Origin of the sequence: Pseudomonas sp. FW305-25, from assembly GCF_017351415.1 — a bacterium.
GTDB classification, from domain to species: domain Bacteria; phylum Pseudomonadota; class Gammaproteobacteria; order Pseudomonadales; family Pseudomonadaceae; genus Aquipseudomonas; species Aquipseudomonas chlororaphis.
In genome coordinates this window covers 114,407-168,868 of the sequence record NZ_JACNDE010000013.1, presented here as the reverse complement: position 1 = coordinate 168,868, position 54,462 = coordinate 114,407, and the positions used below count along the sequence as shown (strand labels likewise).

At 64.1% G+C, this 54,462-nt stretch carries 57 protein-coding genes (2 of these 57 only partly in view); 19 read left to right on the top strand and 38 right to left on the bottom strand.

The window, feature by feature from the left end:
- On the bottom strand, positions 1-146 hold the beginning of the coding sequence (locus J4E58_RS15250; RefSeq protein WP_007925154.1) for a paraquat-inducible protein A. It extends 463 nt beyond the left edge of the window; only the first 146 of its 609 coding nucleotides appear in the window; the start codon lies at positions 144-146; the stop codon falls past the left edge of the window.
- Between the two features lie 144 nt (positions 147-290).
- On the opposite strand from J4E58_RS15250, the gene J4E58_RS15245 reads away from it, so the two are divergent.
- Positions 291-938, top strand: coding sequence for a TetR/AcrR family transcriptional regulator (locus J4E58_RS15245; RefSeq protein ID WP_009045192.1), 648 nt, complete (start codon positions 291-293; stop codon positions 936-938).
- Positions 939-949: 11 nt separating this feature from the next.
- Here the strand turns inward: J4E58_RS15245 and J4E58_RS15240 are convergent, their stop codons facing one another.
- The gene (locus J4E58_RS15240; RefSeq protein ID WP_007925152.1) at positions 950-1,393 is read right to left on the bottom strand and encodes a multidrug/biocide efflux PACE transporter; all 444 of its coding nucleotides are present in this window, start codon (positions 1,391-1,393) and stop codon (positions 950-952) included.
- 90 nt (positions 1,394-1,483) lie between these two features.
- On the opposite strand from J4E58_RS15240, the gene J4E58_RS15235 reads away from it, so the two are divergent.
- A complete protein-coding gene (locus tag J4E58_RS15235; protein ID WP_087090371.1) occupies positions 1,484-2,338 on the top strand; it encodes a LysR family transcriptional regulator in 855 nt (284 codons plus the stop codon).
- A gap of 237 nt (positions 2,339-2,575) precedes the next feature.
- Here the strand turns inward: J4E58_RS15235 and J4E58_RS15230 are convergent, their stop codons facing one another.
- From J4E58_RS15230 to J4E58_RS15215, 4 genes are all read right to left on the bottom strand, one after another.
- On the bottom strand, positions 2,576-3,826 hold the full coding sequence (locus J4E58_RS15230; RefSeq protein ID WP_087090369.1) for an RNA polymerase sigma factor: 1,251 nt from the start codon (positions 3,824-3,826) through the stop codon (positions 2,576-2,578).
- Complete coding sequence (locus J4E58_RS15225; RefSeq protein WP_053262329.1) at positions 3,826-4,317, bottom strand: SRPBCC family protein; 492 nt, start codon at positions 4,315-4,317, stop codon at positions 3,826-3,828. The genes J4E58_RS15230 and J4E58_RS15225 overlap by 1 nt, the downstream gene beginning before the upstream one ends.
- Before the next feature lie 55 nt (positions 4,318-4,372).
- Complete coding sequence (locus J4E58_RS15220; protein WP_007925146.1) at positions 4,373-4,717, bottom strand: YciI family protein; 345 nt, start codon at positions 4,715-4,717, stop codon at positions 4,373-4,375.
- 67 nt (positions 4,718-4,784) lie between these two features.
- Positions 4,785-5,219: a nuclear transport factor 2 family protein gene (locus J4E58_RS15215; protein WP_087090367.1), complete on the bottom strand. Its 435-nt coding sequence runs from the start codon at positions 5,217-5,219 to the stop codon at positions 4,785-4,787.
- A gap of 196 nt (positions 5,220-5,415) precedes the next feature.
- On the opposite strand from J4E58_RS15215, the gene J4E58_RS15210 reads away from it, so the two are divergent.
- Both J4E58_RS15210 and J4E58_RS15205 read left to right on the top strand, forming a co-directional pair.
- Positions 5,416-5,901 carry an N-acetyltransferase gene (locus J4E58_RS15210; RefSeq protein WP_172963026.1) on the top strand — a complete coding sequence of 162 codons (486 nt, stop codon included), beginning with the start codon at positions 5,416-5,418 and terminating at the stop codon, positions 5,899-5,901.
- 20 nt (positions 5,902-5,921) lie between these two features.
- Positions 5,922-6,527, top strand: coding sequence for a pyridoxamine 5'-phosphate oxidase family protein (locus J4E58_RS15205; RefSeq protein ID WP_087090363.1), 606 nt, complete (start codon positions 5,922-5,924; stop codon positions 6,525-6,527).
- A 125-nt stretch (positions 6,528-6,652) separates the two neighbouring features.
- Here the strand turns inward: J4E58_RS15205 and J4E58_RS15200 are convergent, their stop codons facing one another.
- From J4E58_RS15200 to J4E58_RS15190, 3 genes are all read right to left on the bottom strand, one after another.
- On the bottom strand, positions 6,653-7,150 hold the full coding sequence (locus J4E58_RS15200) for a GNAT family N-acetyltransferase (RefSeq protein WP_009045201.1): 498 nt from the start codon (positions 7,148-7,150) through the stop codon (positions 6,653-6,655).
- Positions 7,151-7,473: 323 nt separating this feature from the next.
- Positions 7,474-7,959, bottom strand: a complete 486-nt coding sequence (locus J4E58_RS15195; RefSeq protein WP_087090361.1) for a GyrI-like domain-containing protein — start codon at positions 7,957-7,959, stop codon at positions 7,474-7,476.
- 65 nt (positions 7,960-8,024) lie between these two features.
- Positions 8,025-8,687: a LysE family translocator gene (locus tag J4E58_RS15190; RefSeq protein ID WP_007925134.1), complete on the bottom strand. Its 663-nt coding sequence runs from the start codon at positions 8,685-8,687 to the stop codon at positions 8,025-8,027.
- A 254-nt stretch (positions 8,688-8,941) separates the two neighbouring features.
- Here J4E58_RS15190 and alaC point away from each other — a divergent pair, with 254 nt between their 5' ends.
- Complete coding sequence (gene alaC, locus J4E58_RS15185; protein ID WP_007925133.1) at positions 8,942-10,153, top strand: alanine transaminase; 1,212 nt, start codon at positions 8,942-8,944, stop codon at positions 10,151-10,153.
- Between the two features lie 182 nt (positions 10,154-10,335).
- On the opposite strand, the gene J4E58_RS15180 is transcribed toward alaC, so the two are convergent.
- Both J4E58_RS15180 and J4E58_RS15175 read right to left on the bottom strand, forming a co-directional pair.
- On the bottom strand, positions 10,336-11,688 hold the full coding sequence (locus tag J4E58_RS15180; protein WP_007925132.1) for a GntP family permease: 1,353 nt from the start codon (positions 11,686-11,688) through the stop codon (positions 10,336-10,338).
- Between the two features lie 83 nt (positions 11,689-11,771).
- Entirely contained in the window at positions 11,772-12,305 is a 534-nt protein-coding gene (locus J4E58_RS15175; protein ID WP_009045204.1) for a gluconokinase, read from the bottom strand.
- Positions 12,306-12,520: 215 nt separating this feature from the next.
- Here J4E58_RS15175 and J4E58_RS15170 point away from each other — a divergent pair, with 215 nt between their 5' ends.
- The gene (locus J4E58_RS15170; protein ID WP_007925129.1) at positions 12,521-13,552 is read left to right on the top strand and encodes a LacI family DNA-binding transcriptional regulator; all 1,032 of its coding nucleotides are present in this window, start codon (positions 12,521-12,523) and stop codon (positions 13,550-13,552) included.
- A gap of 7 nt (positions 13,553-13,559) precedes the next feature.
- Here J4E58_RS15170 and J4E58_RS15165 read toward each other — a convergent pair whose 3' ends face one another.
- Positions 13,560-14,177 (bottom strand): LysE family transporter, encoded by a 618-nt coding sequence (locus J4E58_RS15165; protein ID WP_007925126.1) that lies wholly within the window; start codon positions 14,175-14,177, stop codon positions 13,560-13,562.
- A gap of 66 nt (positions 14,178-14,243) precedes the next feature.
- Between J4E58_RS15165 and J4E58_RS15160 the strand changes: the two genes are divergently transcribed.
- Positions 14,244-15,203 carry a LysR family transcriptional regulator gene (locus J4E58_RS15160; RefSeq protein ID WP_087090359.1) on the top strand — a complete coding sequence of 320 codons (960 nt, stop codon included), beginning with the start codon at positions 14,244-14,246 and terminating at the stop codon, positions 15,201-15,203.
- Between the two features lie 10 nt (positions 15,204-15,213).
- Here the strand turns inward: J4E58_RS15160 and J4E58_RS15155 are convergent, their stop codons facing one another.
- Entirely contained in the window at positions 15,214-16,137 is a 924-nt protein-coding gene (locus tag J4E58_RS15155; RefSeq protein ID WP_087090357.1) for a LysR family transcriptional regulator, read from the bottom strand.
- A gap of 150 nt (positions 16,138-16,287) precedes the next feature.
- Between J4E58_RS15155 and J4E58_RS15150 the strand changes: the two genes are divergently transcribed.
- The 4 genes from J4E58_RS15150 (at position 16,288) to J4E58_RS15135 (ending at position 19,821) form a co-directional block, all read left to right on the top strand.
- Positions 16,288-16,719 (top strand): PACE efflux transporter, encoded by a 432-nt coding sequence (locus tag J4E58_RS15150; RefSeq protein ID WP_009045208.1) that lies wholly within the window; start codon positions 16,288-16,290, stop codon positions 16,717-16,719.
- An 82-nt stretch (positions 16,720-16,801) separates the two neighbouring features.
- The gene (locus J4E58_RS15145; protein ID WP_087090355.1) at positions 16,802-17,431 is read left to right on the top strand and encodes a glutathione S-transferase family protein; all 630 of its coding nucleotides are present in this window, start codon (positions 16,802-16,804) and stop codon (positions 17,429-17,431) included.
- A gap of 289 nt (positions 17,432-17,720) precedes the next feature.
- Positions 17,721-19,142 carry an MFS transporter gene (locus J4E58_RS15140; RefSeq protein ID WP_087090353.1) on the top strand — a complete coding sequence of 474 codons (1,422 nt, stop codon included), beginning with the start codon at positions 17,721-17,723 and terminating at the stop codon, positions 19,140-19,142.
- A 169-nt stretch (positions 19,143-19,311) separates the two neighbouring features.
- Positions 19,312-19,821, top strand: a complete 510-nt coding sequence (locus J4E58_RS15135; RefSeq protein WP_087090350.1) for a hypothetical protein — start codon at positions 19,312-19,314, stop codon at positions 19,819-19,821.
- A gap of 67 nt (positions 19,822-19,888) precedes the next feature.
- Here J4E58_RS15135 and J4E58_RS15130 read toward each other — a convergent pair whose 3' ends face one another.
- Entirely contained in the window at positions 19,889-20,761 is an 873-nt protein-coding gene (locus J4E58_RS15130) for a LysR family transcriptional regulator (protein WP_087090348.1), read from the bottom strand.
- A gap of 96 nt (positions 20,762-20,857) precedes the next feature.
- On the opposite strand from J4E58_RS15130, the gene gstA reads away from it, so the two are divergent.
- Complete coding sequence (gene gstA, locus J4E58_RS15125; protein ID WP_087090346.1) at positions 20,858-21,463, top strand: glutathione transferase GstA; 606 nt, start codon at positions 20,858-20,860, stop codon at positions 21,461-21,463.
- A gap of 156 nt (positions 21,464-21,619) precedes the next feature.
- On the opposite strand, the gene J4E58_RS15120 is transcribed toward gstA, so the two are convergent.
- The 9 genes from J4E58_RS15120 to J4E58_RS15080 all read right to left on the bottom strand — a co-directional run bounded on the left by J4E58_RS15120 (position 21,620) and on the right by J4E58_RS15080 (position 32,708).
- A complete protein-coding gene (locus J4E58_RS15120; RefSeq protein WP_087090344.1) occupies positions 21,620-23,098 on the bottom strand; it encodes an aromatic amino acid lyase in 1,479 nt (492 codons plus the stop codon).
- Positions 23,095-24,099, bottom strand: coding sequence for an ornithine cyclodeaminase family protein (locus tag J4E58_RS15115; protein ID WP_087090342.1), 1,005 nt, complete (start codon positions 24,097-24,099; stop codon positions 23,095-23,097). Before J4E58_RS15115 ends, J4E58_RS15120 begins: the two co-directional genes overlap by 4 nt.
- Before the next feature lie 5 nt (positions 24,100-24,104).
- On the bottom strand, positions 24,105-25,034 hold the full coding sequence (locus J4E58_RS15110) for an aliphatic sulfonate ABC transporter substrate-binding protein (RefSeq protein WP_087090340.1): 930 nt from the start codon (positions 25,032-25,034) through the stop codon (positions 24,105-24,107).
- Between the two features lie 166 nt (positions 25,035-25,200).
- The gene (locus tag J4E58_RS15105) at positions 25,201-26,214 is read right to left on the bottom strand and encodes an ABC transporter substrate-binding protein (RefSeq protein ID WP_087090338.1); all 1,014 of its coding nucleotides are present in this window, start codon (positions 26,212-26,214) and stop codon (positions 25,201-25,203) included.
- Positions 26,215-26,303: 89 nt separating this feature from the next.
- Positions 26,304-28,958 (bottom strand): TonB-dependent siderophore receptor, encoded by a 2,655-nt coding sequence (locus J4E58_RS15100; protein WP_087090336.1) that lies wholly within the window; start codon positions 28,956-28,958, stop codon positions 26,304-26,306.
- 338 nt (positions 28,959-29,296) lie between these two features.
- Entirely contained in the window at positions 29,297-30,256 is a 960-nt protein-coding gene (locus J4E58_RS15095) for a FecR domain-containing protein (protein WP_087090334.1), read from the bottom strand.
- A gap of 1 nt (position 30,257) precedes the next feature.
- Positions 30,258-30,773 carry a sigma-70 family RNA polymerase sigma factor gene (locus J4E58_RS15090; RefSeq protein WP_007925101.1) on the bottom strand — a complete coding sequence of 172 codons (516 nt, stop codon included), beginning with the start codon at positions 30,771-30,773 and terminating at the stop codon, positions 30,258-30,260.
- Positions 30,774-30,949: 176 nt separating this feature from the next.
- Complete coding sequence (locus tag J4E58_RS15085; protein WP_087090332.1) at positions 30,950-31,741, bottom strand: phosphate/phosphite/phosphonate ABC transporter substrate-binding protein; 792 nt, start codon at positions 31,739-31,741, stop codon at positions 30,950-30,952.
- A 22-nt stretch (positions 31,742-31,763) separates the two neighbouring features.
- The gene (locus tag J4E58_RS15080) at positions 31,764-32,708 is read right to left on the bottom strand and encodes a fatty acid desaturase (protein ID WP_087090330.1); all 945 of its coding nucleotides are present in this window, start codon (positions 32,706-32,708) and stop codon (positions 31,764-31,766) included.
- A gap of 365 nt (positions 32,709-33,073) precedes the next feature.
- Here J4E58_RS15080 and J4E58_RS15075 point away from each other — a divergent pair, with 365 nt between their 5' ends.
- Complete coding sequence (locus tag J4E58_RS15075; protein WP_087090328.1) at positions 33,074-33,511, top strand: GNAT family N-acetyltransferase; 438 nt, start codon at positions 33,074-33,076, stop codon at positions 33,509-33,511.
- A gap of 84 nt (positions 33,512-33,595) precedes the next feature.
- Here the strand turns inward: J4E58_RS15075 and def are convergent, their stop codons facing one another.
- The 3 genes from def to J4E58_RS15060 all read right to left on the bottom strand — a co-directional run bounded on the left by def (position 33,596) and on the right by J4E58_RS15060 (position 35,450).
- Positions 33,596-34,135: a peptide deformylase gene (gene def / locus J4E58_RS15070; RefSeq protein ID WP_009045216.1), complete on the bottom strand. Its 540-nt coding sequence runs from the start codon at positions 34,133-34,135 to the stop codon at positions 33,596-33,598.
- Between the two features lie 2 nt (positions 34,136-34,137).
- Complete coding sequence (locus J4E58_RS15065) at positions 34,138-35,085, bottom strand: YihY/virulence factor BrkB family protein (RefSeq protein WP_007925094.1); 948 nt, start codon at positions 35,083-35,085, stop codon at positions 34,138-34,140.
- A 173-nt stretch (positions 35,086-35,258) separates the two neighbouring features.
- On the bottom strand, positions 35,259-35,450 hold the full coding sequence (locus J4E58_RS15060; RefSeq protein WP_087090326.1) for a CsbD family protein: 192 nt from the start codon (positions 35,448-35,450) through the stop codon (positions 35,259-35,261).
- Between the two features lie 227 nt (positions 35,451-35,677).
- Here J4E58_RS15060 and J4E58_RS15055 point away from each other — a divergent pair, with 227 nt between their 5' ends.
- Complete coding sequence (locus J4E58_RS15055; RefSeq protein ID WP_007925090.1) at positions 35,678-36,055, top strand: hypothetical protein; 378 nt, start codon at positions 35,678-35,680, stop codon at positions 36,053-36,055.
- Between the two features lie 165 nt (positions 36,056-36,220).
- Here the strand turns inward: J4E58_RS15055 and fadD1 are convergent, their stop codons facing one another.
- Both fadD1 and fadD2 read right to left on the bottom strand, forming a co-directional pair.
- A complete protein-coding gene (gene fadD1, locus J4E58_RS15050) occupies positions 36,221-37,909 on the bottom strand; it encodes a long-chain-fatty-acid--CoA ligase FadD1 (RefSeq protein ID WP_009045218.1) in 1,689 nt (562 codons plus the stop codon).
- A gap of 389 nt (positions 37,910-38,298) precedes the next feature.
- The gene (gene fadD2 / locus J4E58_RS15045) at positions 38,299-39,987 is read right to left on the bottom strand and encodes a long-chain-fatty-acid--CoA ligase FadD2 (RefSeq protein WP_087090324.1); all 1,689 of its coding nucleotides are present in this window, start codon (positions 39,985-39,987) and stop codon (positions 38,299-38,301) included.
- 224 nt (positions 39,988-40,211) lie between these two features.
- On the opposite strand from fadD2, the gene J4E58_RS15040 reads away from it, so the two are divergent.
- Positions 40,212-41,156, top strand: coding sequence for an alpha/beta hydrolase (locus J4E58_RS15040; protein ID WP_087090322.1), 945 nt, complete (start codon positions 40,212-40,214; stop codon positions 41,154-41,156).
- A 52-nt stretch (positions 41,157-41,208) separates the two neighbouring features.
- Positions 41,209-41,679, top strand: a complete 471-nt coding sequence (locus J4E58_RS15035; protein WP_007925083.1) for a MaoC family dehydratase — start codon at positions 41,209-41,211, stop codon at positions 41,677-41,679.
- Between the two features lie 56 nt (positions 41,680-41,735).
- Here J4E58_RS15035 and J4E58_RS15030 read toward each other — a convergent pair whose 3' ends face one another.
- From J4E58_RS15030 to J4E58_RS15015, 4 genes are all read right to left on the bottom strand, one after another.
- Positions 41,736-42,599 carry an HlyD family secretion protein gene (locus J4E58_RS15030; RefSeq protein ID WP_053262350.1) on the bottom strand — a complete coding sequence of 288 codons (864 nt, stop codon included), beginning with the start codon at positions 42,597-42,599 and terminating at the stop codon, positions 41,736-41,738.
- Positions 42,600-42,609: 10 nt separating this feature from the next.
- A complete protein-coding gene (locus J4E58_RS15025; protein WP_007925079.1) occupies positions 42,610-42,816 on the bottom strand; it encodes a DUF1656 domain-containing protein in 207 nt (68 codons plus the stop codon).
- The gene (locus J4E58_RS15020; protein WP_087090320.1) at positions 42,803-44,791 is read right to left on the bottom strand and encodes an FUSC family protein; all 1,989 of its coding nucleotides are present in this window, start codon (positions 44,789-44,791) and stop codon (positions 42,803-42,805) included. The genes J4E58_RS15025 and J4E58_RS15020 overlap by 14 nt, the downstream gene beginning before the upstream one ends.
- Positions 44,792-44,947: 156 nt before the next feature.
- Positions 44,948-45,415, bottom strand: a complete 468-nt coding sequence (locus tag J4E58_RS15015; protein WP_087090318.1) for a PA2169 family four-helix-bundle protein — start codon at positions 45,413-45,415, stop codon at positions 44,948-44,950.
- 205 nt (positions 45,416-45,620) lie between these two features.
- On the opposite strand from J4E58_RS15015, the gene J4E58_RS15010 reads away from it, so the two are divergent.
- Positions 45,621-45,857, top strand: coding sequence for a DUF3820 family protein (locus J4E58_RS15010; RefSeq protein WP_007925076.1), 237 nt, complete (start codon positions 45,621-45,623; stop codon positions 45,855-45,857).
- Positions 45,858-45,867: 10 nt separating this feature from the next.
- A complete protein-coding gene (locus J4E58_RS15005; protein ID WP_087090316.1) occupies positions 45,868-47,055 on the top strand; it encodes an aminotransferase class V-fold PLP-dependent enzyme in 1,188 nt (395 codons plus the stop codon).
- Between the two features lie 183 nt (positions 47,056-47,238).
- On the opposite strand, the gene J4E58_RS15000 is transcribed toward J4E58_RS15005, so the two are convergent.
- The 3 genes from J4E58_RS15000 to zwf are packed head-to-tail and all read right to left on the bottom strand — an operon-like array spanning position 47,239 to position 50,091.
- Positions 47,239-47,904, bottom strand: a complete 666-nt coding sequence (locus J4E58_RS15000; RefSeq protein WP_007921959.1) for a bifunctional 4-hydroxy-2-oxoglutarate aldolase/2-dehydro-3-deoxy-phosphogluconate aldolase — start codon at positions 47,902-47,904, stop codon at positions 47,239-47,241.
- 17 nt (positions 47,905-47,921) lie between these two features.
- Complete coding sequence (pgl, locus tag J4E58_RS14995) at positions 47,922-48,635, bottom strand: 6-phosphogluconolactonase (RefSeq protein ID WP_087090314.1); 714 nt, start codon at positions 48,633-48,635, stop codon at positions 47,922-47,924.
- On the bottom strand, positions 48,622-50,091 hold the full coding sequence (gene zwf, locus J4E58_RS14990) for a glucose-6-phosphate dehydrogenase (RefSeq protein ID WP_007921955.1): 1,470 nt from the start codon (positions 50,089-50,091) through the stop codon (positions 48,622-48,624). The genes pgl and zwf overlap by 14 nt, the downstream gene beginning before the upstream one ends.
- Positions 50,092-50,300: 209 nt before the next feature.
- On the opposite strand from zwf, the gene J4E58_RS14985 reads away from it, so the two are divergent.
- Positions 50,301-51,161: a MurR/RpiR family transcriptional regulator gene (locus tag J4E58_RS14985; protein ID WP_169914959.1), complete on the top strand. Its 861-nt coding sequence runs from the start codon at positions 50,301-50,303 to the stop codon at positions 51,159-51,161.
- Between the two features lie 129 nt (positions 51,162-51,290).
- On the opposite strand, the gene J4E58_RS14980 is transcribed toward J4E58_RS14985, so the two are convergent.
- The 3 genes from J4E58_RS14980 to J4E58_RS14970 all read right to left on the bottom strand — a co-directional run.
- Complete coding sequence (locus J4E58_RS14980) at positions 51,291-52,145, bottom strand: D-hexose-6-phosphate mutarotase (protein WP_007921951.1); 855 nt, start codon at positions 52,143-52,145, stop codon at positions 51,291-51,293.
- 242 nt (positions 52,146-52,387) lie between these two features.
- Positions 52,388-53,737 carry a carbohydrate porin gene (locus J4E58_RS14975; RefSeq protein ID WP_053262356.1) on the bottom strand — a complete coding sequence of 450 codons (1,350 nt, stop codon included), beginning with the start codon at positions 53,735-53,737 and terminating at the stop codon, positions 52,388-52,390.
- A 121-nt stretch (positions 53,738-53,858) separates the two neighbouring features.
- Positions 53,859-54,462, bottom strand: partial view of an ABC transporter ATP-binding protein gene (locus tag J4E58_RS14970; protein WP_087090312.1) — the 3' portion only. It continues 557 nt past the right edge of the window; the window shows 604 of its 1,161 coding nt (coding positions 558-1,161); its start codon lies off the right edge, out of view; it ends in the stop codon at positions 53,859-53,861.

The window sequence follows — 54,462 nt, the reverse complement described above, 5'->3', positions numbered from 1 at the left end:
AGCAGCTGCTGCACGTTCAGGTGCCGGGCGCGCTCCAGCACCGCCCCGCAGCGCGAGCACTGGGAGGTCTGGCCTTTTGCAAGCGGCACGGACTCGTACAACGAATCGCAATGCTCGCAGATGATCCAGTTGGGAGAGAGTGTCATGGTCTTCGAGTCAGGTGGGACAGCGGAGGGCGCTGATCCATGGCGCGTATTCTCTGCAAAAGTAGAGGATGGTGTCTAGTTTTACCTGAGGACTGCAATCGCCCTGGTGCGCCATAATGTATGCCCCTTGCTGCCTCTCAGACCATGAACGATTCAAAAATGCTCCCGGCCAAAAACCCGCGCTCGCCGAAACAGACTCGTGGCCATGAACGGGTCACGGCGATTCTCGATGCCTGCGCCCACCTGCTGGTCAGCCAGGGAGTGGCCAGCCTGACCATGCATGGCCTCGCGCGCGAAGCCGGCACCTCCATCGGTTCGCTGTACCACTTCTTCAGCGACAAGCAGAGCGTGCTCGACGCCCTGGGCCAGCGCCATATCGACGCCTTCGAACAGATCACCGCCAACCTCCTGGCCATCGACCCGGCCACCTGGGTCGAGTCGAGCAGCCAGGAGGTGATCGACCGGATGATCATGCCGATCATGGAATACCTCGAGACCCATCCCGACCTGCTGCAGATGATCAGCCCCACCTTCACGCCCTGCCAGCTCCAGGCCCCGACCATCCAGGCACGAATCCAGGAAACCTACGACCGCATGCTCGCCCTGCGCTTGCCCACCGCCAGCGCCGCGGAACGCGACGCCTACGTGACGGCCATGCGCGGATTGCCCATCGGCCTGTTCCAGGTTGCTCTGGAGAATAGTCAGCTCAAGAGCATCCTGCTGTTGCAGGAAGTCCCCCGGGCGATGAAAGCCTACCTGGAGGCCATCGAGCGGCACCACGCCGCCCGCTGACCCCTCGGTTTTCAACTGGCGCGATCGAGCGGGCGACGCAGCATCAAGCGTTCCCGCACCAGGTCGTAACCCCAGTGATAGACATAGGTGTACGGCAGGAAGAACAGCAGCACGCCGATGTCGAGAATCAACGCCTGCATCAGGCTGACCTGCAGCCACCAGGCGATCAGCGGCACGCTTACCGCCACCAGGCCACCTTCGAACAGCAGCGCATGGGCGACCCGGGTCCAGCCGCTGGGCGCCAGGGCCAGGCGCTTGAGCAGACGGTCGAACAGGCCATTGAAGACCACGTTCCAGGCCAGGGCGATCAGGCCGATGGCGATAGTTGCCACGCCCATGTCGACAAAAGGTTTGTCCATGATCCAGGCCAGCAGCGGCGTACACAGCGCGAACGCCAGCAGCTCGAAGCCCACGGCCTGGAAAACCCGTTCGGTCAAGGATTTAGTGTTGCTCATGGTCCGGCTCCCGCCAGTGAATGTGGTTGCCATGATCACCTTGCCTGTCGATACTTCATAATCATCAACCATCGAGCAAGGCGATAGTTCATGGCCTCACACGAAGTACTGCTGGCCTTTGTCCAGGCGGCCACCCAAGGCTCGTTTTCCGCGGCCGCGCGCAAGCTCGGCAAGAGCCAGTCGACCATCAGCGCGGCGGTGGCAAGCCTGGAGATCGACCTCGACCTGCAGCTGTTCGACCGCAGCAGCCGCAAGCCCACCCTCACCCCGCAAGGCCACGTCATGCTGCAACGGGCCGAAGACATCCTGGCCGCCACCAGCCGCCTGGAAATGGCCGCCAGCCAGCTGGCCCAGGGCGTGGAAGCCAAGCTCACGGTGGCCCTGTCCGACACCTATCAGTCGGATCGTTTCGAGACCTCGCTGAGCGCCTTCGAACAACGCTACCCGGACCTGGAGCTGGAATGCCTGATCGCCGAATGCGACGACCTGATCGAGCTGGTCCAGCGCGGTCGGGCGCAGATCGCCTTTGCCGAGATGCAGCCCGAATACCCGGCGGACCTCGACCATTCGACGGTGGACGAGCGCACCGAAATCGCCCTGTTCGTGTCGCGCAACCACCCCTTGGCGGCGCTGAAAAATATCGATCAGGCACACCTGCAACAGCACCGCGAGCTGCGCCTGGCGACCATCGTCAACCCCTACGACAGCCGGGCCCGGGGCCGGGTGTGGTCGGCGCCGAGCTACCTGATGCTGCTGGAAATGGCCCAGGGCGGCTTTGGCTGGGCGCCCCTGCCGCGCTGGCTGGTGGAACGTTTCGGCGCCGACAGCCTGGTGGAACTCGATGCCCGTGGCTGGCCGCGCAACGTGGCGGTCGATGCCCTGTGGTCGCGCCTGCATCCGCCAGGTCCGGCGGGCAGCTGGTTGCTGGGGCGGATGCTGGAATAAGCGTTTTTTGCAGAGGCTCGCCCCGCTGGCGGCCGCTCCGCGCCCGATCGCAGCCTGCGGCAGCGGCTACAGGGCTCGGCTGATCTGGAGAACAGCGCATCGTTGCGACGTTTCCGAGGTCGCTCCCGGCCCCTGCTCGCGCCACAATCCCTGTAGCCGCTGCCGTAGGCTGCGATAAGGCCGCAGGCCTTCAACGATCGCCAATAGACCACGACCAGTCTTCGGATCGGCAAGAGTTCAGAGGGTTTTCAGGGCCTCGAGCTTGTTCTCGATAAAACGCCGTTCCGGTTCCTGCCGGGTCAGTTCCAGGGCGCGCAGATAAGCCTGGCGCGCCGGCTCAACCCGGCCCAATTGCCGGCAGAACTCGGCCCGCGCCGAATGGGCCAGGTGGTAATCCTGCAACTCGCCCCGGGCGAGGATCGCCTCGACCCGCTCCAGGCCGGCCAGCGGTCCGTCCCGCTGGGCGATGGCGACCGCGCGGTTCAGTTCGATCACCGGCGAGGGCATGGCGCGCAACAGCACGTCATACAGGCCGACGATCTGCTGCCAGTCGGTTTCCCCGGCCGTCGCCGCCTCGGCATGCACCGCGGCGATCGCCGCTTGCAGGCAGTACGGGCCGAAACGGCGGGTGCCCAGGGCGTGTTCCACCAGGGCGCAACCTTCGGCGATCAGTTCGCGGTCCCACAGCGAGCGGTCCTGCTCATCCAGCAGCACCAGCTCCCCGGTGGCCGAGGTCCGCGCCAGGCGCCGCGACTCATGCAACAGCATCAAGGCCAGCAGGCCCATCACTTCAGGCTCCGGCAGCAGTTCCAGCAACAGACGGCCGAGGCGGATCGCCTCATGGGTCAGGTCTTCGCGGGTCAGCTCGGCGCCCATCGACGCCGAATAGCCTTCGTTGAATACCAGGTAAATCACCCGTAACACGCTGTCCAGGCGCTCGGGCAGTTCGCTCAGGGACGGCACCTGATAAGGAATCCGTGCATCGCGGATCTTGGCCTTGGCGCGCACGATGCGCTGGGCGATGGTGGCCGGCGTCGAGAGAAAGGCCCGGGCGATTTCCTCGGTGGTCAGGTCGCAGATCTCCCGCAACGTCAGCGGCACCTGGGCGTCCGCCGCCAGCGCCGGGTGGCAGCAGGTGAAGATCAGGCGCAGGCGGTCGTCTTCCAGGTCCTCCTCGCTCCAGTCTGTCTGCTCCAGCTCTTCGAGCTGGCTGACCAGCGCCGCCTGGGACGCGGCGAAACGCGCCCGCCGACGCAAACCGTCGATGGCCTTGAAACGCCCGGCCGACACCAGCCAGGCCCGCGGGTTGTCCGGTACGCCATCGCGCTGCCAGCGTTCGACCGCGACGAAGAACGCTTCGTGCAAGGCTTCCTCGGCAAGGTCGAAATCCCCCAGCAGGCGAATCAGGGTCGCCAGGATCCGCCGCGACTCGTTGCGGTAGACCGTCTCCACCAGCGCCTTGACGCTGTCTTGCGTTGCCGTCGGCATCAGTCCGGCATGCCTCGGGTCACCAGGCTTTCCAGGCGATCCAGGCTCTGCCCCCAGCCCTCGTGAAAGCCCATGGCTTCATGGGCCTGGCGATCCTCTTCGCTCCAGTGCATGGCGCGAGCGGTATAGAGGGTCTTGCCGTCCAGGTCGTCGAAGGTCACCTCGGCGCTCATGAAGGCCTTGCCCGAAGGAATCCAGCCCGGCAGGAAGGCATCGGTGAACACCAGCCGCCGCGGCGCGACGATCTCCAGGAACACGCCCATGGTCGGGTATTCGTTGCCGTCCGGGGCGCGCATCAGGGTGCGAAACTGGCCGCCGACCCACAGGTCCATTTCGCACTCCGGGGTGGTCATGCCGTGGGGTCCCCACCATTGCACCAGCAACTGCGGTTCGGTCCAGGCACGGAACAGCTTGCCGGGCGGCGCATCGATCAGGCGGCTGATGGACAACTCATATTGGGCGGGCGCACGGCCCACGCTGTGCTCGGTCATGGCGAAACTCCTGCTTATGCTTGTTTTTTCAGGGCTCGTTTTTCCAGGGTGGCGATCAGGGATTCAACTCGCGCACCGGGCGTACCTCGACGCTGCCGACCCGGGCCGCCGGAATGTTGCCGGCGACCTGGATGGCTTCGTTGAGGTCCTTGGCATCGATCAGGTAGAACCCGGCCAACTGTTCCTTGGTTTCGGCGAACGGGCCGTCGGTGATCGACAGCCGGCCGCCGCGCATGCGCACCGTGGTCGCGGTCTGCACCGACTCCAGGGCCTCGGCGGCGAGCATCCGGCCGCTGCCTTGCACCGACTCGGCGTACGCCATGCACTCGGCGTCTTTCGGGCTCTCCGGCAGGCTGTGCAACAGCTGTTCGTCGCTGTAGACCAGGCATAGGTATTTCATGGGGCTCTCCTCGATCGGGCTGATCAACTATGGCTGCTGTTTCAGGCTTTGGCGAAAAACCCGACGATCAGGGTTGCAGGTCAAACAAGGCGCTGCCGCTCTGCATGTCGAAGGGCGCCGACCAGTGTTCGTGCACCACTTTCCACTGGCCGCCCAGGCGCTGGTAACCGGCGGTCACGCGCATCCAGCAGGCCTTGGTCTCGCCCTTGTCGTCGGTGCCGCCGCAGTGGGCCAGCCAGTGGGCGAAGGCGCTGTCGCTGGCGCCGACTATGTGCAGTTGTTCGAAGTCGAAGATGCCAGGGCCGGGGCAGAACTCCATGCAGGCCTTCCAGTGCTCGCGGTAGGCTTGCTTGCCCTTGAATTGCAACGCGGCCACGGCGTCGAACGCGGTGATGTCGTCGGCGTAATAGCTGACGATGCGCTCGATGTCCTTGGCCATCACGGCCTGGCGCCAGGCGTCGATCAGGCTGCGGATTTCGCTTTCGGTGGTTTGGGCGTTCATGGCGATTCTCCCTGCGATTGAGTGATATGGGCTCAAGGTGGCCGCCACAGGCGACCGTTAAATCGTGAAGACACCCTTAGTCGTCTGGCCGCCCGGTAAATCGACAGGGCCCGGAAAAAAAACCGGGACCCTGGGCAAAATCGCTAGAATCGCCACTCACCCAGCCCACCCTCAGTGCCCGGATATGGACAGCCCAGTGACCACCCGACTCGTGCCCTACGAACAGCTCGACGCCAGGCAATTGCAGCAGCTCGACGCGCTCGAAGTGCACCCGCGGCAGAAGAATTATTCCGGCGATATCTACACCGCGCTGCATACCCTGCTCAAGGCGCCGGAGCCCGGGATCAAGGGCTTCGCCCTGCTGGCCGACGAGGTCCCGGTGGCGTTCCTGCTGCTCAAGCGCCCGCCGTTCCTGCCCCATTGGGCCGACCCCGACACCGCCACCCTGCATGCCTTGCAGGTCGATCAGCGGGTCCAGGGCCAGGGCTACGGCCGGGCCTGCCTGCAAGCCCTGCCCGCCGCCGCGCGCCAGGCGTGGCCAGAGATCAAGGGGCTGATGCTGTCGGTGGACGCGGACAACGCAGCGGCCTTCAGCCTCTATCTGAAGCAAGGCTGGGTCGACAGCGGCGAGGCCTACAGGGGCCGCATCGGCTATGAACGCCGTCTGGTCCTGATGTTCTGACATTACCCAGGAGAAGCATGATGCTGACCACCCTCGAGCAACTGGAGGCAATCTACGGCCAGCCCATTGAGCGGGCCGTGCGCAAGGAAATCCCCTTCCTCAACCCGGACTACCAGGCCATGGTGCGCGCCTCGCCGCTGGTGATCCTGAGTACCGTCGGCCCAGGCGGGATGGACGGCTCGCCCCGCGGCGATACCCCGGGTTTCGTGCGGATCATCGACGAGCACACCCTGGCCCTGCCCGACCGCCCGGGCAACAACCGCATCGACAGCCTGCGCAATATCGTCAGCGACCCGCGGGTGGCCCTGCTGTTCATCATTCCCGGCATCGGCGAGACCCTGCGGGTCAATGGCCGGGCGCGGATCTCGGCCGAGCCGGCGCTGCTGGACAGCTTCGCGGTGAATGGCAAGCCGGCGCGCACAGTGATCCTGGTGGACGTCGAGGCGGCCTACTTCCACTGCTCCAAGGCCATCGTGCGTTCCGACCTGTGGAACCCCGAGCACTACCTGGAACGCTCGGCCCTGCCCTCGGCCGGCGCCATCCTCAAGCGCCTCTGCGACGGCCAGTTCGACGCCGACCGCTACGACCGGGAAATGCCGGAACGGGTGCGCAACAGCCTGTATTGAATGCTTCTGCAGGAGCGAAGCTTGCTCGCGATAAAGGTTAACGCGGTACATCAGCCAGACCGCGGCGCCCTTATCGCGGGCAAGCCTCGCTCCTACGCCGTGGCGTTACGACCTGCGTTACGACCTCACAACTCCAGCACCATCTCGTGCCAGGCCATGCCGCCATGGTCCGACGCCGAAGCCTTGAGGTAGACGAAGCCGAAGCGCTCGTACAAGGGCACATGCCGCTCCTTGCACATCAGGTTGATGCTGGCCTTGCCCAGGCCGCGCATGCGCTCGATAAAGGCCTCCAGCAGACGCCGGGAAACACCCTGGCCCTGATAGTCCGGATGCACCACCACCGACATGATCACCACATGGGGCCCGGCCGGGTCGTGGCCGATCAGTTCCTTGAAGGCCTCGTCGGCCATCTCCACCTCGAAGGCCGCTCCGGAATTGATGAAGCCGGCCACCACGCCCTCCACTTCGGCGACGATGAAGCCCTCGGGCCAGGTGGCGATGCGGGTGGCGATCTTCTCCCGGGTGGCGGCTTCGTCGCCTTCGTAGGCCAGGGTTTCGATGGCGAAGCAGCGGTCCAGGTCAGCGGCGGCGACCTGACGGATCAACAGGCTGGATAAGGTCATGGGGAACAGATCGGCTATGGGAAATGCCGCCGATCATAAAGTAATAAGGCTTGCATATCGAATGACGGCAAGCCCGTAAAACCTGCGTAGAGTCGCTGTCATCCGCGCGCCGACCGGGTTATTTATCAGGCCTCAATCAATCCCATCCTGGTCGAGTACGGAAGTCGCCATGAGCAATGTTCAGATCGGTTTGCTGGTGCTGTTCGGTATCAGTGCGTTCGGTTTTGTCACCCTGTCCATCGACCTGTGGCGCGCCCGCCGGCCGAACAAAGGCAAATGACCGGGCCCACCGCGGGCCCGGCCTGTGCTCGCGGCGCGGCTCACTACTCCTTGAGCGGCAGCCAGATTTCCAGCACGCCCTGGCCGGTGTCAGGGTTGAAGTCGGCGCTGTAGCGTTCGAATTCCGGCGCATCGGCGGCTTCGCGCCCGGACTGTGGCAGCCAGGTTTTCCAGATGTACTGGAAGGTCTGCGGCAGGCTCGCAAGCGGCCCCTGGTGCTCGAACACCGCGTAGTGCTGCGGCGGCACCTCGACCCAGCGGTACAGCTCGGGCAAATCGTCGAGTTTGCTGATTTCGACCCCGGCGATGTATTCGAACCCGCCCTTGCCGTCGGGGTTGCAGCAGAGGCCGTAGGTCTCCTCCCCGACCTGGCCGGGAACCTTGCCGATATGGGGAATGAAGCGTTCCCAGAGTTCAGGAATGCCCTGCGTCGTCTCGGGAGTGAAACGCCCGCCCAGACCGGCGATCAGCAGAAAGCGCCCCTTCTCGAAACGCGGCACCGGCCCGCCGACCTGTTTTTGCTCATCCATGATGCGACTCCTGCCTGAAAAATGGGTTCGGCAGGGAGTATAGAGGCCAAACCCGAATCGCTGGGTCAGAGCGCGGGAAGCTCCGCGACCGCCGCGCCGACGATGAACTCCTGGTAACCGGACAGGATCACGTAGACCGCGAAATAGCAGAAGATCGCCGCAGATGCCAGGTAGGAGTAGCGCAACAATTTGTCGCCCAGCAGCTTGCCGCCCTGGGTCGCGGCAAAGCACAGGCCCACGACCCAGGCCAGCCCGGCGCAGAAGAAGCCGCTGAGGAACAGCCCGGAACTGAGCAGGTCACCACCACCGGAACGGGCAATCAGGGTACCGCCCACCGCGGCGAACCAGAGGATCGCGCTGGGAGACGACATGGCCAGGAAAATGCCGCGGAAAAACTCCTTGCGCGGCGAACCGTTGTCCACCTCCCCGGCCTCGGCCAGCACCGCGCTGTGGTGGATCGCCGAATAGATCATCTTCGCCGCGAAGTACACCAGCAGCGCCGATCCGCCGATCCACAGCACCCAGCGCACCGCTTCGTACTGCAGCAGCACGGTCATGCCGGCCAGCGCCAGCACGGCGTAGACCAGGTCACCGACACAGGTGCCCAGGCCCAGGCAGAAACCCTGGAAATAACCACGCTGCATGGCCAGGGTAATCATCGCGATATTGGCCACGCCTATGTCCAGGCACAGCGAAAGGCTCAGCAGAAAGCCGCTGGTAAACTCCATCATTCATCCTGTTCGATGCGGTTGTTCGAGTGGGGGGTATTTAACGCGGGAGGGCCCGGCAAACACAATGCGCGGGCTGCGAATCCAGCCTGCATGATGCAAATCCCTGTCCAGGCAACGCCGCTGCCGGCAAAAAATAGTTGCCGCGCCCCTCTGGACAGCCTGGCGCCACAGCCCTTATCGTCTGCCCCCAGGCCACCGCAGTGGCCGACGTCGCTCGGACGGTTCCGGGCGCTCACGTACTCGAGGCAACAATGGCCGAACAAGGTTCGCCGCGCCGCTTTGCGCGCATAGATCGACTCCCCCCTTACGTATTCAATATCACTGCCGAGCTGAAGATGGCTGCGCGTCGGCGCGGCGAAGACATCATCGACTTGAGCATGGGTAACCCCGACGGTGCGACTCCGCCGCACATCGTCGAGAAACTGGTCACCGTCGCCCAGCGCGAAGACACCCACGGCTACTCCACCTCCAAGGGTATTCCGCGTCTGCGCCGAGCCATTTCGCGCTGGTACAAGGATCGCTACGAGGTCGATATCGACCCGGAAAGCGAAGCCATCGTCACCATCGGCTCCAAGGAAGGCCTGGCGCACCTGATGCTCGCCACCCTGGACCAGGGCGACACCGTGCTGGTGCCCAACCCCAGCTACCCGATTCACATCTACGGTGCAGTGATCGCCGGCGCCCAGGTGCGTTCGGTGCCGCTGGTGCCGGGCGTGGACTTCTTCGACGAGCTGGAGCGGGCCATCCGCGGCTCGATCCCGAAACCGAAGATGATGATCCTCGGCTTCCCATCCAACCCTACCGCGCAGTGCGTCGAGCTGGACTTCTTCGAACGGGTGATCGCCCTGGCCAAGCAGTACGACGTGCTGGTGATCCACGACCTGGCCTACGCCGACATCGTCTACGACGGCTGGAAAGCCCCGTCGATCATGCAGGTGCCGGGCGCCAAGGACATCGCGGTGGAGTTTTTCACCCTGTCCAAGAGCTACAACATGGCCGGCTGGCGCATCGGCTTCATGGTCGGCAACCCGGAGCTGGTCAGCGCCCTGGCGCGGATCAAGAGCTACCACGACTACGGCACTTTCACCCCGTTGCAGGTGGCGGCCATTGCTGCGCTGGAAGGCGACCAGCAGTGCGTGAAAGACATCGCCGAGCAGTACCGCCAGCGCCGCAATGTGCTGGTCAAGGGCCTGCATGAGCTGGGCTGGATGGTCGAGAACCCCAAGGCCTCGATGTACGTATGGGCGAAGATTCCCGAGGCCTACGCGCACCTGGGCTCGCTGGAGTTCGCCAAGAAGCTGCTGGCCGAGGCCAAGGTCTGCGTCTCGCCAGGGGTGGGTTTCGGTGAGTATGGCGACGACCATGTGCGCTTCGCCCTGATCGAAAACCAGGACCGCATCCGCCAGGCCGTGCGCGGCATCCGCGGCATGTTCCGCGCCGATGGCCTGGTGCAGAAAGGCTGATCCGCGTCGCCCTATAAGCAGGCACAAAAAAACCGCAGCGATGCGGTTTTTTTGTGCCTGTCTGTCGCCCCTGTAGCCGCTGCCGCAGGCTGCGATCGGCCGGCACGGCCGTAGCGATCTTGCAATCGCTGAAGGCTCTTCGAGCCTTATCGCAGCCTTCGGCAGCGGCTACAGGGTTCGGGTCAGACCACCAGCGACAGCAGCAGGATGAAGATCAGGCCCACCACCGAGAGGATGGTTTCCATCGCGGTCCAGGTCTTGAAGGTTTCCGCCACGGTCATGTTGAAGTACTGCTTCACCAGCCAGAAACCGGCGTCGTTGACGTGGGACAGGATCAGCGAGCCGGCGCCGGTGGCCAGCACCAGCAGCTCGCGGTTGACCCCAGGGATCATGCCGACCACCGGTACCACGATGCCTGCGCCGGTGATGGTCGCCACGGTCGCCGAACCGGTGGCGATCCGGATCACCGCCGCCACCAGCCACGCCAACAGGATCGGCGAGATCTGCGCGTTGACCGCCATGTGGCCGATCACGTCACCCACGCCGCTGGTCACCAGCATCTGCTTGAAGCCACCGCCGGCACCGATGATCAGGATGATCGCCGCGGTCGGCGCCAGGCTGGCGTCGAGCAGCTTGAGGATCTGCTTGGAGCCGATGCCCTGGCGCGAACCGAAGGTATAGAGCGACAGCAGCAAGGCCAGCAGCAGCGCGCTGATCGGGTGACCGATCATGTCCATCCAGATGCGGAAGAAATGCCCGTCCGGGAAGGCCACGTCGGCGAAGGTCTTGAGCAGCATCAGGAACACCGGCAGCAGCACCGTCAGCAGGGTCACGCTGAAGCTCGGCAGGTTGGCCGAGGTGTTTTCGCGCGCCAGCTGGTCCACCAGTTCCTGGTTCGGATGACCCGGGATGTGCTTGGCGATGAAGGTACCGTAGATCGGACCGGCGATGATCGCGGTCGGCAGGGCCACGATCAGGCCGTAGAGAATGGTCTTGCCGATGTCGGCGCCGAACACGCCAATGGCCAGCAGCGGGCCCGGATGCGGCGGCACCAGGCCGTGCACCGCGGACAGGCCGGCCAGCAGCGGGATACCGATCTTGATGATCGACACGCCGGTGCGCCGGGCGACGATGAACACCAGCGGGATCAGCAGCACGAAGCCGATCTCGAAGAACAGCGGGATACCCACCAGGAAGGCGGCGAACATCATCGCCCACTGCACCCGCTCCTTGCCGAACGAGCGGATCAGGGTCTGGGCGATCTGATCCGCGCCGCCGGATTCGGCCATCATTTTGCCGAGCATGGTGCCCAGCGCGAGGATGATCCCGACGAAACCGAGTACCCCACCGAAGCCGTCCTGGAACGCCTTGATGATCTTGTCCACCGGCATGCCCGACGTCAGGCCGAGGAAACCCGCGGCGATGGTCAGGGCGATGAAGGGATGCAGCTTGAATCGAGTGATCAGCACGATCAGCCCGATAATGGTGACCACTGCGTCTACCAGCAGATAGGTCTCTTGGGACATGCCAAACATGGGGTTGCCTCCGGTTTGTTGTTTTTATTCAAGCGTTAAAAACGTGAGCCGAGTGGGATAGCGCTATCTGTGTGAACCGAAGCTTATCGGGGTGAGTCCAGCCCGTGCTCCAGCCACCAGCCATGGGCCTGTTCGGCCAGCCGGTCAACGCTGTGGATGGTGGCGTCCAATGCCAGGGTCAGGGGTTCGCCCACGGGAGATTCGAGGGTCGCGAACTGACTGTCGATCAGGGTCGAAGGCATGAAATGCCCCGGACGGTGGGCCACGCGATCAGCGGCCACCTGTGGTGTCAATTGCAGGAAAACGAAGCCCAGGCCGGGCGTGGCGCTGCGCAGGCGGTCGCGGTACTTGCGCTTGAGCGCCGAGCAGGTCAGCACCGGACGTTGTCCGGCGGCCAGGGCGCGACGCAACTCGTCGCACAGGCTGTCGAGCCAGCCGGCACGGTCGTCGTCGTTCAGGGGAATACCGGCACTCATCTTGGCGATATTGGCGGCAGGGTGGAACGTATCGCCTTCAATGGCCGTGGCGCCGCTGCGCTGGCACAGCGCTTCACTGACGCTGGACTTGCCGCAGCCGGCAACGCCCATGATGACCAGGGCGGTGATGGGTTGACTCATGAAACACCTCAGCGCGCAGACAGCGCTACCTTCGCTCTTCGAAACTCTAGTGCAAAAATAGTTTCTGCCGACGCCTTCTTGTCATTTTTGTGGGTTGCCGCGTATATAGGCCGCGAAACCAAAGAGTGCGGGTCAGGCCGACCGCGCTCACGCATTGCAGCTGTTTCGAGACAGCGCTACCTTAGTGACTTGAATTTTGTTTGGCAAGCCGTCTGATGACCTCCTCCAAGAACGATAAAAATACCCGCACCACGGGGCGCCCTACCCTCAACGAAGTCGCGCGCCTGGCCGGCGTCAGCCCGATCACCGCCTCGCGAGCGCTGCGCGGCATCGACACGGTGGCCACCGAACTGGTGGAAAAGGTGCAGAAGGCCGCCCGCGAACTCAACTACGTGGTCAACCCCGCCGCCCGCGCCCTGGCCTCGGCCCAGAGCCATTCGGTGGTGGTGCTGGTGCCGTCGCTGTCCAACCTGCTGTTCATCGATACCCTGGAAGCCATTCATCAGGTTCTGCGCCCCAAGGGCTTCGAAGTGCTGATCGGCAACTTCCACTATTCCCCCGACGAAGAAGAAAACCTGCTGCGCAACTACATGGCCTACCAGCCCCGCGGCCTGCTGCTGACCGGCTTCGACCGGACCGAAAGCGCCCGACGGATGGTCGAAGCCAGCAACGTTCCCTGCGTCTACATGATGGACCTCAACCCCGAGGCCGGCCTGAACTGCGTGGGTTTCTCCCAGCACAACGCCGGGGAAACCGCCGCCGAGCACCTGATCTCCCGCGGCCGCAAGCGCCTGGCCTATATCGGTGCCCAGCTCGACCAGCGCACCCTGATGCGCGGCGAAGGTTTCCGCCGCGGCCTGGAGAAAGCCGGCCTCTACGACCCGAAACTGGAAGTCCTCACCCCGCGCCCCTCGTCGGTGGGCCTGGGCGGCGAACTCTTCCTGCAGTTGATGCACAGCCACCCGGACGTGGACGCGATCTTCTTCGGCAACGACGACCTGGCCCACGGCGCCCTGCTGGAAGCCATGCGCTGCGGCATCAGAATCCCCGAGCAAGTGGCGGTGATGGGCTTCAACGACCTGCCCGCCTCGGCGCACATGGTGCCGCGCCTGAGCAGCATTAGCACCCCGCGCGAAGCCATCGGCCGCCGCGCCGCGGAACAGCTGCTGACCCTGATGGCCGGCAACAGCGTGGCCAAGCCGGTGGTGGACATGGGCTTCGAGCTGATGGTGCGCGAGAGCACCTGAGCCGCGTTCAGGAACGTAGGCTCAGGGCGCTGAGCAGCACGCCGAAGCCCACCAGCAGAACGCCGAACAACTGGTCGATACGCCGTTTGTAAGCCATGAGCCGGGCCCGGATGCCCGGCGCCGAAAAGAACAGCGCCACCGCCACGAACCACAGCACATGGGCCAGGACAATGATCGCGCCATAGCCGATCTGCACACCCGGCGCGGTACCTGGCTGCATCACCTGCATGAACAGGCTGACCACGAAAATCATGGTCTTGGGGTTCAGCGCATTGGTCAAAAACCCCGTACGCAATGCCACCCACGCCGAGACCCGCGGCGCATCGACCGCTACCTCTTCCTCGACCGCGCGGCTGCGCAGCATGCCGATACCGAGATAAACCAGGTACAGCGCCCCGGCGATTTTCAGCACGCTGAACAGCAGCAGCGATTCCTTGACCAGCAGGCCGACGCCCAACAGCGTGTAGCCGATATGCAGCATCACTCCGAGCCCGATCCCCAGCGCCGTGAACACCCCATGCCGACGCGACAGCACCAGGCTGTTACGCGTGACCATGGCGAAATCCGGCCCCGGGCTGAGCACCGCGAGGATGGTGATGGTGATTACTACTAACAGTTCAGTCATTTTCAAGCGCCTTCGCTATAGAATCCGGCCCATACTTTATGGGCACGAACCGTCACAGAGCGAACGATGAAAACTGACATTCCCGGTGATAAAAACTCACAGATAACCCATCGCCGCCTGCCACCCCTGAGCGCCCTGCGCTGTTTCGAGGCCGCCGCTCGCCTGGAAAGCTTCACCCGCGCCGGCGAAGCCCTGCACCTGACCCACGGCGCCATCAGCCGTGCCGTCCGCACCCTGGAAGAAGACCTCGGCACACGGCTGTTCGAGCGTCGCAGCCATCGGGTCTTTCTCACCGAAGCTGGCCGCGAATTGCTGCACAGCGTGGAGCATGCCTTCGACCTGATCGACGCCGCCGCCCGCAAACTGCGAACGCCCGACAAGGCTGCGGCCCTGGTGCTGTCCTGCGAACCGACCCTGCTGATGCGCTGGCTGATTCCACGGATCCCGGCCTTCTTCGCCGCTCATCCGGATATCCCCCTGCAACTGGTGGCCGGCGGCGGGCCCTTTGCCTTTGCTCAAGGCATCGACCTGGCGATCCGCCGCAACGACTTTCCCTGGCCGCCCCACACCCATGCGCAGTGGCTGTTCGATGAAGCCATCGGCCCGGTGTGTCGCCCGGACCAGGCCGTCGGCTGGACCCGCGATGCAAGCGGCAGAGTACGGCTATCGGATACGGCGCCACGCCTGCACAGCGCGACCCGGGCAGCGGCCTGGGAGCAATGGTTGACCCTCAAGGGAATGCAACAGGCGCCGGGCACGGAGCAGGTCTTCGAGCATTTCTACTTCAGCCTGCAAGCGGCGGTGGCTGGGTTGGGGCTGGCCATCGCGCCCTGGCAACTGGTGCGCGACGACCTGGAGTCGGGCCTGCTGGTCGCGCCTTTCGGTTTTATCGCCGACGGCAGCGCCTACTACCTGTTGTCGCCCGAGGCTGTCGACCCGGACTCGCCCGTTGCCCGCTTGCTCGACTGGCTGCGTCACCAGGCGCTGGGCAGCGAGCAGCACGACGCCACCCGCCCGGCCCCATAAGCGGACAGGCTTACGGCCTCACCTCGGCATGAACCTCAGGGGCCAGCGCCGGGTCCTGCCCACCCAGCAACTGCACAAAAGCCTGGGCGGCCTTTTGCAGGGGCTGGTTCTTCAGCCATACCGCGTGCACCGGCAGCAGCAGGCCGTTGTCGATGTTCTTGAAGGTCAGGCGCTTGAGCCGCCCGGCCTTGAGCAAGGGCGCGATCACCGACAGCGGGAAATTGCCCCAGCCAATGCCGGACTCGACCATGTCCAGGGCCATGGCCAGGCTGTCGGTGCGCCAGTAGGACTCGGCGATCAGTGGCCGGGTGTCGCGGATCGGCAGGTCGCGGCTGGCAACCACCACCTGACGCACGTTGACCAGCTCTTCCAGATAGAGGGTGGCATCCGGCGCCTCGGGTAATGGATGGCGCGCGGAAATGCAGGCGATCATCCGCTCGCTGCCGACGTACTGGAAATACTCCAGCACGTTCAGGCTCAGCCCGGCGAAGGCCACGCCGACCGCGATCCGGCCAGTGTGCAGCAGTTGCAACAGATCGTCCTGGGGCGCGCTCAGTACCTCGATGTCGAGCAACGGATGACGCTCGGCGATCCGCTTGATCGCCGCCAGCACCCGGGACTTGTCGATGTCCTCGACCACGCCGATGGACAGCCGGCTTTCCAACCCCAGGGACAACTCCACCGCATGCACCTGCAGGTGCTTGAGCTGCTCGGCGATCAGCCGCGCGTGGGGCGCCAGGGCATTGGCCATGGCAGTGGGCACCGGCTCGCGATGGCTGCGATCGAACAGGGGATAGCCCAGCTCCGCCTCAAGGTTGGCGATACCCATGCTCACCGCCGAAGGCACCTTGCCCAGGGCCCGGGCCGCCGCGGAAAACGAACCGCGCTCGAGCACGGCGAGAAACAACTGGATGCTGTCGCTGGAGAAATTCATGCAGACGCCTATCTAGGATGTCGACCTATCAGTAAACCTGAAAGCTACTGACTTTTTCTGTCAGGCACATTGAAGCTATCTTGCGCCGCATTCGCCAGCCCTTCCTGCAAAAGGAGCGGCCCGGGCCAACGAACGCGGAGGAAAAAAAGCATGCAAGGCATCAAGCGCAAACTGGTTTACGTGTCACTGTTCGAGGTGTTCGGCATGACCTTCTCGGCCCTGGGCCTGGCCTTGCTGTCCGGCACCTCGCCGAGCAGCACCGGCCCGCTGGCGGTGGTGATCACCAGCATCGCGGTGACCTGGAACTTCATCTACACCAGCCTGTTCGAGCGTTGGGAAAGCCGCCAGGTCTCGCGGACCCGCACGGTCAAGCGGCGGATCGCCCATGCCGTGGGTTTCCAGCTGACGCTGATCCTGTTCCTGATCCCGCTGATCGCCTGGTGGATGCACATCAGCCTGGTGCAGGCCTTCCTGCTGGACCTGGCGCTGATCCTGTTCATCCCCTGCTACACCTTCGTCTTCAACTGGCTGTTCGACCGGGTCTTTGGTCTGCCGGCGTCGGCGCTGCCGGACCCGGTCTGAGGCCACAGTGCAAATCGGCATCGCCCAAGAGCGGCGCCGCTGTTAGATTTCCAGGGCCCTCCACCCGCCAAGGAAAGCTTGCATGGGAACCCTGAGAATTCTCGGTAAAGCCTCGTCGATCAACGTCCGAAAAGTGCTGTGGACCTGCGAGGAACTGGGCCTGCCCTACGAACGCGAGGATTGGGGCAGCGGCTTCCAGTCGACCCACACACCGGAGTTTCTCAGGCTCAACCCCAACGCCCAGGTGCCGGTGCTGGTCGATGACGCTGGCGCGCTGTGGGAATCCAACAGTATTTGCCGGTACCTGACCGGCAAGGTCGCCGGGCAACGGCTGCTGCCCGGCGAGCCTCGGGCCCGGGCGCTGGTGGAGCAATGGATGGACTGGCAGGCCACGGAGCTCAATCCGGCGTGGAGCTACGCCTTCGTCGCCCTGGTCCGGCAGAACCCGGACTTTCAGGACCCACAGCGGATCGCCGCCGGCCTTCGCGGCTGGAACGCCAAGATGGCCCTGCTCGAGCAGCAACTGGCGAGCAGCGGCGACTATGTGCTCGGCGAGCAGTTCAGCCTGGCCGATATCGTCCTCGGGCTGTCGGTGCATCGCTGGATGATGACGCCCATGGAGCGCCCCGACTTCCCCGCCATCGCCGCCTATTACGCACGGCTCAGCGAACGCCCGGCCTTCCTGCTGCATGGACGCAATGGCATTCCCTGAATCGTCTTTTTCTTCTGCAGGAGCGAGGCTTGCCCGCGATAAGGCCATGACAGGCGCCACCCAACTCGATCCCTGAACCGGTGTTGCAATCAAGGGCGCTTTCGCGGGCAAGCCTCGCTCCTACGGAAGCTGGATGCCGCTTCGGCTGCGGCAGCGGCATAAAACCGCAAGATGTAACGAAATACGACAATAAATCAGCGCACAGCCCGACTTCCGAGCCCGCATTCACAATCATTGATTTCCGTTAGCCAGCTAAGATTCCTCCTCACCGAAACCTGGAATCCCGCCCATGTCGTCCCTCGCCCCCACTGTCGCCACCGACGGCCTCGACCCGGTCCGCGCCGCCAATATCTCCGCCCGCATCGATCGCCTGCCCGCCGTCGCCACCGTCTGGCGCCTGGTGGCGCTGCTGTCGATTGGCGGTTTCTTCGAGCTGTATGACCTGTTCCAGACCGCCTATATCAGCCCCGGCCTGATCCGCGACGGGATCTTCGCCACCGGCAGCCAGGGTGTGTTCGGTTTTTCCGACCAGGCGGCCTTCGCCTCGGCGACCTTTCTCGGCCTATTCCTCGGCGCCAGCCTGCTGAGCCCGATCGCCGACCGCTTCGGGCGCCGGGCGATCTTCACCTTCGCCCTGATTTGGTACACCGTGGCCACGGTACTGATGGGCGTGCAGACCTCGGCCCTGGGGATCATCGGCATGCGCTTTCTGGTGGGCATCGGCCTGGGCATCGAGTTGGTGACCATCGACGCCTACCTCTCCGAGCTGGTGCCCAAGCACATGCGCAGCTCGGCCTTCGCCTTTGCCTTTTTTGTGCAGTTTCTCTCGGTACCGGCGGTGGCGCTGATGTCCTGGTGGCTGGTGCCGCAGGACCCGTTCGGCATCGCCGGCTGGCGCTGGGTGGTATTGGCCAGCGCAGTGTTCGCGCTGTTTATCTGGTGGTTGCGTTCACGCCTGCCCGAGTCGCCGCGCTGGCTGGCCCAGCATGGGCGCTTCGCCGAGGCCGAGCGGATCATGGACAACATCGAGGCGCGCTGCGCCAAGGACCACGGCAAACCGCTGGACACCCCGCAACCCGAGGCCCTCGGTGTCCAGGGCTCGGGGCGTTTCGCCGATATCTGGCAACCGCCCTATCGGCGCCGGGCACTGATGCTGATCGTGTTCCATGTATTCCAGGCCATCGGTTTCTTCGGCTTCGGCAACTGGCTGCCGGCGCTGCTCTCGGGCCAGGGCGTGAGCGTCACCCACAGCCTGATGTACGCCTTTATCATCACCCTCGCCTATCCGCTGGGGCCGCTGCTGTTCGTCAAGTTCGCCAACCGCTTCGAGAACAAGTGGCAGATCGTCGGCTCGGCCCTCGGCGCCATGACCTTCGGCACCCTGTTCGCCTGGCAGAGCACGGCCCTGGGGCTGATCGTCTGCGGGGTAATGATCACCTTCTGCAACGCCTGGCTGAGCTTCAGTTACCACTCCTATCAAAGCGAGTTGTTCCCTACCAATATCCGCGCCCGGGCGGTGGGTTTCTGCTACTCGTTCAGCCGCCTGTCGACGGTGTTCAGCAGCCTGCTGATCGGCTTTTTCCTCGATCACTTCGGCACGCCCGGGGTCCTGGCGTTCATTGTCGGCAGCATGCTGATCGTGATGTTCACCATCGGCCGTTTCGGCCCGCGTACCCGCAACCTGGCCCTGGAGAACATCGCCCAGCGTTGACCGGTCGCCGCTGGCCGCAAGCGGCAAGGCTTGTCCGCCGCGTGCCGCCAGCCTTGCCGGGCAATCGGCGCAAAGCCCTGGCAAAGAGCCCCGTCCCAGGATCCTCCAGCGCGGCGGCATGCAAATTGCTGCGCAGCCTTGGACAGCCCTTACACACAGGTACCCAATCATGTTGGTCAGTGCCCAGAAAACCACGGCGATCCAGCCCTCCCAGCGGTCCGACATGGACCCGAGCACCGCGGCCGCCAGCGCGCTGTACAGCAGTTTGATGCAGAACGTGCAGAACACCGCGACCCTGCAAGCGTCCCAGGCCGTGCAGCAGGCCAGCAACACGGTCAGCGACAATGTCGCCGCGGCCTTCGCCAAGACCCGCGTGCTGTTGCAGGCCACCCCGCCGACCGCCAGTACCGCGCAGGCCAACAGCGCCACCCAGGGCTCGGCCCTGGATGAGTTCAAGGACTACATGAGCAAGTCCCCTGAACAGCGCATGCGCGACCGCATCCTCGAAGAGATGGGCATTACCGAGGAAGACCTGAAAAACCTGCCGCCGGAGAAACAGCAGGCGGTGGCTCAGGAAATTGCCCAGCGGGTTCAGGACAAACTGAAGCTGGCGCAAGTCGAGAAGGACGCCAGCGGCGTCGAGAAACAAGTCACCGACAAGTTCCTCGCGGCGCTTTAAAAGCGGCCAGCCGAAACAGGGTTCCCCACGGGAACCCTTTTTTATGAGTTGACTTGAGCGGCTGCGCTCAGCCCTGGGCCAGCATATCGAGCAAGGCCCGCAGCGCCGGCGACGGCTCGCTGCTCTCGGCCAGCACCAGGGCAAAGGTGCGCGGGATCGGCTCGCTCAATGGCAGTACGCACAACCCGTGGCGTTGCTCCGGCAAGGTCATCTGCGGCACCAGGGTCACCCCCACTTGCTCGCGAACCAGGGTGAAGGCGCTGCTCCACTCCCGTACCTCGACCCGCACATCCACCAGCTCCAGGCCGGCATCCGCCGCCAGGCTGCGGGCATTCACCGAACAGCCGCCGGTGGCCAGCACGAAGGGTTGGTTCACCAGTTCCTGCAAGGTCACCCCCTGCTCCTGACCGCGGCGCGCCAGGGCATGCCCCGTCGGCAGCACCGCCACCCAGGCATCGCGCCCCAGCAGGCCGACGCTGCGCTCGGGCGCAGGGTTGAGCAGTACCCCGACATCGATCAATCGCGCTTCGAGCAAGGCCTCGACCTCGTCGTCGCTGACCTCCAGCGCCACCACCTGGATGCCCGGATACAACTGCTTGAAACGGCGCAGCAAGGGCGGCAGGAAAGTCGCCAGCACCATGGGGAAACTCGCCAGGCGAATGGTGCCGCGCTGAATGTCCCGGCAGGCGTCCGCGGTGTCGCGGATGTTCTGCAACGCCGCGAGCATCAGCCGCGCCTGTTCGACCACCTGTTCGCCAATGGCGGTGGGCAGGGTCTGGCGGTTCTCCCGGGTGAACAGTTGCACACCCAGGTTGTCTTCGAGCAGCGCCAGGGCCTGGCTGGCGCCGGACTGGGTCATGCCGACCCGCTCGGCGGCGCGGGTGATGTTGCCGGTATCCGCCACGGCCACCAGCATGCGCCAGTGCATCAGGTTCATCATGGCAGTAGCTGTCCTTATGGGGTTTTTCTGAAAGATTAATTTTACTGAGAGCAGCGCGGACTATGACACTGATCTCCCCCTTCTGGAGAGCCCTCGATGAACCTGTATTTCTCGCCCCACGCCTGCTCGCTGGCCCCGCACATCGTGCTGCGCGAACTGGCCCTGCCGTTCACCCTGGTCCGGGTCGACAACCGCAACAAGACCACGGCCGACGGCGGCGACTTCCTGGCGATCAACCCCAAGGGTTATGTGGCGGCGCTGGAGCTGGACGACGGCCAGGTGCTGACCGAAGGCCCGGCGATTCTGCAATACCTGGCCGACCTCAAGCCGCAGGCGGGCCTGGCGCCGGCCAATGGCAGCTGGCAACGGGTGCGGTTGCAGGAGATGCTCAACTTCGTCTCCAGCGAGATCCATGGCGGCCTCGGCTGGCTGTTCAACCCCGAGTTTCCCGAAGCGACCCAGGCGCTGATCCGGCAGAAACTGTTCAAGCGCCTGGCGCTGCTGGACCGCACGCTGGAGCAGCAGAGTTACCTGCTGGGCGAATCCTTCGGTGTCGCCGACGCCTACCTGTTCACCGTGCTGCGCTGGACCGCCGGCTTCGCCATCGACCTGGAACAGTGGCCGGCGCTGGCAGGCTTCCAGGCGCGAATCGCCCAGCGCGAAGCGGTGCAAGCGGCACTGGCGGCCGAGATTGTTCTGTAGGAGCGGCCGATCGACGCTCGATTGCCCGCGTCGCCAGCAAGCTTCTGTAGGAGCGAGCGGGCGGCGATCCGACTTGCCCGCGAAAGCGGTGCCCCTGACACACCGCGCCGCCCGCATCGCCAGCAAGCTTGGCTCCTACAGAAACCGCTCACCTGCTCAGCCCAGCCCTCCCCGTTGAATAAATTCAGTCAGGGCCAGCACATCCACCGAGCCCGGCCGATCCTGATCGAGAAACCCCACCTGGCTGCGCACCGCGCGGTGGATGCGGGCGCTGCCGACACCCAGCTGCAAGGGCCCGCGCAGGTCGATGGCCTGGGCCGCGACTATCAGCTCGATGCTCGCCAGCCAGGCCAGGCGCTGGGTCAGTTGCCGGGTTTTCTCGATCACCGCCAGGGCCTGGCCGGCGTAGTCTTCGACCCGATCGGCCACCGGCACGCAGACCGCCGGCAGCGGATTGGCCAGATGGCCAATCTCCGCCAGCAGCGCCGCGGCACTGCGTTGCAAGGCGGCCATGCCGACATGCCCGGGCCGCTCGATGAGAAAGCGCGGCAGTTCGCTGGAGGTTGGAGACAGCAGCTTGGCGATACGCTCGGCGCAACAGGCCGCGACCCGGCTCAGGGCCAACCCCAGGCCTTCCCCGGCGAGCGCCAGGTGCGTGCTGTCGAAATTGGCGGTGGCCAGGACCTGGCGCTGCTCGTCGATCAAGGCCGGGTTGTCGGCGCCGCTGGTCAGCTCCAGTTGCAGATGTTCGCGCAGTTGTGCCCAGGCCTGTCGCGCCACGCCCTGCACCACGCCGGCACAGCGAAAGCTCAAGGGATCCTGCAAGCGCCGGGCACTGCCGGGCTGGCGCAACTGGCCGCCCTCCAGCAACTCCAGCAGCGCCGCCGATTGCTCGGCCTGGCCCGCCGCCGGCCGCAAGCGCGACGCCCAGGGCTGGAAGGGGCTGAGGTTGGCCCGATAACCTTCGCAAGACAGCGCCAGCGCCGCCAGCAAACTGTCCAGGGCCTGGTCGGCCTCAGCCAGCAACAAGGCCCCCAGGCCAAGGCTCGCGGCATTCGCCGAGACCAGCGCCAGACCGTCCTTGTCCAGCAGCCGCGCCGGTTGCAGGCCATTGCGCTGCAAGGCTTGCCGCGCCGGCAGCCGCTCGCCGCGCCAGCGCACCCAGCCCTCGCCGATCAGCGCCAGGCTCAGGTGCGCCAATGGCGCCAGGTCGCTTTCTCCCAGGGAGCCAAGCAACGGCACCTCGGGTTCGATCCCGGCGTTGAGCAAGGCCAGCAGGCTGTCGGCACTGGCCAGGGAAATACCCGAGCGGCCCTGGGCCAGCCCGGCCAGGCGCGCGGCAATCATCGCCCGCAGTTCAGGCCGCGTGGCCAGGCGCCCAAGCCCAACGGCCCGGCCCAGGGGAATGCGCCGTTGCAGGTCGTCATCCGGCTGGGTCAGGGCCACATCCACCGCCGCGCCCAGGCCCGTGGTCACGCCGTAGATGGCGTCGCCCGCGGCCATCCGTTCCCGCAACAGCCCATGGCCGGCGGCGATCCGTTGCCGGGCGGCCGGGGTGAATTGCAGCGCCGCCTCCTCGCGGGCAACGCGCAGCAGGTCAGTCAGCGCCAGGCCTTCCGGGCCCAGGCCGATCATGCGAAACGCAGCCGCTGGCCGATGCCCAGGCGCCGGGCTTTTTGCAGCAGGGCGTGGCCCAGGGCGATATCGCTGAGGCTCAGGCCGCGGTGCCAGAACAGGATGTTCTCCTCGGCGTGCTGCCGGCCGCTTCTATGGCCTGCGACTATCTGCCCAAGCTCGGCGTGCAGGGTCTGCTCACTGAGTTTGCCGGCCTCGACATGGGCCCGCAGCGAACCGAACAGGCCGCCCTTGCACTGGCCCCAGTCGTCCACCACCAGCTTGTCCATGATATCGGTCAGCGACAGCTCCACCGCGCTCATGGTGCCGTAGGGCACGACAAAGGCGCCGGGCTTGATCCATTCGGTGCGCAGCAAAGGTTCGGGCTGGTTCAGCCGCGAGGCCTCGACCACGATGTCCGCGCCGCGCACCGCGCTCTCCCAGTCGTGGGTGACAATCACCGGCTTGCCCAGGTCGCGGCGCAGGCGTTCGGCAAAGGCCTCGCGGCTGTCCTCGCGGCGCGAGTGCACGCGGATTTCCTCGAAGTCGAACAGGTGGTCCAGCAGCCGCACGTTCCAGTACGCCGTGCCGCGGGCGCCGATATGCGCCAGCACCTTGCTGTCCGGGCGCGCCAGGTACTTGGCGCCGATGGCGGTGATCGCGCCGGTGCGCATATCGGTGATCGCCGAGGCGTCGAGGATCGCCTGGGGTACGCCGGTGGCCGGGTCCAGCAGGTTGAGGATCGCCAGTTCCGAGGGCAGGCCCTGGCAGTAGTTGTCGACGAAGTCACCCACCACCTTGACCCCGGCGTGACCGATGTCGCCCCCCAGCACCCCGCGCAGCACGTTGAAATGGCCGTTGATTGCGCCCCCGGGAATCAGGTGGGTGCGCGGCTCGATCACCGCCTCGCCACGGCCCTGGAGCGCCAGGCCGGCTTCGATGGCGGCGAGGATTTCGTCGTTGCTCAGGGCCAGCTCGGCGATGTCCAGGCCGTTGAGAAAATCGATATAGATAGGTTGCATGGGGCTCACTCGCTCTTGAACACGATCTGCTCGATCCGCACGGCCTTGGGGATCAAGTGGTTGGCGAGGAACAGGTCGGCGGTGCGCTGCTGGCTGGCCACGACCCGGGCATCGATGCCCTGCAGCGGCGAGCGCGAACGATGGCTGAAGTAGCTTTCCACCACCGGCCGTTGCAGGCCGAGGATGCGCGCCATGCTGTCAATGCTGGCGTCGCGCTGGTCGAAGGACAGCTGCTGGGCCGCGCCGAAGGCCTTGAGGATGGGGGCGACGGCAGCGCCGTGCTGGCGCACGAAGGCACCGCTGGCGATGTAGAAGCTGCCGCCGGAATCCAGGCCCTGGCCATCGCTGAGCAGGCGGGCGCTGCCGTCGAGCAGGGCCGCCGAATAGTAAGGGTCCCAGATCACCCAGGCGTCCAGCTTGTCCTGCTCGAACGCCGCGCGGGCGTCGGCCGGCGACAGGTACACCAGGTTCAGGTCACTGAGTTTCAGCCCGGCGCGCTGCAGGCTCTTGAGGAAAAAATTATGCGCGCTGGAGCCCTTGAGCAACGCCACCCGCTTGCCCTTGAGGTCGGCCAGGCTCTGCGCCTGGCTGTTCCTCGGTAGCAGGATGGCTTCGGTCTTGCCGTCGCTGGGCTCGACGCCGATGTACTGCAAGTCGATCCCAGCGGCCTGGGCGAAGATCGGCGGGATGTCGCCGATATTGCCCACATCGACGCTGCCGCCGTTCAGCGCCTCGATCAGTTGCGGGCCGCCGGGGAACTCGATCCATTGCACCTGGGTGCCCGGCAAGGCTTTCTCCAGCAACTGGTGCTCGCGGGCCAGGACCATGCTCACCGAGCTTTTCTGATAGCCGATACGCAATTGCCCAGGCTCGGCGGCCAGTGCCAGCGAAGCGCAGAGCGTGAAACACAGGGTGACGATAAAACCTTTGAACATCGGTGACTCCCAAACCAATTAAAAACACAGTCCCCTGTAGGAGCGAGCTTGCTCGCGAAAGCGGTCTCCCTGGCACTGCGTGGTGGCCGCATCGCCAACAAGCCTGGCTCCTACGGAAGCCAGAAATGCCGCCGGCCAATGTAGGCAGGCCGCAAGCGGGATCGGCTTACAGCGCGGCGCTGACGCGGCTGGCGACTTCGCTCGGCACCCAGCCTTGCCAGACCTGCGGCTGCTCGCGCAGGAAAGCCTCGGCGACCTGGCGCGGTGGCTGGCGGGTTTCGCTCATCCGACCCAGGGTGCGGTTCAGCAGGTCGATCGGCAGGTCGACCTTTTCAAAGAAACTCACCAGTTCCGGGTACTGCGCCTTGAACGGCGCGGACACGCCGATGGCCAGGTGCGCCGGCATTGAGCGGGTGCCCCGCGGATGGGGGTTGTTGGCATCGGCCAGGGTCTTCCAGGCCTCGGCATCGAAGGCCGGTTCTTCGAGCTTCACCAGCTTGAACTTGCCCAGCAGCGGCGTCGGCGACCAGTAGTAGAACAGCACCGGTTTGCCGCGGCGGATCGACGAGCTGACCTCGGCATCCAGGGCCGCGCCGGAACCGGTGCGGAAGTTCACGAAGCTGTCGCTCAGCCCATAGGCCTTGAGCTTCTGGCTGTTGACGATTTCCGAGGTCCAGCCGGTGGGGCTGTTGAGAAAGCGCCCACGGCCCGGGTCTTCCGGATCGCGGAACACCTCCTTGTAGCGCGCCAGGTCGGCCACCGATTTCAGCTCCGGCGCCAGCGGCTTGATACCGCGCTCGGCGTCGCCCTTGATCACGTACTCCGGCACCCACCAGCCTTCGGTGGCGCCCTTGACCGTATCGCCCAGGCCGAACACCTTGCCCTCGGCTTCGGCCTTGACCCAGGCCGGACTGCGCCCGGCCCACTCTTCGCCGATCACCTGGATATCGTTCTTGGCCAGCGCCGCTTCGAGGCTGACGGTGCTGCCGGGCAGGGTCTCGGTCGGATAGCCGTAGCCCTTCTCGACGATCAGCCGCAGCACCTCGGTGATCAGGCTGCCGCTTTCCCAGGTGATGTCGCCGAAGTGGATCGGCGCCGCCCGGCCCGCCGCCGGTGCCTGCTGGGCCAGCAGGCTGAAGGTCAGCAGCGAGGTGCCGAGCAGGTGTTTGATGATCTTCATGGTGAACCTCTTGCTGGTTGTTCGTGGGTTTCAAGACCGCCGGGAAGGTCCTGCGGACCTTGGCGCAGCCTTCTGCAGCGGCTACAGGGTTAAAAGTCGTAGCTGAGCTTGGTGTAATAGAACGCCCCCTCCGGCGCCGACGGCGACAGGTAGCTGTACTGCTGCCCCGGGGTCTGGCGCAGGCGGCTGTTGAAGTCGTCGGGCTTGCTGTCGAACAGGTTGTTGGCGCCCACCGACAGGCGCAGTTGCCGGGTGAAGGCGTAGTTGACGTCCAGGTCGGTGTTCCACTGCGCGGAGAAGGTCTGGTCGTACTGCGCGTTGGCCGCCGACGCCGCGTATTTGCGGTACTCGCCGTAGCGGGTCTCGGACAGCGCGATGGTCCAGGGGCCGTAGCGATGGATCGCCCCCAGCACCAGCTTGTCCTCGGGGTAGCCATGTTCGAGGAAACCCTGGGCTTCGCGGGTCAGCACGTCGAAGCCGAACGGGTTGGAATGGATCTTCTCGATGGTGGTGCGCGCCTTGGTGTAGCCGGCCGACAGGCTCAGGGCGCCGTAGCGTTGCAGGTCGAGGTTGTACTTGCCGACGATGTCGACGCCGCGGGTGCGGGTGTCGGCGGCGTTGGTCATGAACTGCGCCCAGGTGTACTGGCCGAACCCGGCCTCGCTGAGAATCCGCTCGGCGTCCGGCCCGGAAATCCCGCCGCTGTAGAGCAGGCGGTCGCGGATGGAGATCTGGTAGGCGTCGATGGTCAGCGACGCCTGCTCGCTCGGCCGCAGCACCAGGCCCAGGGAATAGTTGGTGGACTTCTCCGGCTTCAGCGACTGCGCGCCCAGGGCGCGGGCTGCCGGGTGGTCGGCCGGGAGCATGCGGGTCAGCACCGGGTTGCCGTTGATATCGACGTTGGTGGTGGTGGTCCAGGAAGTGCCGATCTGCCCCAGGGTCGGCGCGCGATAGGCGTTGTTGACCGTGGCCCGCAAGCCTACCTGCGGGGTGAAGTCGTAGCGCGCCGAGAGCTTGCCGGTGGTGGCCGAGCCGAAGTCGGAATAGTGCTCGGTGCGCCCGGCAAGGCCGAGCTGGAACTTGTCGGTGACCTGGTTTTCCAGGCCGAAATACACCCCGCCGACATGCCGCTTGTAGGTCCCGGCATCGTCCGGGGTCAGGCCGGATGCCTGCACCGCGCCGACCTGCACGCCATCGATGCCGCCGAAGGAATAGGAGGCATAGTCGCCCTCCTCCAGCCGGTACTGCTCGTCGCGATAGGCCACCCCCGCCGAGACGGTGAGCGGATGCTCCGACCAGGCGACGTCCAGGTCCTTGGCGTAATCCAGGGTCAGGTTGGTCTGTTCGTTGACCAGCGTCGCCACGTCGAACTTGGTCGGGCTGTTGGCGCCGTAGCTCGGGTTGACCGTGTTGAAGGCCAGTTCGTCGTGCTTGTCGCGGCCGTAGGTGGCGCTGAGGTCGAAGCGCCCGATGCGCTCGTCCTCGTAGCGGCTGCCCACGGTCAGCGCGCCATCCTCATAGCGGTAGCGGTACTTGGGAATGGTGCCGTTGGGGTAGATCGAGGCGACGTTGTTGGGGTTGCTGGCCAGCAGCGGCGGCGTGTTATTGACCGACTTGTCCTGGCCGAAGGTGGCAAAGCTGTAGAGCCGCCATTGATCGCTGAGGCCGACTTCGGCGTTGGCCGCCAGGTTGTATTTGTCGCGACTGGCGCCGCCCCAGCGCGGGTCCTGCAACTGGCCGCCGGCTTCATATTTGTCGCCGATGTCGGTGGGCTTGTTGTTCAGCCCGTTGAAGCTCAGGGTCAGGAAACCATCCCCCGGCAGGCCCAGGCCATACCAACCATCGGCGCTCTTGCTGAAGCCGTCGCCCTGGGCGTACTGGCCCAATTGGCTGTTGAGCTGGCCGCCGCTGTCACGTTCCTTGAGCACGATATTGACCACCCCGGCCACCGCGTCGGAACCGTACTGCGCCGAGGCGCCGTCGCGCAGCACTTCGACATGGTCGATGGCGCTGATGGGGATCATGTCCAGGTCCACCGGCTGCGCGCCAATGAACGGCACGCCGCCGGAGATGTTGACCACCGCCGAGGCATGCCGGCGCTTGCCGTTGATCAGCACCAGGGTCTGGTCCGGCGACAGCCCGCGCAGGGAAGCGCCCTTGGGGTTCTGCCCGCGGGTGGCGCTCTGGTTCTGCGGAAAGTTGAACGACGGCAGCAGCTGGAACAGCGCCTGGTTGAGGCTGGTGGCGCCGGTCTGCACCAGCTCTTCGCTGTTGATCACGTCCACCGGCGCCGCGCTGGTCAGGGCCGTGGCGTCGCTGCGCCGGGTGCCGATGGCCACCACCCGGTCGAGGGTCGGCGCCGCGGCTTCGCTGGCCTGGGCCTTGGCCCTGCTGCCAGCCGCGCTCGCCGGCTGCGGGCCTTCCTTGATGATGAACGCGCCATCCGGGCTGACTTGCAGTTGCAGGCCGGTGCCGCGCAAGGCGGCCGCCACTGCCTGCTCGGCGGACAACGAACCGTCGACCGTGGCCGACGAGTAATTGCCCAGCTGCGGGGTAAAGGAAATCACCTGGCCGCTTTGCCGGCTGATGCTCAGCAGCACCTCGTCCAGCGGACCGGGTGCCAGGTGATATTGCTGCCGGGCGGCTTCGGCCCCCTGGGCGCCCGTGAAAAACACCGCGGCCAAGGGGCCGATGGCCAAGGCCAGGCGCGAACGACGCTGCACGGTTGTGGATATAGGCAACATGACTCTCTCCCCCAAAAGCATCCAACAACGCTGCTCCCCGCAGCGTTTACGGGAGTGATGTGCAACGGCCGGGGGAAAACTTGCAGATCGTTTGGTTATGGCCTTAGAACCACCGCAAGCGGCGCAGGCCAATGCTTCTGTAGGAGCGCAGCTTGCGCGCGATGCAGCCAATGCGGTGGGCCAGGAAAACCGCCATCGCGGGCAAGCCTCGCTCCTACAAACGCAGGTTAGCGGCGCAGGCCAGTGCTTCTGCTGGAGAGCAGCTTGCGCGATGCCGCCAACGCGGTGGGCCAGGGAAACCGCCATCGCGGGCCAGCCTCGCTCCTACAGAAGCAGGTTCAGGTGGCACTCAGGGTCACCCACAGCTCGGTATGGCGGGTGACGCGGATCGGCAAGGTACGGGCCAGGCTGTCGAGGATCTGTTGCGGGTTGTCCAGGCGGAACAGGCCACTGACCCGCAACCCGGCGATGGCCGGATCCAGGCGCAACACCCCGCGTCGATACGGGCGCAGTGCCTCGACCACCTCCGACAGCGGCGTGTCGCGCAGCTCCAGCAAGCCGTCGACCCAGGCCGTGGCACTGCCACGGCCTGGGCGCACCGGGCCGAAATGCAAGGCGTCGTAGGCCACCTCATGGCCGCCGGGCAATTGCAGGCGCTCGCCACCGCCCGCGGCGATGTCCAAGGGGCCGTTGAGGGCCGTGGCATGCCCCTGGCCATCGCGTTCGCGCACCAATAAGCGGTTGCCCGTGGCCTGGATCCGCGCCTGCGCGGTGTGGATGAAAAACGGTCGGGCCGGATCGCTGGCCAGGTTCAGCAGCACTTCGCCGTCCAGCAAATGCACTACCCGACGCTGGCGATCGAAATCGATGTTCGCCGCGCTCCGGGCATTCAGGCGCAACTCGCTGCCGTCCGGCAGGGTCAGCGACTGGCGCTGGCCGGTGCCGGTGTGCAGGTCCGCGGTCAGCTCGGCCAAAGGCAGGCCACGCTGGCTGACCAGCGCACCGGCGCCCAGGACCACCCCGGCGCCGAGCAAGGCCCGCTGCAGCACCTTGCGCCGACTGCTCGGCACGTTCAGCGCCCGCTGCAACAGCTCGCCATCGACGCCCTGGGCAATCGGCACCTGGAACACCCCAAGGCGGGTTTCCAGCTGGCGACACAGCTGCTCGTGCCGCGGGTCCGCGTCGCGCCAGCGCTGGTAGGCACGACGCTCGGCCTCGCTGGCCTGCCCCGAATTCATCAGCACCCACCAGCGGGTGGCATCGTCGATCAGCTGTTCCCGACTCGGTTCGCGGCTCATGTCATTCCAGGCTCAGGCGCAGACAGCGCTGGGCGGCCCGGGTCATGTAGTCGCTGACCGAACGTTGCGAAATGCCCAGTTGCTCGGCGATCTGCGGGTAGGTCAGGCCGTTGACCTGGGACAGCAGGAAGGTCGCCCTGACCTTGGCCGGCAGGCCGTCGAGCAGGCGGTCGATGGCTTCTAGCGCCTCAAGCATCTGCGCCAGGTCCTGGGGCGAGGGCTGCACGGTTTCCTCGTCATGCTGCAAGGCATCGAGGTAGGCCCGCTCCAGGTCGCGGCGGCGCCACAGCTGGTACACCAGGCGCTGCGAAATGGTGGTCAGCAGGGCCCGTGGCTGACGGATCGGCAGTACTTCGGGCCTGCTCAACAGCTGGACGAAGGTATCGGCGGCAATGTCTTCGGCGCTGGCATCCAGGGAGTGGTGCAGGTGGTAACGCAGGCGGCTGCACAGCCAGTCGTAATGACTGCGGAACAGGCCGCCCACATAGTCGCTGTGAGTGGTGTCGGCGCCGGACATAGTGGCTCCAATGAAGAAGGTTGCGCGGTATGTCCGGTGTTCCGGTGCGGCGATCCTAACAAGGAAGGCTTATTCTTTAATAATATTTAAATTTCATTTTTATAGAATTTTATGGAATTAAAAGAAAGGCCGCGCCTGATGCCTTTTTACCGGCCAAGCCGCCCTCCTGGGACGCATCAACGTAGCCGCGCGTAACCCAGTTCTTCAGCTTCGCGCTGATAGTCGAGCAGGATCTGGTAGTCCGCCTCGGTGGCCGGCAGCACCTCGCGCAGCCCCAAGGTTTCGGCCACCGCGGGCAGTGCCACCAGCGCCTGGTTCATCGCCGCGCGAATGCCTTCGGCCTGTTCCTCGCCAAGGCCGGCCACCCCGATATAGGGCAGGGTCGGGCTGAAGGCGCTGCGGGCGATCACCCGCAGGCCGGCCACCTCCTCCTCGGCATAACGCACCAGGTAGGCGAAGGTCACGCTGTCGATGGCGGCCAGGTCGGCCCATCCTTCGCGCAGCCAGCGCAGGCTTTCCCGGTGGCTGCCGCTGATGCCGACACTGGCGAAAAACCGGCCGTCGCGCTGCAGCGGCGCGAGGCGCTGGCGCAGCAGGTTCATGCCGCTGTTGGAGTCTTCGCCGTTGATCACCCCGCGACTGCCTCGCAGAGCCTGCAAGGTCCGGCGCAGGTCGTCGTCGCGACCGAGCAGCAGGCTGCAATGATTGCCGGCGGTGCTGTCCGGCAGTTCGTAACGCGGCCGGCCGATGACCCGGACCTGGCCGCGCAGGGCGGTCATCAGCGGGTAACCGCAGGTCTGGGTCAGCAGCAGGCGCGGCGACAGCCACAGCTGCATCAGGTCCAGCTCCCGGGCATCGAGCCGGTCACCTTCGAGGCGCTGCAGGATCGCCGCCAGCCACTGCTCATTGGCCTGGCGCACCGGCTCGGGGGCGACGTACATCAGCAGTTCGGCATAACAAGCGGTCATGGTTCAGGCTCTTCGGGCACGACTACAGGGCGAAGGGATGTTCCGGGCTATCGATCGGCTTGAGGGCATGGCGCCGCAACAGCTCGCCATACCCCTGCACCACAAAGCCGCCGCTGCGCGCCTGCCATTGTTCGCGGCGCTGCCGATAGGCCCGTGGCAGGCAATACCACGGCAGCCCGGGCAAATCATGGTGCACCAGGTGCAGGTTGAGGTGCAGGAACAGCCAGCTCCAGGGCCACGCCGCTTCGTTGAGCACCGTGCGCTGCTCCACCCGGGCATGGGGGCGGTGTTCGTAGTAGGAGCGGACCATCGCCACCGACAGCGCCGGCACGCTCACCAGCAGCAGGTAATGCCAGACCGGCAACACACTGTAGCGGGCAATAAAGGCCAGCATCAGCAGGGTCAGCGCACCATGGGTCAGCCACATCAGCCAGGCCTGGCGTTGCCCCTGGCGCAGGCGCGCCCCTTCCTCCCGCGCCAGCGCCAGCAAGGCCAGGGGCGCGCCGAGCAGCAGCCGCCCCAGCAGCGTCTTGTTCAACCAGTGCAGGCCCTGCTCGAACGGCGAACGGCTGTGCCATTGCCGCTGGCTCAGGTAACGGCTCTCCGGGTCGCGACCGGGCAGGGTCAGGTCTTCGTCACGGTGATGCTGCAGATGGCTGTCGCGGTACAGGGTATAGGGGTACCAGACGGCAAACGGCGCATAACCCAGCAGCTTGTTCAGCCACAGCCAGCGCGTGGGATGGCCGTGCAGCAGCTCATGCTGCACCGACAGCCACAGCACCAGGATCGGAATCAGCAACAAGGTACTGGGCCACAGCCCCATCAGCGGGCTGGCCAGCAGCACGGCGAACCAGCTGGCGCTGGTGCCGACCAGCAACAGCCAGGTGGGCCATTCGGTGCGAGCGCTGAAGCTCTGGCGCAGGGTGTCGATTTGTTCGCGGTGCAGCGGATCAAAGTAATGGGCCATGGCGCTACTCAGGACAGGGGCTGGCCGAGGGGCGAACCTTCGGCGTCTTGCTGTTCTGTGCAACGAGAAGGGGAAAACTTGCAGATCGATGGGTTATTTACTTAGAAGCAAAAACAAGGAAGCCCGCGGGGCGGGCTTCGCAGGGGATCAATGACCGAAAATATTGTGCTCGATCTTCTTGGCTTTCTTGTCCGCGCGCTTTTCATCGGCGGTCCGGCTGGGTTTTTTCTTCGCCGTCTTTTTGGCATTCATACCTTTGGACATGATGCACACTCCACTCGCAGGGGATCGTTCATCTGGTATACACCTATCCCGCGCACTTCGTACTTTTATAATCACCGCCCCGGCCCACCCTGCGAAAACCCATGCCCGACACCCAATACCTGCTGCTTGCCGACACCCTGCGACCGCTGCTGAACAAGTTCTATCGCGCCCACAACTCGCCAATGCGCGCAGCCGGGGAAGGGCAATCATGGGTGGCGAAACGGGGAGCGATCATTGCCGGGCTGAACCTCACGCCCATCGCCCAGGGCCACTGGCTGACCGGGCTGTTCGTCGACCCGGCCCATCGCGGCCAGGGCATTGCCGCGATGCTGGTCGAACGGGCACGCGCGCAGCTGCCGGGGCCGCTGTGGCTGTTTTGTCATCCGGACCTGCAAGCCCTGTACGAACGCATGGGCTTTGCCCCCGCCCCCGCCCTGCCCCAGGCCCTGGCGGATCGCCTGGAGCGTTATCGCAGGAGCAAGAGCCTGATCGCCATGGGCATCGATCCTTTGGTCAGCTCGACCCGCGACAGGGTGTGATCGCGGGCCCTGGAGCGCGTGCCAGCCTCGGCGGCAAACCGGCCTCCAGCTGGTCCATGAAACCGACGCTTCTGGCTGTCTGTTTCAATCGTCGGCGTGGGGATCGAGGTCGGGGAACATCACCTCGGTAAAACCGAATTTGCTGAAGTCGCGGATCCGCGACGGGTACAGGCGGCCGATCAGGTGATCGCATTCATGCTGCACCACCCGCGCATGGAAACCCGAGGCCAGGCGCACGATTGGTTCGCCCCTGGGATCGACGCCTTCGTAGCGAATGTGCTGATAACGCTCGACCGCGCCGCGCAGCCCCGGCACCGACAGGCAGCCTTCCCAGCCTTCTTCCAGCACCGGGCTCAGGGGCGTGATCAGCGGATTGATCAGGATGGTCTGCGGCACGGCCTCGGCTTGCGGGTAACGCTCGCTGTGCTCGAAACCGAAGATCACCAGTTGCAGGTCGACGCCGATCTGCGGCGCGGCCAGGCCGACCCCGCCGACGCTTTCCATGGTCTGGAACATGTCGTCGATCAGTTGCCACAGCTCGGGGCTGTCGAACATCTCGGGCGGCACCGGTGGCGCGATGCGCAGCAGGCGCTCGTCGCCCATTTTGAGGATTTCACGGATCATGATCAGACTTCGTCAGTGGTCGGCTTGAGCGAGTGGTCCCGGCCCAGTCCCGATACGTGTTGTTTGGGTTCGTCGTGCTCGCCGGGCACCCTTTCTCCAGGGTTCTTGCCGTCGGACGACATGTGCTCGATCGCCGCATTCATCTCGGCCCCCAGCAACAGCACCGCCGAGGAAATATAGAAGTACAGCAGCAGGACGATGATCGCTCCGATACTGCCATACATGGCGTTGTAGTTGGCAAAGGTCTTCACGTAGAAGGCGAAGCCCAACGAGGCGATGATCCACACCACCACCGCCAGCACCGAGCCCGGGGTGATGAAGCGGAACTCCTGCTTCACGTCGGGCATCACGTAGTAGATCAGTGCCACGGCAACCATCATCAGGATCACGATCACCGGCCAGCGCAGGATGGTCCAGACCGTGACGATAAAGTCTTCCAGGCCAACCTGCGCGGCGATCCAGCCCATCACCTGCGGCCCGAGCACCATCAAGGCCGCGGCCGCCAGGAGCATGCCGGCGATGCCAATGGTGTAGAAAATCGACAGCGGAAAACGTTTCCACAACGGGCGTTTTTCCACCACGTCATAAGCGGCGTTCATCGCGCTCATCATCAGCCGCACGCCGGCCGAGGCGGTATACAGGGCAATCACGATACCCACCGACAGCAGGCCGCCCTTGGATTGCTGCAACTGGTCGATCACCGGGTTGACCTGCTCCAGCGCCTGGGGCGGCAACACCAGTTCCGATTGCAGGCGCAACCAGGAGAAGAAGTCCGGCAGGTGCAGGAAACCGATCAAGGCGATCAGGAACAGGATGAAGGGGAACAACGAAAACAGCATCTGATAGGCCAGTGCCGAGGCGTAGGTCGACATTTCATCGTCGATGAACTCAGTGACCGTGCGCACCAGCACACGATGCAGGGGCAGGCCTTTCAAATTCGGCAAGAACATAGCGTCTCCTTTCGCCGCAAGAATTCAGGGTCGGTGGCGACTCAGGGGCCGTTTTGTACAACAAACTAGCCTAGTTTGGCGATTTTGAACCGTTTCGTCCTGTTTTGGTGCCATGGCCGATGTAAAAACGGCCATCCGCGGATGGCCGTCGTGTCGCAGTGCGAGCCAGTGAATCAGGCCTTGTCGATGGTCTTTTTCAACGCATCCTTGGCCTTGCCGAGGGCTTGCTGCGCTTCGCCTTTCTTTTCCTGAATCTTGCCTTCGGTTTCCAACCGATCGTTATCAGTCGCTTTGCCGACACCTTGCTTGATATGACCAACGGCCTCGTTGGCCAGGCCTTTTGCCTTGTCCACTGTGCTGCCCATGGTGTTTCTCCGTAGATCCATAGATCCGTAGAACAATCGAGGGTTTGGGGTCCTGCCCTGAGGTTGACCCAAGGCCCTTGCGCGGAGTTTCAATTATTTTCAGCGGGGCATTTCATCGCCTTATTTGCCCGCCGCACGCAGGTTGCGCTTTATGTTTGGCGACCAACCCACGAGAATGCGCAACGTATTCAGGCACTGCGCTGAAGATCCAATCCCGTAGGAATGTTATGAAACTCGATAAAAAGCTGGCCATCGCCCGCCGGAACCAGGAACTGGGCGGTGCGGTGCTGGGCGTCAACAACTGCCACTTCGCGGAACTGAGCCGCAGCCGCAATATCTGGTGGTTCGATCTGCCGGTCGGCCGCCTGGCCATCGGGCAGTACGAATGGGTCCACCTGCTGCTGTACACCCCAAGCACCGACCAGTTGCTGCACCTGAAAGTGCCGACCCTGTTCCTGCGGGAGAAGCTCGAAGGCCTGGTGGTACGCAACGCCGGCAAGCGCAAGGCGGCCCTGAGCCTGGAACTGAGCGCCGACAAGGACTCGTTCCTCAAGGACGTACGCCCCGCCGGCACCGGCGTGAACTTCGCGCAGTTCCAGCAGTAAACAGGCCCTTGTAGGAGCGAGCTTGCTCGCGATTACGGTCTGTCAGCCATTGAGATGGCGACTGGAAGAACGCAATCGCGAGCAAGCTCGCTCCTACAGGGAATTGAGGCGATAGCGCCCAATAAAAAGCCCCGCGGATGCGGGGCTTTTTGTTTGCCTGGCGTGTTACTTCTTCACGCCCAGCTTCTTCAGCTCTTCGTCGCGCAATTCGCGACGCAGGATCTTGCCGACGTTGGTGGTCGGCAGCGCATCGCGGAACTCGACGGCCTTGGGCACCTTGTAGCCGGTGACGTTGGCGCGCATGTGCTCCATCACTTGCTCCTTGGTCAGGGTCACGCCCGGCTTGGCGACGATGAAGATCTTGATCGACTCGCCCGACTTCTCGTCCGGCACGCCGATCGCCGCGCACTGCAACACGCCCGGCAGGCCCGCCAGCACATCTTCCAGCTCGTTCGGATAAACGTTGAAACCGGAGACCAGGATCATGTCTTTCTTGCGATCGACAATGCGGATGTAGCCATCAGGCTGGATCAGCGCGATATCACCGGTCTTCAGCCAGCCGTCGCTCATCACCTCATCGGTGGCGTCCTGGCGCTGCCAGTAGCCCTTCATGACCTGCGGGCCCTTGACGCACAGCTCGCCGATTTCGCCCAGGGGCAGCTCGGTGCCAGCGTCGTCGATGATCCGGCACAGGGTCGACGGCACCGGGATGCCGATGGTGCCGATCTGGATGTTCTGGATCGGGTTGACGGTGGCCACCGGGCTGGTTTCGGTCATGCCGTAACCTTCGCAGATCGGGCAACCGGTCACGTCTTTCCAACGCTCGGCCGCCGCCAGTTGCAGCGCCATGCCGCCGGACAGGGTGACTTTCAGCGCCGAGAAATCCAGCTTGCGGAAGGCTTCGTTGTTGCACAGGGCGACGAACAGGGTGTTGAGGCCGACAAAACCGCTGAACTTCCACTTCGACAGTTCCTTGACCATCGCCGGCAGGTCGCGCGGGTTGCTGATCAGGATGTTGTGGTTGCCGATCAGCATCATCGCCATGCAATGAAAGGTGAAGGCATAGATGTGGTACAGCGGCAGCGGGGTGATCAGGATCTCGCAACCCTCATTGAGGTTGGAGCCCATCAGCGCCTTGCACTGCAGCATGTTCGACACCAGGTTGCGGTGGGTCAGCATCGCGCCCTTGGCCACGCCGGTGGTGCCGCCGGTGTATTGCAGCACGGCGACATCGCTGCTGGCCGGGTTGGCGTCCTTGACCGGCTGGCCGTGGCCCTGGCTCAGCACGTCGTTGAACTTGACGGCCTTGGGCAGGTGATAGGCCGGCACCATCTTCTTCACGTACTTGATGACGCTGTTGATCAGCAGGCGCTTGAGCGGTGGCAGCAGGTCCGCCACTTCAGTGACGATCACATGCTTGACGCCGGTCTTGGGCACCACGGCTTCGGCCAGGTGCGCCATGTTGGCCAGGCAGACCAGGGCCTTGGCGCCGGAGTCGTTGAACTGGTGTTCCATTTCCCGCGCGGTGTACAGCGGGTTGGTGTTGACCACGATCAGGCCGGCGCGGATGGCGCCGAATACCGCGACCGGGTACTGCAGGACGTTGGGCAATTGCACGGCGATTCGATCGCCGGGTTGCAAATCGGTATGCTGTTGCAGGTACGCGGCAAAAGCACCGGACAGTTCGTACAGCTCACCGTAGGTGAGTGTCTTGCCGAGGTTGCTAAAGGCCGGTTTGTTGGCAAAACGTTGGCAGGACTGCTTCAACACCGCCTGAATATTCGGATACTCGTCTGGATTGATATCGGCAGCAATCCCAGCTGGGTACTTATCCTTCCAAAAGTCTTGGATCATGGAAGCCCACTCCTCAGCAACGCGAATTCGTCAGCGCATTTGATGCGATTATTATTTGTGTGTGTTTTTTATTGATGTCTATTGTTGGTGAGTCTGGCTGTCTACATAGGCCGAGAAGTCACAAAGCGCGCCGAGAGTAGCAGCTTTGCCAAAGGCCGCCTAGAGCCAAAATCGGCCTAAACAGTCACTTTGGTGACTCAAGAATATTTAATGGTCACTTTTAGAGTAAAAATTCTATCTGGCCATGCAAGGCTCTGGAATGGGCTTTTCGTCTCTTCAAAAGCATCGCGAGCAAGCTCGCTCCTACAGAAAATGTACGGTTCCCTGTAGGAGCGAGCTTGCTCGCGATAGCCGCGCTATAGCGCGGGACTGTTACATGCGGTGAAACATCAAGCGATGTCGCGCAACTCCCGGCGCAGGATCTTGCCTACCGGTGTCATCGGTAACGACTCACGCAACACGATGTGTTTCGGCACCTTGTAGCCAGTGAAGTTTTCCTTGCAGTAGGCCTTCAGCTCTTCGAGGCTGACCCCTGATTCGCGGGCCACCACGAACAGCTTCACCGCCTCCCCCGAACGCTCGTCCGGCACGCCGATCACCGCGCAGTTGGCGACTTTCGGGTGGGCCATCACCACGTCCTCGATTTCATTGGGGTACACGTTGAAACCCGAGACGATGATCATGTCCTTCTTGCGATCGACGATGCGCACGAAGCCATCCGGATCGATCACCGCGATATCGCCGGACTTGAACCAGCCCTCGGCATCCAGCACCTCCTCGGTGGCCTCCGGCTTCTGCCAGTAGCCTTTCATGATCTGCGGCCCCTTGATGCACAGTTCGCCGCGCTCGCCCAGCGGCTGCTCGACGCCCTCATCGTCGATGACCTTGAGGGTCGTGCCCGGCACCGGCAAGCCCACCGAGCCCAGGCGCGACTGGTCGCCGTAAGGGTTGGTGCAGGCCACGGGCGAGGTTTCGGTCAGGCCGTAGCCTTCGGTGATGCGGCAACCGGTCACCTGCGTCCAGCGCTCGGCGGTGGCCTTGACCAGCGCCGTGCCCCCGGAGTTGGTGAACTTGAGATTGGAGAAGTCGAGGGTCTTGAACTCGGGATGATCCATCAGCGCGGTGAACAGCGTGTTCAGCCCCAGCAGCGCCGAGAAGCGCCACTGCTTCAGCTCCTTGATGAAACCGCCGATGTCCCGCGGGTTGGTGATCAGCACGTTGTGGTTGCCGGTGACCATCATGCACATGCAGTTCGCGGTGAAGGCATAGATGTGGTACAGCGGCAACGGCGCGATCATCACCTCCTGGCCTTCGTGCAGCAGCGGATGGCCATCCGGGCCCAGTTGCTCGAGGCAGGCACGGACCTGCTGCATGTTGGCCACCAGATTGCCGTGGGTCAGCATCGCACCCTTGGCCAGCCCGGTGGTGCCGCCGGTGTATTGCAGCACGGCGACGTCGTCCAGGCGGGCGTTCAAAGGCTTGATCGGCTGGCCACGGCCCAGGCGCAGCGCGCTCTTGAAGGAAACGGCCTGGGGCAAGCGATAGGCCGGCACCATCTTCTTGACCTTGTCGACCAGGGTATTGACCAGCCAGCCCTTGGCGGACGGCATCAGGTCGCCCATCTTCGCCTCGATCAGGAACTGGATATCGGTCTCGGGCAGCACTTGCTCGACCTTCTGCCCGAACAGGTTCATGTACACCAGGGCTCGCGCTCCGGAATCCTTGAACTGGTGGCGCATTTCCCGGGTGGTGTACAGCGGATTGGTGTTGACCACGATCAGCCCGGCGCGCAAGGCGCCGAACACGGCAATCGGGTAATGCAGGACATTGGGCATCTGCACCGCGATACGATCGCCCGGCACCAGGTCGGTGCTGCTCTGCAGATAACCGGCAAAGGCCGCGCTGTAGCGCTCCAGCTCGGCGTAGGTCATGGTCACGCCCATGTTGCTGAAGGCCGGGCGGTCGGCGAATTTCTTGCAGGAACGCTCGAACACCTCGATCACCGACTTGTAGGCCCCCAGATCGATGTCGGTGGGCACTCCGGCCGGGCGTTTGTCATTCCAGAAATCAGGCTGCATTGTTCTTGTCCTCGTTACCTGAGTTGTCCGGGCCGCTTCTCTGACGCTACGAAAGGCGGGGCTCTGCGGACGTTAGCAGCTATGAGGGATAGGGCAAATAAGGCCGGGTGCGTCATTGATAACGTGAATCTTGCCGCCATGGCGCGCGCGGATCGGACGGGGCCGCGACGATGAGCTATACAATGCAACGACCCCGTGCAAAGACCCCGTGCAAAGGAATCGCCATGATCCACCACTCTTTCTGGCTGACCGCGAGCGACCACAGCCAGCTCTACGTCAACCAGTGGCTCCCGGCGGCCCCGCTCAAGGCCGTGATCCTGCTGGCCCACGGCATGGCCGAACACAGCGGGCGCTACGCCAGGCTGGCACAGGCGCTGTGCAATGAAGGCTACGGGGTCTATGCGCTGGACCTGCGCGGCCACGGCAAGACCGCCGAGCACGGGGTACTCGGGCACTTGGCCGACGATGACGGCTGGTGCAAGGTGGTCGGCGACCTGGCCAGCCTCAACCAGCACATCGGCCAGCAGCACCCGGGAATCCCGATCGTGCTGCTGGGCCACAGCATGGGCAGCTACATCGCCCAGGCTTACCTGCTGCACCACAGCGCCAGCCTCGACGGGGCGATCCTCAGCGGCTCGAATTTCCAGCCGGTGGCGCTGTACCGCGCCGCCCGCCAGATCGCCCGCTTCGAACGCTGGCGCCAGGGGCCCCTGGGACGCAGCGCGTTGATCGAATGGCTGTCCTTCGGCTCGTTCAACAAGGCCTTCAAGCCCAACCGCACCGCCTTCGACTGGCTCAGCCGCGACCCCGACGAAGTCGACAAATACGCCCACGACCCGCTCTGCGGCTTTCGCTGCAGCAACCAGCTGTGGATCGACCTGCTGGGCGGCCTGCAGCAAATCAGCAAGGCCTCCAACCTGGCCCAAATCGATCCGGGCCTGCCATTGCTGGTGATCGGCGGAGAATGTGATCCGGTGAGCAATGGCATACGTCTCAAGGATCTGGCCGGTGCTCTGCGCGAGGCCGGCAGCCAGTGCCTGCAGCTCACTATCTACCCGCAGGCACGGCACGAATTGTTCAATGAAAGCAACCGCGACGAAGTGACTGCCGATGTACTGGCCTGGCTCGACCAGGCCCTGCGGCATCGCCGACCGCCGAAGACTGAATGACCCTGTTTCAAATCGATATACCAATCAACGCTCAGCACAGGACTTGAGAGAGATGACCCAGGTTACCAACACCCCGTACGAAGCCCTCGAAGTCGGCCAGACCGCCAGCTACAGCAAGCATGTGGAAGAGCGTGACATCCAGCTGTTCGCCGCCATGTCCGGCGACCACAACCCGGTGCACCTGGACGCCGAGTTCGCCGCCGCCAGCATGTTCAAGGAGCGTATCGCCCATGGCATGTTCAGCGGTGCGCTGATCAGCGCCGCGGTGGCCTGCGAGCTGCCTGGGCCGGGCACCATCTATATCGGCCAGCAGATGAGCTTCCAGAAGCCAGTGAAGATCGGCGACACCCTGACCGTGCGCCTGGAAATCCTCGAAAAACTGCCGAAGTTCCGCGTGCGTATCGCCACCCGCGTGTTCAACCAGCGCGATGAGCTGGTGGTGGACGGCGAAGCCGAAATCCTCGCCCCACGCAAACAGCAGACCGTCACCCTGCCGACCTTGCCGGCCATCAATATCGGCTGAACCGCCCTGTAGCCGCTGGCGCAGCCTCGCAGGCTCGGCAGCGGCTACAGGCGGGATTAGCGCCCCCCCTCCTCCACCTGCACGCTCGCTGTCATCCCGGCGCTCAGGTTGACGCCTTCGGGCACCTTGTCGAGCCTGATGCGCACCGGAATCCGCTGCGCCAGGCGCACCCAGTTGAAGGTCGGTTCCACCTCCGCCAGCAGTTGCCCGTCCGGCGTGGCGTTGCGGTCGGTGATGCCGCGGCTGATGCTTTCCACATGCCCCTGCAAGGCTTCTCCAGCACTCATCAGCCACACCTTGACCGGGTCGCCGACCTTGATCCGCGGCAGTTTGGTTTCCTCGAAATAGGCCTGCACATAGAAAGTCGAATCGTCGATCAGGGCCATCACCGATTGCCCGGCGTTCACATAGTTGCCTTCGGCCAGGCGCAGGTTGGTGATGTGCCCGCTGCGCGGTGCGCGGACCTGGCTGCGCGCCAGGTTGAGTTCGGCGACCTTGGCGTCGGCCTGGGCCTGGCGCAGCTCGCCACGGGCCACCCCGGCATTGATCTGCGCGTTTTCCCGCAGCTCGGCGCTGATCGCCTGCGGGCCTAAGCTGGCCCGGCGGCTGGCTTCATGCTCTTTCAGGCTGAGTTGCTGCTGGCGGGTCTGCACCACCGCCTGGGCCTTTTCCAGCGCCGCCTCGAAGCGATCGCGGTCGATGCTCAGCAACAGGTCGCCGGCCTTCACCGCCTGGTTGTCATAGGCCTTGAGTTCACGCACCCAGCCCGACACATCGGGGGCGACTATCACCACGTCGGCGCGAATCCGCGCATCCCGGGTCCAGGGCGTGAGCATGTAGTACTGCCACAGATGAAAGCCGGCAAACAGCGCCGCAGCCACCAGGCACAAAGTAAAAGCGATACGCACGGAGGCACGCATGAACAACTCCTTATAAAGGTCCGAGTACGACAGTGACCAACGTCAGGACGCAGACGTACAAGGCCACATCGAACAGTGCTTCGTGCCAGATCCAGCGCCCCAGTGGCGTTGCGCGCAACAGCATGCGCAACACCCCGGTCAGCACCAGCGCCAGCACCACATAAATCAGAAACGGGCTGAGCAACACTCCGCCCAGCGACCACTCACGCAGCCCCATGGTTTTCCTCCTGCTGCCGGCACCAGGTGCGCCAGCTCTTCTGCAACTGCACCACCGCGCCCTGGGCCAGCTTCAACGCATCGCTCGGCGGTTGGCTGCCCAGGGCCTCGAGCAAGACCGTGCTGGCGTCGGCCAGCGCATCACCGCGACCGGCGGCCGGCCCTTGTTCCAGCACCTGTTCCAGATGCTCGAAATAACTTCGCTGCGAAGCATCCGCGGGCACCTGGGCTACCGCCAGGCTCAACCGCAAATGCATCAGTTCATCGCCGATATCCAGGCCCAGCAGGCCATCGTCCCAGCGGCTGCGCGCCTGTTCCGGCAATTCCGGGTAATGCCGCGCCAGTTGCAGCAGGCGATCGGCCATGCGCCCGCCGAACCAGCTTTCCGCGCCGCGCAGATTGCGCCGGGTCAAGCGCACCAGATCCTGCAGCGTCGCCGCCAGCAGGCGCCGCCCATGCCAGGCTGGGTCGCGCAGGATCAGCAGGTGAAACGCCAACACCGCGGCGCCTACGCCGAGCACCATCGCCTGGGCGCTGTTGAAGAAATTCGCCACGTCGAACGTCATCTGGTTCTGCGGTGAAATCAGCACCACGAAGTGCAGGCAGAACGAGGTGGCCGTGGCGCCGATCTGCGGTTTGGCCATGCCCAGCGCGCCGAAAAACAACGGCACGCCCATGGCCATCGCCAGCAGGGCGAAACTGCTCCACTGCGGCAGCAGGATCTGCCCGACCATGAAGGCCGCCGGAATCGCCAGGAAGATGCCGCGCATGAAACTCATACCGATCTGCGCGCCGTTTTCGCGACTGGCGAACAGGCCGCACACCACGCAGGTCAGCAGCATCGCCCCGGAGGCCGCCGGCCAGGCCGTGGCCAGCCAGAAGCAGGCCACGGTGAGGAAAGCCAGGGCGCTGCGCGCGCCAAACAGCAGCGCCAGCGATAGATCGCGATGGGGGCTCAGGGTGGCGGGCTGCTCCACCGGCGCCTTGCCCTCCTCCACCGCCCGCAGCGCCTCGCCGGCGGCCAGGGCTGTATCCAGCAACAGGGTGAAACGGGCCAGGCAATAGCTTTGCGCCGAGCTGATCGCCGAGTCATGGGAAGCGTCCAGCAACTGCGGTCGCAACGCCTGCAAGGTCGGTTTGTCCATGGCCGCCAGGGCTTGCTGCACTTGCTCCATCCACGGCGCCAGTTGCTGCGCCTCGGCCTGGTCCAATTGCTTCCATTGCCGGCGTACCGAACGGGAGATCCGCAGCAGCATCAGCAGCTTCTGGCTCAGGCCGCTGATCGCCCGCGCCCGCTGCCGCCCCGACGGACCTTCGAACCAGGCATGTTCGCGCTGGGAGTCCACGGCGACGATGCGCCCGAGGATTTCCAGCAGGCCCTTGCGCGCCAGGGCATCGCCGGCCAGGGTCGCCCGCGCCGCCTGCATCCCGCTTTGCCAGGCGCTGCGCGCCTGGGCGGTCAACTGCCGCTCGACCCGCATCGGCCAGAGCAAGGCACTGCTGGCGGTGGCGCAGATAATGCCCAGGGAAATTTCCGTGCAGCGCGCCACGGCCTGGTCGAAGATCGACAACGGATGGGAGATCGCCGGCAAGGCGATGATCGCCACGGTGTAGCCGGCCAGCACGAAGGAATAGGACCAGGCGCTGCGCAGCAGGGTCGAACTGGCGGTGCACAGCCCCAGCCACAGCGCCAGGGCCAGCAGGAACAGCCACGGTGTCTGGGCGAACAGCCCCATGAACAGCACCGACATGCAGGTTCCCACCAAAGTCCCCACCAGCCGTGCCATGCCCTTTTGCAGGACCATCCCGGACAGCGGCTGGGCGACGATGATCGCCGTCATCAGGGCCCAGGACGGCTGCTGCAGGCCCCAACGCATGGCCAGCCACAACGCCAGCCCGGCACCGAACACGGTCTTGATCGCGAACTGCACGGCCGCAAGATTGGGGGCGAACAACGCCTGCAAAGTGATACGCACGGAAAGAACCCTGGGAAGGACAAAACAACGATAGATGCACTGGAGCGAGAGATGACGCCCGCAAATTATTAGCTAGCTAACTATCAGTCGTCCAGCATTAATTTCAAGGCACAAAAAAACGCCAGGCAGGCTGGCGTTTTTGACAGGTTTGACCCGTTATGAACGGGCGCGGGCCTGGTTGCGCAAGGCTTTGACCTGATCGTGGTTGCGCTGTACGCCATGGTACTGACGCTCCACCAGGTCACGAATGCCGATCAGGTTGTGTTTGCTGATTTTCTCCAGCGCATCCTTGTAGGCTTTCAGCGCATGGTCTTCACCGCGCTCGGCCTCGTTGAGCACCGCTTCTTCGTCCTTGCCGGTCACCAGGGACTTGAGGTCGACCCAACGACGGTGCAGGTCGCCACTGACGCTGGTGGAGGTCTGCGGATCGCCGCCCATGGAACGCACGCTGGCCTGCAATTCGGCCGCGGCGGTGGCGCAATCGGCGGAGCGCTTGACGAACAGCGCTTTGAGCTCAGGATGCTTGATGTCTTCTGCGCAGGTCTTGAACCCCTCCTGACCGTCCTTACTGGTTTCGATCAGGTCGTTGAGGATCGAAATCGCTTCTTTGTTGATGTCAGTCATTTTTCATTCCTTCCAGGTTGAGGGAGTTGTCATAGGTGTTGCACCCTGCATGCCAGCCCTGGAATGAATATTTTTACATTATTTTTCAAATATTTAAGTTTTTTGCCGCTTTCTGTATCCGCGTTATTTGCATGATCTGTCATTTGGCCTGCATGCAGAATGCCTGTATTTTCCAAGGTGTTCGTCACCTCTACAGACAGCCGCCATGAATCCCGAAAAACTTGAACTTCTGGTCACCCGCGAAATGCCCTACGGCAAGTACAAGGGCCGCATCCTCGCCGACCTGCCCGGCCCCTACCTGAACTGGTTCGCCCGCGAAGGTTTCCCCCACGGCGAGCTGGGCGGCCTGTTGGCATTGATGCAGGAAATCGATCACAACGGCCTTTCCGATCTACTGGACCCGCTGCGCGCCAAACACGGCAAACCCAAACCCCGTCATTAAGAAGACCGCCATGCCATGTAATGCCCAACTCGCCCGCGACGAAGATTACTGGCTGGCGATTGCCCGCCGATATGACGTCGAACCCGGGCCGATCAACCTGGAAAACGGCTATTTCGGGCGCATGAGCCGCGCCGTGGTCGAGGAATACCAGCGTCAGATCGACTTCGTGAACCGCAGCAACTCGGTGCATGTGCGCCAGCATTTCGAACAGATCGGCAATTTGCAGATTCGACAGCAATTGGCCGAATTGGTTGGCGTCGACCGCCAGGCCATCGCCCTCACCCGCAGCGCTTCGGAGGCGCTGCAATCGCTGATTCGCAACTACAACCGCCTGCAGCCGGGCGATCAGGTGCTGATCAGCGACCTGGAATACGACAGCGTCAAGGGTGCCATGCGCTGGCTGGCGCGCCATCGCGGGGTCGAGGTCATCGAGATCGAGCATGCTCATCCGGCGAGTTTCGACAGCCTGCTGGGCAGCTATCGCGAGGCCTTCGAGCGCTACCCTCGGCTGAAGCTGATGGCCCTGACCCACGTCACCCACCGCACCGGGCTGGTACTGCCGGTCCAGGCCATCGCCCTGGATGCCCGCGAACGGGGAATCGACGTCATCCTCGACGGCGCCCACGCCCTGGCCCAGGTCGATTTCCAGCTCAGTGAACTGGGCGTGGCGTTCGCCGGCTATAACCTGCAGAAGTGGATTGGCGCGCCGCTGAGCCTGGGTTTTGTCTATATCGACCCGCAACGCCTGGCCGATATCGATCCGGACATGGGCGAGCAACGTTATGCCCTGGACGATATCCGCTCACGGGCGCCTTATGGCACGCCGAACATTCCGGCCTGGCTGACCTTGCCCCGGGTGTTCGAGGAGCACCGCGGCATGGGCGGCTCGGCCCTCAAGGGCGCACGCCTGAATTACCTGCGCGACCTGTGGGTGAGCCAGGTGCGCGACCTGCCCGGCATTGAAGTCATGACCCCGGACGATCCACGGCTGTATTGCGGCATCACCTCGTTTCGCTTCACCCGCCAGCCGGACCAGCAGGCGATGGCCGAGCGGCTGCTCCAGGAATACAACCTGTTCACCGTGGCGCGCAGCGGTTCGCGTTGCGGGCCCTGTATCCGGGTGACACCGGGCTTTACCACGCCGAGCGCGGATATCCAGATGCTGGTCGAGGCATTGAACGAACTGGCGGCCCAGTAACCTGTAGCGACCATTCAGATTGCGTTGTCCGCCCCGGCGTCATCGCGAGCAAGCTGCGCTCCTACAGAAGACCCGGCGTCGCCAGGCAGCTTTTCTCCGGGCAAAAAAAAACGGTGCACCGACCAAGCGCACCGTAAAGCCGTAGAACACACCAACGAATCTTTGAAAAAAGCAGGAAAGCTGTCAGTCCAGCAGCGCCAGGGCCTCGGCCGTGCACTCCTGGATCCGCGCCCAGTCGCCGTTCTTGATCCACTCGGGATCGAGCATCCAGCTACCGCCGACGCACATCACGTTCTTCAACGCCATGTAGCTCTTGATATTGGCCGGGCCGACACCGCCGGTCGGGCAGAATTTCACTTCGCCGAACGGGCCACCCAGGGCCTTGATCGCGGCCACACCACCACTGACTTCCGCCGGGAACAGCTTGAAGCGGCGATAGCCCAGGCTGTAACCCTCCATGATCCCGGAGGCATTGCTGATCCCCGGCAACAGCGGGATCGGGCTGGCGACGCTGGCTTCCAGCAGGTCGCGGGTAATGCCCGGGGTGACGATGAACTGCGAACCGGCGGCTTCGGCGGCGGCCAGCATCTGGCGATCGAGCACGGTACCGGCGCCGGTCACCAGCTCCGGACGCTGCTCGCGCAGGATCTGGATAGCCTTGAGGCCGAACTGCGAGCGCAGGGTCACTTCCAGCGCGGTCAGGCCACCGGCGGCCAGGGCGTCGGCCAGGGGCAACACGTCCTGTTCTCGGGCGATGGTGATCACCGGCAGAATCCGCGCCTTGGCGCAGAGGCTGTCGATCAGGGCAACTTTGTCCGCCATGGAAACGGTCGGTTGTGGGATTGTCATAGCGGCTGATCCTTGGCTCATGGGCACCAGTAAATCTCTAACGGAGGTTGCAGGAAGGCACGAATCGGCATCGCGGCGACATCGTCACCGGCCAGTGCGGCACTCAGGGTGGTCAATTTGGATTGACCGGAAATCGACAGCACGCTGTACGTGGCCGTGGCCAGCAAGGTGCGGCTCATGCTCAGGCGCTGATGGGGCACGCTCGGCGCCAGCATCGGCCAGCAGCGCCGCTGGCCGTCGGCCCGCAGGGCTTCGGTCAGGTTCGGGCTGTTGGGGAACAGCGAGGCGGTGTGACCGTCGTCGCCCATGCCCAGGATCAGCACGTCGATGGCCGACAACTCGGCCAGCAGACGATCGGCCTGTACCGCGGCCTGTTCGAGGTTCGCCGCGGCGTTGTACAGGCTGAGGAACTTCGCCTTGGCAGCCGGCCCTTGGAGCAGGTAGCGCTTGAGCAGGCCGGCGTTGCTGTCGGCGTGCTCCACCGGTACCCAGCGCTCGTCCGCCAGGGTGATCAACACCTTGGACCAGTCCAGGTGCTGCTTGGCCAGGTGCTGGAAAAACGCCACCGGGCTGCGCCCGCCGGACACCACCAGCGTGGCTTCGCCGCGCACCTGGATCGCCTGGCTCAGTTGCCCGGCCACCTTCAGCGCCAGGCCTTCGGCCAACAGCGCCGGGCTATGGAACTCGTGGGCGTGCACGCCCGCGGGCAGTTTCAATTTAGATATCGCCATACCACGACCTCCCGTCCCGCGTGATCAGTGCGATGGAGCTCATCGGCCCCCACGACCCGGCCGCATACGGCTTGGGCGCATCGCCGGATTTCTTCCAACCGGCGATCAACTGGTCGCACCACTTCCACGCGGCTTCGATTTCATCTTTGCGGACAAACAGGTTCTGATTGCCGCGCATCACTTCCAGCAACAACCGCTCGTAGGCATCGGGAATCCGCGCGCTGCGATAGGTATCGGAAAAATTCAGCTGCAACGGGCCGCTGCGCAGTTGCATGCCCTTGTCCAGGCCTTGTTCCTTGGTCATCACTCGCAGGGAGATACCTTCGTCCGGCTGCAGGCGGATGATCAGCTTGTTGCTGATCTGCAGGCGCTGCTCAGGGGCGAAGATGTAGTGCGACGGCTCCTTGAAGTGAATGACGATCTGCGACAGCTTCTGCGGCATGCGCTTGCCGGTACGCAGGTAGAACGGCACCCCGGCCCAGCGCCAGTTGCGGATATCGGCCCGCAGGGCGACGAAGGTTTCAGTGTCGCTCTGGGTGTTGGAATTCTCTTCCTCCAGATACCCCGGCACGGCCTTGCCTTCGCTGTGCCCGGCGATGTACTGGCCACGCACCACCTGGGTGGTCAGGCCTTCCGGGCTGATCGGCGCCAGGGCCTTGAGCACCTTGACCTTCTCATCACGGATGCTGTCGGCCGAGAGGTCGGCGGGCGGGTCCATGGCGATCAGGCAGAGCAGTTGCAGCAGGTGGTTCTGGATCATGTCACGCAGCTGGCCGGCCTTGTCGAAATAGCCCCAGCGGCCTTCGATGCCGACCTTCTCGGCCACGGTGATTTCCACGTGGGAGATGTAGTTCTGGTTCCACTGGGTCTCGAACAGGCTGTTGGCGAAACGCAGGGCGATCAGGTTCTGCACCGTCTCTTTGCCCAGGTAGTGGTCGATGCGATAGATGCGGTTCTCCGGGAAGAACTGCGCCACCGCGTCGTTGACCTTGCGCGACGACTCCAGGTCCGAACCGATGGGCTTTTCCAGCACCACGCGGGTGTTTTCCGCCAGGCCAGCCTTCGACAGGTTCTCGCAGATCGCCCCGTACACCGCCGCCGGTGTGGCGAAATAGGCGATCAGGCGTTGCTCGCGCCCGGCCAGCTCGGCCAGGGCCTGGTAATCCTCGGCCTTGAGGAAGTCCACGTGCAGGTAGGTCAGGCGCGCCAGGAAGCGCTCCAGCACTGCCGCGTCGATCTCCTTGGCACCTACATACTTGCGCAATTGCGCTTCAATGAATGACAGGTGCTGCTGTTCGCTGCCCGGCTCGCGGGCCAGGGCCAGAATGCGCGTGTCGTCATGCAGCAGGCCGGCGCCATCGAGTTGGTAGAGGGCAGGAAATAATTTGCGAAGCGCCAGATCGCCCAGCGCGCCGAACAAGGCAAAGGTGCACGGTTCAACCGTTATCGAAGGCATGATGTTTGTTCTTTTATCAAGTTAAGCTACAAATACCTTTTTTCAAGGCATCACTCAAGGGAAAATGTAGTAATAACCACAACATTTTAGCAAAATATAGATTCGAAGTGGTGGTCCGTCGGAGCCATCAGTAGGATAGGCCACCGCCAAAGACCGGTTAAGACCGGCTTCCTTTGCATTGCCGAACCAGGAAAACCCTAATGGACCGCGTGCGAAATCTTCTGGAACAGATCCAGAATCGCCTTGAAGAATTGAACAAGGCGGAACGTAAAGTCGCCGAAGTCATCCTGCTCAACCCACAGCAGGCGACCCGCTTCAGTATTGCTGCCCTCGCCCAGGCCGCTTCGGTCAGCGAGCCGACGGTCAACCGTTTCTGCCGCTCCTTCGGCGTCAGCGGCTACCCCGAACTCAAGCTGCAACTGGCCCAGAGCCTGGCCAGCGGCGCGGCCTACGTCAGCCGCGCGGTGGAAGCCGACGACAACCCCGAAGCCTACACCCAGAAGATCTTCGGCAGCGCCATCGCCTCCCTGGACAGCGCCTGCCAGGCCCTGGACCCGAACCTGATCAGCCGCGCCGTCGACCTGCTGATCCAGGCCCGGCAGATCCACTTCTTCGGCCTCGGCGCCTCGGCCCCGGTGGCCCTCGATGCCCAGCACAAGTTCTTCCGCTTCAACCTGGCGGTGACCGCCCATGCCGATGTACTGATGCAGCGGATGATCGCCTCGGTGGCGCACACCGGCGAGCTGTTCGTGATCATCTCCTACACCGGGCGCACCCGCGAGCTGGTGGAAGTGGCGCGCATCGCCCGGGAAAACGGCGCCTCGGTGCTCGGCCTGACCGCCGCCGGCTCGCCGCTGGCCAAGGCCAGTACCCTGAGCCTGAACATCCCGCTGCCGGAAGACACCGACATCTACATGCCGATGACCTCGCGGATCATCCAGCTCACCGTGCTCGACGTCCTCGCCACCGGCATGACCCTGCGCCGCGGCGTGGACTTCCAGCCGCACCTGCGCAAGATCAAGGAAAGCCTCAACGCCAGCCGCTATCCGGTGGGCGACGAGTACAACTGAGGCTCGCCCTCCCCCTGCGCCGGACCCTCCGGCCTTATCGCGGGCAAGCCTCGTCCCTACAGCTCAATGTGTTCTGTAGGAGCGAGGCTTGCCCGCGATGACGGCAGCAGCCACACCGCCAACCCGCCACTACGCCCCCGCCCGCGCCTGCAGGCTCAGATGCGCCCGCTCCCCCGGCGCCAGGCACAGGCTGTCGGTACCGCCCGCCGCGGCCTCGACGCAGACGAACCCGGACACCTCGTTCCAGCTCACCCCCAGCAGCGGCCGGCTGCCCGGATGCCAGACCACAGTGTCGGCGGTGTCGCCGGTGTCGATGCGCAATTCGCGCTGCCAGGCGTGGTCCTTGAGCTGCAATTCGCCCTCGTGCTGGAACACCCGCTGGCAGCCGCCATCGACCCGCAGCTCGCCCGTTTGCCGGCACGCCTGGCGGCTCAACTGGTCGTAACCCTCGGCGCCGTCGAGCCCAGACAGCGCTACCTCACCGACGTCGCCAATACGCCAGTAGGCGTGCAAAGCCTGGCTCAGCTGGCACGGCAGGCTGTCCTGGTGCTCGGTGCTCAGGCGCAGGTCCAGGCTTTCGCCCAGGTGCGCGTGCAGGTCGACCTGCCAGTCGCACAGCTGCAACTGCCAGTGCAGGTACACGCCCTCGTCATCGCTGCGGCTGTCGAGCAGCTTCCAGTCGATCAGCCGGGCCCAGCCATGGGACGGCCAGGCGTTTTCGCTCGGGTGACGGCCGTACCAGGGCCAGCACACCGGCACCCCGCCACGGATCGCCCCGACCTGCGGCCACTTCGCCGCGCACCACAGCCAGGGCTTCTGTCCGGTCGGCTGAAAGTGCAGGAGCTGCGCGCCCTGGCGACTGAACACCGCCTGGCACAGCGGATGGTCGATCACCAGCACATCGCGCATCTGATAGCGCTCCCAGGCGAAGGTCGGGCGCTCGCGCAAGGATTTGAAAAAGCGTTGTAGCGGATGCTCATGCATGGGCCACGGTCCTGAAGATCATTGCTGTCCTGATAGTCATCATGCTGCGCAAGCTCCTGTAGCCGCTGCCGCAGGCTGCGATCGGCCGGAACGCGTAGCGTCCTCAAGATCGCTGAAGGCCTGCGGCCTTATCGCAGCCTGCGGCAGCGGCTACAGGGGGCGAATTGTCCCGCAAAAAAAAGCGGATAGCCTGGGCCATCCGCAAAAATGCGCACATAGAGGAGGAGCTTATCGCAACAGCGTTAGAACACCGACTGAATTTTCAGGCCGGCCACCAGGGCGTTGTCGACTTCATCCACACCGCCTGGATGGGTGATGTACTGCAGGTTGGGACGCACGGTCAGCCAGTTGGTGACATGGAAGCCGTAGTTGATTTCGTAGTTGTACTCAGTCTCGCGGATCGGCGAGAACAGCGGATCGTCGTAGTTGCTGACGCCGTTGGTGTCATTGAGCAACTGGGCGTTTTTCTTCACGTCGTCGTTGACATGGATACGGGCGAAACCAATGCCGACGTCATCCTTCGGACGTGCGTCGAACGGGCCCTTGTACACCAGCATCAGCGACTGGTAGTTGTCGATGAAGTTGGTGTCCTTGTCGTGGAACGTGGCGTTGGCCGCGATGTTCAGACCGCGGGTCGCATCGCCGTTGTGGGTGGTGAGTTGCTGCTGCCCGACGAACCAGTAGCCGTGCTTGCTGCTGTGCACGCGATAGCTGTCGCGGGTGACCGCGGCGTCCTGGCCATTGACGTCCTCGCGCACGTCGCTGGCATCGGCCGTACTCTTGTAGTAACCGACGCGGTATTCGCCCGGCAGGTTGTTGACCTTCGGCGACCAGACCAGCTCGACCGGCAGGACGGTGCCCTTGGTACCGCTGCCGCTGAGCTTGAAGCCGTTGCCGTGCTCCAGTTGCGACGGGTTCTGGTTGTACGCGCCGATCTGCGCGTACAGCTCAGGGGTGATGTGGTACTTCACCCGCAGTGCCGCCTGGCTGACCGGCCAGTTGTACCAGATGTTGGTCGCCCAGTTGCCCACCTGGGAGCCGCAGAACGCCAGGTTCTGGAAGTCGCAGGGGAAGGTGTTGAAGTCTTCGCCTTCGCCGAAGTAACCGGCCTTGACGTCGAGCTTGCCGTCGAGGAACTGGTGCTGGATCCACAATTGGGTCAGACGCACCATGTGGCCACGGCCGTAGACTTCCTGGGAGGAACTCAGGGTGCCGGCACGCGGGTCGCCGATACGGTCGTTGGAGATGTTCTGGCCGTTACGGTTGGTCAACTGGATCTTCGCCTGGGTGTTGTCCCAGCCCCAGAGTTTTTCCAGGTCCAACGCCACGCCCAGGCCGAACTGGTCGCTGTAGCGCCCGGTCTTGTCGTCGTTGTAGCCGCCGTGCAGGTTGGCGCCCATTTCGCCAACGTAATCGGCCTTGATGTCGATCCCTTTCTCGAGCAGTTTGGTCCGCTCGCCCCCCCAGTCACCGGTCATCCATTTCGAATCGGCGCTGAACGCTTCGTCAGCGTGCGCGCTACCGGCCAGGGTCATTGCCGCAATCGCTGACAACTGGCAGATCAAGCGTGCATTGGTGCTCTTGTTTTTCATCCCTACATCCTCGTCTTTATTGTTATTAACTGTTTTTCTCTAACGCGGTTTACACCTGATGCGACGGATGACAGGCCATCCGCCGCGCATTCGGTATGTCCTTGCTCCAATAACGCGGGCTTCAACGCCCCTTGAACTGCGCCACGTTGCTGGCGTGGGCTTCGGCCTGCGCAGGGGCCGCAACACCCAGGCGCTCGCCACTCTTGGCATCGAACAGCAAAACCTTGGCCGGATCGAATTGCAAGGTCAGGGTTTCGCCGACCTGCGGCGCCACATCCGGCGCCAGGCGGCAGCAGACCTTGGTGCCGTTGAGGTTGACGAACACCAGGGTGTCGGGACCGGTCGGCTCGGTGACCTGGACCTCGGCGCGCAGGGTCGGCAGGCCGTTGCCCTCGCCGTTCGCCAGGCTGATCTGCTCCGGGCGGATGCCGAGGATCACTTCCCGGTCTTCCAGACCGGCGTCCTGCATGCCCAAAGGCAGCTCGCAACGGGCCTGGCCGCTGTCCAGCAGGGCCAGCAGACGGCCGTCCTTGCGCTGCAGGCGCAGGGGGATGAAGTTCATCGGCGGCGAGCCGATGAAGCTGGCCACGAACAGGTTGGCCGGGTCGCTGTAGATCTGTTTCGGAGTACCGAACTGCTGGATGATGCCGTCCTTCATCACCGCCACCTTGTCGCCCAGGGTCATGGCTTCGATCTGGTCGTGGGTGACGTAGACCGTGGTGGTT

Excerpts from the sequence above, each read along its gene's own strand:
- J4E58_RS15245 (WP_009045192.1), top strand. The coding sequence starts at position 291 with ATGAACGATTCAAAAATGCTCCCGGCCAAAAACCCGCGCTCGCCGAAA.
- J4E58_RS15240 (WP_007925152.1), bottom strand. The coding sequence starts at position 1,393 with ATGAGCAACACTAAATCCTTGACCGAACGGGTTTTCCAGGCCGTGGGC.
- J4E58_RS15235 (WP_087090371.1), top strand. The coding sequence starts at position 1,484 with ATGGCCTCACACGAAGTACTGCTGGCCTTTGTCCAGGCGGCCACCCAA.
- J4E58_RS15230 (WP_087090369.1), bottom strand. The coding sequence starts at position 3,826 with ATGCCGACGGCAACGCAAGACAGCGTCAAGGCGCTGGTGGAGACGGTC.
- J4E58_RS15225 (WP_053262329.1), bottom strand. The coding sequence starts at position 4,317 with ATGACCGAGCACAGCGTGGGCCGTGCGCCCGCCCAATATGAGTTGTCC.
- J4E58_RS15220 (WP_007925146.1), bottom strand. The coding sequence starts at position 4,717 with ATGAAATACCTATGCCTGGTCTACAGCGACGAACAGCTGTTGCACAGC.
- J4E58_RS15215 (WP_087090367.1), bottom strand. The coding sequence starts at position 5,219 with ATGAACGCCCAAACCACCGAAAGCGAAATCCGCAGCCTGATCGACGCC.
- J4E58_RS15205 (WP_087090363.1), top strand. The coding sequence starts at position 5,922 with ATGCTGACCACCCTCGAGCAACTGGAGGCAATCTACGGCCAGCCCATT.
- J4E58_RS15200 (WP_009045201.1), bottom strand. The coding sequence starts at position 7,150 with ATGACCTTATCCAGCCTGTTGATCCGTCAGGTCGCCGCCGCTGACCTG.
- J4E58_RS15195 (WP_087090361.1), bottom strand. The coding sequence starts at position 7,959 with ATGGATGAGCAAAAACAGGTCGGCGGGCCGGTGCCGCGTTTCGAGAAG.
- J4E58_RS15190 (WP_007925134.1), bottom strand. The coding sequence starts at position 8,687 with ATGGAGTTTACCAGCGGCTTTCTGCTGAGCCTTTCGCTGTGCCTGGAC.
- alaC (WP_007925133.1), top strand. The coding sequence starts at position 8,942 with ATGGCCGAACAAGGTTCGCCGCGCCGCTTTGCGCGCATAGATCGACTC.
- J4E58_RS15180 (WP_007925132.1), bottom strand. The coding sequence starts at position 11,688 with ATGTTTGGCATGTCCCAAGAGACCTATCTGCTGGTAGACGCAGTGGTC.
- J4E58_RS15175 (WP_009045204.1), bottom strand. The coding sequence starts at position 12,305 with ATGAGTCAACCCATCACCGCCCTGGTCATCATGGGCGTTGCCGGCTGC.
- J4E58_RS15170 (WP_007925129.1), top strand. The coding sequence starts at position 12,521 with ATGACCTCCTCCAAGAACGATAAAAATACCCGCACCACGGGGCGCCCT.
- J4E58_RS15165 (WP_007925126.1), bottom strand. The coding sequence starts at position 14,177 with ATGACTGAACTGTTAGTAGTAATCACCATCACCATCCTCGCGGTGCTC.
- J4E58_RS15160 (WP_087090359.1), top strand. The coding sequence starts at position 14,244 with ATGAAAACTGACATTCCCGGTGATAAAAACTCACAGATAACCCATCGC.
- J4E58_RS15155 (WP_087090357.1), bottom strand. The coding sequence starts at position 16,137 with ATGAATTTCTCCAGCGACAGCATCCAGTTGTTTCTCGCCGTGCTCGAG.
- J4E58_RS15150 (WP_009045208.1), top strand. The coding sequence starts at position 16,288 with ATGCAAGGCATCAAGCGCAAACTGGTTTACGTGTCACTGTTCGAGGTG.
- J4E58_RS15145 (WP_087090355.1), top strand. The coding sequence starts at position 16,802 with ATGGGAACCCTGAGAATTCTCGGTAAAGCCTCGTCGATCAACGTCCGA.
- J4E58_RS15140 (WP_087090353.1), top strand. The coding sequence starts at position 17,721 with ATGTCGTCCCTCGCCCCCACTGTCGCCACCGACGGCCTCGACCCGGTC.
- J4E58_RS15135 (WP_087090350.1), top strand. The coding sequence starts at position 19,312 with ATGTTGGTCAGTGCCCAGAAAACCACGGCGATCCAGCCCTCCCAGCGG.
- J4E58_RS15130 (WP_087090348.1), bottom strand. The coding sequence starts at position 20,761 with ATGATGAACCTGATGCACTGGCGCATGCTGGTGGCCGTGGCGGATACC.
- gstA (WP_087090346.1), top strand. The coding sequence starts at position 20,858 with ATGAACCTGTATTTCTCGCCCCACGCCTGCTCGCTGGCCCCGCACATC.
- J4E58_RS15120 (WP_087090344.1), bottom strand. The coding sequence starts at position 23,098 with ATGATCGGCCTGGGCCCGGAAGGCCTGGCGCTGACTGACCTGCTGCGC.
- J4E58_RS15115 (WP_087090342.1), bottom strand. The coding sequence starts at position 24,099 with ATGCAACCTATCTATATCGATTTTCTCAACGGCCTGGACATCGCCGAG.
- J4E58_RS15110 (WP_087090340.1), bottom strand. The coding sequence starts at position 25,034 with ATGTTCAAAGGTTTTATCGTCACCCTGTGTTTCACGCTCTGCGCTTCG.
- J4E58_RS15105 (WP_087090338.1), bottom strand. The coding sequence starts at position 26,214 with ATGAAGATCATCAAACACCTGCTCGGCACCTCGCTGCTGACCTTCAGC.
- J4E58_RS15100 (WP_087090336.1), bottom strand. The coding sequence starts at position 28,958 with ATGTTGCCTATATCCACAACCGTGCAGCGTCGTTCGCGCCTGGCCTTG.
- J4E58_RS15095 (WP_087090334.1), bottom strand. The coding sequence starts at position 30,256 with ATGAGCCGCGAACCGAGTCGGGAACAGCTGATCGACGATGCCACCCGC.
- J4E58_RS15090 (WP_007925101.1), bottom strand. The coding sequence starts at position 30,773 with ATGTCCGGCGCCGACACCACTCACAGCGACTATGTGGGCGGCCTGTTC.
- J4E58_RS15085 (WP_087090332.1), bottom strand. The coding sequence starts at position 31,741 with ATGACCGCTTGTTATGCCGAACTGCTGATGTACGTCGCCCCCGAGCCG.
- J4E58_RS15080 (WP_087090330.1), bottom strand. The coding sequence starts at position 32,708 with ATGGCCCATTACTTTGATCCGCTGCACCGCGAACAAATCGACACCCTG.
- J4E58_RS15075 (WP_087090328.1), top strand. The coding sequence starts at position 33,074 with ATGCCCGACACCCAATACCTGCTGCTTGCCGACACCCTGCGACCGCTG.
- def (WP_009045216.1), bottom strand. The coding sequence starts at position 34,135 with ATGATCCGTGAAATCCTCAAAATGGGCGACGAGCGCCTGCTGCGCATC.
- J4E58_RS15065 (WP_007925094.1), bottom strand. The coding sequence starts at position 35,085 with ATGTTCTTGCCGAATTTGAAAGGCCTGCCCCTGCATCGTGTGCTGGTG.
- J4E58_RS15060 (WP_087090326.1), bottom strand. The coding sequence starts at position 35,450 with ATGGGCAGCACAGTGGACAAGGCAAAAGGCCTGGCCAACGAGGCCGTT.
- J4E58_RS15055 (WP_007925090.1), top strand. The coding sequence starts at position 35,678 with ATGAAACTCGATAAAAAGCTGGCCATCGCCCGCCGGAACCAGGAACTG.
- fadD1 (WP_009045218.1), bottom strand. The coding sequence starts at position 37,909 with ATGATCCAAGACTTTTGGAAGGATAAGTACCCAGCTGGGATTGCTGCC.
- fadD2 (WP_087090324.1), bottom strand. The coding sequence starts at position 39,987 with ATGCAGCCTGATTTCTGGAATGACAAACGCCCGGCCGGAGTGCCCACC.
- J4E58_RS15040 (WP_087090322.1), top strand. The coding sequence starts at position 40,212 with ATGATCCACCACTCTTTCTGGCTGACCGCGAGCGACCACAGCCAGCTC.
- J4E58_RS15035 (WP_007925083.1), top strand. The coding sequence starts at position 41,209 with ATGACCCAGGTTACCAACACCCCGTACGAAGCCCTCGAAGTCGGCCAG.
- J4E58_RS15030 (WP_053262350.1), bottom strand. The coding sequence starts at position 42,599 with ATGCGTGCCTCCGTGCGTATCGCTTTTACTTTGTGCCTGGTGGCTGCG.
- J4E58_RS15025 (WP_007925079.1), bottom strand. The coding sequence starts at position 42,816 with ATGGGGCTGCGTGAGTGGTCGCTGGGCGGAGTGTTGCTCAGCCCGTTT.
- J4E58_RS15015 (WP_087090318.1), bottom strand. The coding sequence starts at position 45,415 with ATGACTGACATCAACAAAGAAGCGATTTCGATCCTCAACGACCTGATC.
- J4E58_RS15010 (WP_007925076.1), top strand. The coding sequence starts at position 45,621 with ATGAATCCCGAAAAACTTGAACTTCTGGTCACCCGCGAAATGCCCTAC.
- J4E58_RS15005 (WP_087090316.1), top strand. The coding sequence starts at position 45,868 with ATGCCATGTAATGCCCAACTCGCCCGCGACGAAGATTACTGGCTGGCG.
- J4E58_RS15000 (WP_007921959.1), bottom strand. The coding sequence starts at position 47,904 with ATGACAATCCCACAACCGACCGTTTCCATGGCGGACAAAGTTGCCCTG.
- pgl (WP_087090314.1), bottom strand. The coding sequence starts at position 48,635 with ATGGCGATATCTAAATTGAAACTGCCCGCGGGCGTGCACGCCCACGAG.
- zwf (WP_007921955.1), bottom strand. The coding sequence starts at position 50,091 with ATGCCTTCGATAACGGTTGAACCGTGCACCTTTGCCTTGTTCGGCGCG.
- J4E58_RS14980 (WP_007921951.1), bottom strand. The coding sequence starts at position 52,145 with ATGCATGAGCATCCGCTACAACGCTTTTTCAAATCCTTGCGCGAGCGC.
- J4E58_RS14975 (WP_053262356.1), bottom strand. The coding sequence starts at position 53,737 with ATGAAAAACAAGAGCACCAATGCACGCTTGATCTGCCAGTTGTCAGCG.